The organism is Pseudomonas mucoides, assembly GCF_015461845.1.
Taxonomy (GTDB): domain Bacteria; phylum Pseudomonadota; class Gammaproteobacteria; order Pseudomonadales; family Pseudomonadaceae; genus Aquipseudomonas; species Aquipseudomonas mucoides.
The window spans coordinates 690,261-746,378 of record NZ_JACOPW010000002.1 but is presented as its reverse complement, the minus strand read 5'-3'; the positions used below and the strand labels follow the sequence as shown (position 1 = coordinate 746,378).

At 57.8% G+C, this 56,118-nt stretch carries 58 protein-coding genes and 1 tRNA gene (2 of these 59 running past the window's edge); 31 read left to right on the top strand and 28 right to left on the bottom strand.

What is annotated here, in order from left to right; translation table 11 throughout:
- The 7 genes from norR to ubiT form a co-directional block, all read left to right on the top strand.
- Window positions 1-433, top strand: partial view of a nitric oxide reductase transcriptional regulator NorR gene (gene norR, locus H8F22_RS12020; RefSeq protein WP_059182811.1) — the end only. 1,097 nt of this gene lie to the left of the window's left edge; only the last 433 of its 1,530 coding nucleotides appear in the window; the start codon falls outside the window, past its left edge; its stop codon occupies window positions 431-433.
- A gap of 88 nt (window positions 434-521) precedes the next feature.
- A complete protein-coding gene (gene pdxH / locus H8F22_RS12015; RefSeq protein WP_027923676.1) occupies window positions 522-1,169 on the top strand; it encodes a pyridoxamine 5'-phosphate oxidase in 648 nt (215 codons plus the stop codon).
- Between the two features lie 156 nt (window positions 1,170-1,325).
- Entirely contained in the window at window positions 1,326-1,880 is a 555-nt protein-coding gene (gene moaB, locus H8F22_RS12010; protein ID WP_027923677.1) for a molybdenum cofactor biosynthesis protein B, read from the top strand.
- Entirely contained in the window at window positions 1,877-3,112 is a 1,236-nt protein-coding gene (locus H8F22_RS12005) for a molybdopterin molybdotransferase MoeA (RefSeq protein WP_027923678.1), read from the top strand. The genes moaB and H8F22_RS12005 overlap by 4 nt, the downstream gene beginning before the upstream one ends.
- A 122-nt stretch (window positions 3,113-3,234) precedes the next feature.
- Window positions 3,235-4,230, top strand: coding sequence for a ubiquinone anaerobic biosynthesis protein UbiU (gene ubiU, locus H8F22_RS12000; RefSeq protein WP_027923679.1), 996 nt, complete (start codon window positions 3,235-3,237; stop codon window positions 4,228-4,230).
- A 10-nt stretch (window positions 4,231-4,240) separates the two neighbouring features.
- On the top strand, window positions 4,241-5,131 hold the full coding sequence (locus tag H8F22_RS11995; protein ID WP_027923680.1) for a U32 family peptidase: 891 nt from the start codon (window positions 4,241-4,243) through the stop codon (window positions 5,129-5,131).
- Window positions 5,125-5,595, top strand: a complete 471-nt coding sequence (gene ubiT / locus H8F22_RS11990; protein ID WP_027923681.1) for a ubiquinone anaerobic biosynthesis accessory factor UbiT — start codon at window positions 5,125-5,127, stop codon at window positions 5,593-5,595. Before H8F22_RS11995 ends, ubiT begins: the two co-directional genes overlap by 7 nt.
- 135 nt (window positions 5,596-5,730) lie before the next feature.
- Here ubiT and H8F22_RS11985 read toward each other — a convergent pair whose 3' ends face one another.
- The 4 genes from H8F22_RS11985 to H8F22_RS11970 all read right to left on the bottom strand — a co-directional run bounded on the left by H8F22_RS11985 (window position 5,731) and on the right by H8F22_RS11970 (window position 9,399).
- Window positions 5,731-6,117, bottom strand: coding sequence for a putative zinc-binding protein (locus H8F22_RS11985; protein ID WP_027923682.1), 387 nt, complete (start codon window positions 6,115-6,117; stop codon window positions 5,731-5,733).
- Window positions 6,118-6,191: 74 nt separating this feature from the next.
- Entirely contained in the window at window positions 6,192-6,866 is a 675-nt protein-coding gene (locus tag H8F22_RS11980; RefSeq protein ID WP_017338877.1) for a Crp/Fnr family transcriptional regulator, read from the bottom strand.
- Window positions 6,867-6,952: 86 nt separating this feature from the next.
- Entirely contained in the window at window positions 6,953-7,600 is a 648-nt protein-coding gene (gene narL / locus H8F22_RS11975; protein WP_027923683.1) for a two-component system response regulator NarL, read from the bottom strand.
- Window positions 7,597-9,399, bottom strand: coding sequence for a HAMP domain-containing protein (locus H8F22_RS11970; protein ID WP_027923684.1), 1,803 nt, complete (start codon window positions 9,397-9,399; stop codon window positions 7,597-7,599). Before H8F22_RS11970 ends, narL begins: the two co-directional genes overlap by 4 nt.
- 304 nt (window positions 9,400-9,703) lie before the next feature.
- Between H8F22_RS11970 and H8F22_RS11965 the strand changes: the two genes are divergently transcribed.
- From H8F22_RS11965 to H8F22_RS11915, 11 genes are all read left to right on the top strand, one after another.
- Window positions 9,704-11,008 (top strand): MFS transporter, encoded by a 1,305-nt coding sequence (locus H8F22_RS11965; protein WP_027923685.1) that lies wholly within the window; start codon window positions 9,704-9,706, stop codon window positions 11,006-11,008.
- Window positions 10,986-12,383 (top strand): NarK family nitrate/nitrite MFS transporter, encoded by a 1,398-nt coding sequence (locus H8F22_RS11960; protein WP_027923686.1) that lies wholly within the window; start codon window positions 10,986-10,988, stop codon window positions 12,381-12,383. Before H8F22_RS11965 ends, H8F22_RS11960 begins: the two co-directional genes overlap by 23 nt.
- A gap of 69 nt (window positions 12,384-12,452) precedes the next feature.
- The gene (locus tag H8F22_RS11955) at window positions 12,453-16,226 is read left to right on the top strand and encodes a nitrate reductase subunit alpha (protein WP_194940202.1); all 3,774 of its coding nucleotides are present in this window, start codon (window positions 12,453-12,455) and stop codon (window positions 16,224-16,226) included.
- A 1-nt stretch (window position 16,227) separates the two neighbouring features.
- Window positions 16,228-17,766: a nitrate reductase subunit beta gene (gene narH, locus H8F22_RS11950; protein WP_010460230.1), complete on the top strand. Its 1,539-nt coding sequence runs from the start codon at window positions 16,228-16,230 to the stop codon at window positions 17,764-17,766.
- A 2-nt stretch (window positions 17,767-17,768) separates the two neighbouring features.
- Entirely contained in the window at window positions 17,769-18,524 is a 756-nt protein-coding gene (narJ, locus tag H8F22_RS11945) for a nitrate reductase molybdenum cofactor assembly chaperone (RefSeq protein WP_027923688.1), read from the top strand.
- A complete protein-coding gene (gene narI, locus H8F22_RS11940; protein WP_017338871.1) occupies window positions 18,517-19,197 on the top strand; it encodes a respiratory nitrate reductase subunit gamma in 681 nt (226 codons plus the stop codon). The genes narJ and narI overlap by 8 nt, the downstream gene beginning before the upstream one ends.
- Before the next feature lie 10 nt (window positions 19,198-19,207).
- Complete coding sequence (locus H8F22_RS11935) at window positions 19,208-20,167, top strand: peptidylprolyl isomerase (protein WP_194940201.1); 960 nt, start codon at window positions 19,208-19,210, stop codon at window positions 20,165-20,167.
- A gap of 25 nt (window positions 20,168-20,192) precedes the next feature.
- Window positions 20,193-21,185 carry a GTP 3',8-cyclase MoaA gene (moaA, locus tag H8F22_RS11930; RefSeq protein WP_027923690.1) on the top strand — a complete coding sequence of 331 codons (993 nt, stop codon included), beginning with the start codon at window positions 20,193-20,195 and terminating at the stop codon, window positions 21,183-21,185.
- A 174-nt stretch (window positions 21,186-21,359) separates the two neighbouring features.
- Complete coding sequence (locus H8F22_RS11925) at window positions 21,360-23,375, top strand: ribonucleoside triphosphate reductase (RefSeq protein WP_027923691.1); 2,016 nt, start codon at window positions 21,360-21,362, stop codon at window positions 23,373-23,375.
- Window positions 23,376-23,407: 32 nt separating this feature from the next.
- The gene (gene nrdD, locus H8F22_RS32890) at window positions 23,408-23,575 is read left to right on the top strand and encodes an anaerobic ribonucleoside-triphosphate reductase (protein ID WP_017338867.1); all 168 of its coding nucleotides are present in this window, start codon (window positions 23,408-23,410) and stop codon (window positions 23,573-23,575) included.
- The gene (locus H8F22_RS11915; protein WP_032833513.1) at window positions 23,572-24,267 is read left to right on the top strand and encodes an anaerobic ribonucleoside-triphosphate reductase activating protein; all 696 of its coding nucleotides are present in this window, start codon (window positions 23,572-23,574) and stop codon (window positions 24,265-24,267) included. Before nrdD ends, H8F22_RS11915 begins: the two co-directional genes overlap by 4 nt.
- A 1-nt stretch (window position 24,268) precedes the next feature.
- Here H8F22_RS11915 and H8F22_RS11910 read toward each other — a convergent pair whose 3' ends face one another.
- The 5 genes from H8F22_RS11910 to H8F22_RS11890 form a co-directional block, all read right to left on the bottom strand.
- Window positions 24,269-25,648: a 4Fe-4S binding protein gene (locus H8F22_RS11910; protein ID WP_194940200.1), complete on the bottom strand. Its 1,380-nt coding sequence runs from the start codon at window positions 25,646-25,648 to the stop codon at window positions 24,269-24,271.
- A complete protein-coding gene (locus H8F22_RS11905; RefSeq protein WP_194940199.1) occupies window positions 25,636-26,490 on the bottom strand; it encodes an FTR1 family iron permease in 855 nt (284 codons plus the stop codon). The genes H8F22_RS11910 and H8F22_RS11905 overlap by 13 nt, the downstream gene beginning before the upstream one ends.
- A gap of 22 nt (window positions 26,491-26,512) precedes the next feature.
- The gene (locus tag H8F22_RS11900; protein WP_194940198.1) at window positions 26,513-26,845 is read right to left on the bottom strand and encodes a cupredoxin domain-containing protein; all 333 of its coding nucleotides are present in this window, start codon (window positions 26,843-26,845) and stop codon (window positions 26,513-26,515) included.
- On the bottom strand, window positions 26,846-27,376 hold the full coding sequence (locus H8F22_RS11895) for an iron transporter (RefSeq protein ID WP_194940197.1): 531 nt from the start codon (window positions 27,374-27,376) through the stop codon (window positions 26,846-26,848). It lies immediately after the preceding gene.
- An 87-nt stretch (window positions 27,377-27,463) separates the two neighbouring features.
- Entirely contained in the window at window positions 27,464-27,802 is a 339-nt protein-coding gene (locus tag H8F22_RS11890; protein WP_027923697.1) for a hypothetical protein, read from the bottom strand.
- 157 nt (window positions 27,803-27,959) lie between these two features.
- Here H8F22_RS11890 and H8F22_RS11885 point away from each other — a divergent pair, with 157 nt between their 5' ends.
- Both H8F22_RS11885 and H8F22_RS11880 read left to right on the top strand, forming a co-directional pair.
- The gene (locus H8F22_RS11885) at window positions 27,960-28,199 is read left to right on the top strand and encodes a DUF3079 domain-containing protein (RefSeq protein ID WP_027923698.1); all 240 of its coding nucleotides are present in this window, start codon (window positions 27,960-27,962) and stop codon (window positions 28,197-28,199) included.
- Window positions 28,200-28,459: 260 nt separating this feature from the next.
- Window positions 28,460-28,741: a hypothetical protein gene (locus tag H8F22_RS11880; RefSeq protein ID WP_027923699.1), complete on the top strand. Its 282-nt coding sequence runs from the start codon at window positions 28,460-28,462 to the stop codon at window positions 28,739-28,741.
- Window positions 28,742-29,402: 661 nt separating this feature from the next.
- Here the strand turns inward: H8F22_RS11880 and H8F22_RS11875 are convergent.
- Genes H8F22_RS11875 through H8F22_RS11865 form a run of 3 tightly spaced genes read right to left on the bottom strand, consistent with a single transcriptional unit; the run spans window position 29,403 to window position 33,378 of the window.
- Window positions 29,403-31,439 carry an LTA synthase family protein gene (locus H8F22_RS11875; protein ID WP_027923701.1) on the bottom strand — a complete coding sequence of 679 codons (2,037 nt, stop codon included), beginning with the start codon at window positions 31,437-31,439 and terminating at the stop codon, window positions 29,403-29,405.
- A gap of 32 nt (window positions 31,440-31,471) precedes the next feature.
- Window positions 31,472-32,083, bottom strand: coding sequence for a hypothetical protein (locus H8F22_RS11870; RefSeq protein ID WP_027923702.1), 612 nt, complete (start codon window positions 32,081-32,083; stop codon window positions 31,472-31,474).
- Window positions 32,080-33,378 (bottom strand): sialidase family protein, encoded by a 1,299-nt coding sequence (locus H8F22_RS11865; protein ID WP_194940196.1) that lies wholly within the window; start codon window positions 33,376-33,378, stop codon window positions 32,080-32,082. The genes H8F22_RS11870 and H8F22_RS11865 overlap by 4 nt, the downstream gene beginning before the upstream one ends.
- Window positions 33,379-33,640: 262 nt before the next feature.
- Between H8F22_RS11865 and H8F22_RS11860 the strand changes: the two genes are divergently transcribed.
- Entirely contained in the window at window positions 33,641-33,937 is a 297-nt protein-coding gene (locus tag H8F22_RS11860) for an MFS transporter (RefSeq protein ID WP_228758757.1), read from the top strand.
- A 214-nt stretch (window positions 33,938-34,151) separates the two neighbouring features.
- On the opposite strand, the gene H8F22_RS11855 is transcribed toward H8F22_RS11860, so the two are convergent.
- The 8 genes from H8F22_RS11855 to H8F22_RS11820 form a co-directional block, all read right to left on the bottom strand.
- Complete coding sequence (locus H8F22_RS11855; RefSeq protein ID WP_027923705.1) at window positions 34,152-34,517, bottom strand: YidH family protein; 366 nt, start codon at window positions 34,515-34,517, stop codon at window positions 34,152-34,154.
- 113 nt (window positions 34,518-34,630) lie between these two features.
- Entirely contained in the window at window positions 34,631-34,819 is a 189-nt protein-coding gene (locus tag H8F22_RS11850) for a YgaP family membrane protein (RefSeq protein WP_027923706.1), read from the bottom strand.
- Between the two features lie 13 nt (window positions 34,820-34,832).
- A complete protein-coding gene (locus H8F22_RS11845; protein ID WP_027923707.1) occupies window positions 34,833-35,252 on the bottom strand; it encodes a DUF6691 family protein in 420 nt (139 codons plus the stop codon).
- 2 nt (window positions 35,253-35,254) lie between these two features.
- Window positions 35,255-35,689: a YeeE/YedE family protein gene (locus H8F22_RS11840; RefSeq protein WP_027923708.1), complete on the bottom strand. Its 435-nt coding sequence runs from the start codon at window positions 35,687-35,689 to the stop codon at window positions 35,255-35,257.
- The gene (locus H8F22_RS11835; protein ID WP_027923709.1) at window positions 35,686-36,000 is read right to left on the bottom strand and encodes an ArsR/SmtB family transcription factor; all 315 of its coding nucleotides are present in this window, start codon (window positions 35,998-36,000) and stop codon (window positions 35,686-35,688) included. The genes H8F22_RS11840 and H8F22_RS11835 overlap by 4 nt, the downstream gene beginning before the upstream one ends.
- Window positions 36,001-36,164: 164 nt before the next feature.
- Window positions 36,165-36,965, bottom strand: a complete 801-nt coding sequence (locus H8F22_RS11830; RefSeq protein WP_059182824.1) for a sulfite exporter TauE/SafE family protein — start codon at window positions 36,963-36,965, stop codon at window positions 36,165-36,167.
- A gap of 28 nt (window positions 36,966-36,993) precedes the next feature.
- Complete coding sequence (locus tag H8F22_RS11825; RefSeq protein WP_027923711.1) at window positions 36,994-38,664, bottom strand: bifunctional protein tyrosine phosphatase family protein/NAD(P)/FAD-dependent oxidoreductase; 1,671 nt, start codon at window positions 38,662-38,664, stop codon at window positions 36,994-36,996.
- A 49-nt stretch (window positions 38,665-38,713) separates the two neighbouring features.
- Window positions 38,714-39,592, bottom strand: coding sequence for an MBL fold metallo-hydrolase (locus H8F22_RS11820; RefSeq protein WP_027923712.1), 879 nt, complete (start codon window positions 39,590-39,592; stop codon window positions 38,714-38,716).
- Between the two features lie 237 nt (window positions 39,593-39,829).
- Here H8F22_RS11820 and H8F22_RS11815 point away from each other — a divergent pair, with 237 nt between their 5' ends.
- The 6 genes from H8F22_RS11815 (at window position 39,830) to H8F22_RS11790 (ending at window position 44,632) form a co-directional block, all read left to right on the top strand.
- Window positions 39,830-41,155, top strand: coding sequence for a sigma-54 interaction domain-containing protein (locus H8F22_RS11815; RefSeq protein ID WP_050590189.1), 1,326 nt, complete (start codon window positions 39,830-39,832; stop codon window positions 41,153-41,155).
- A gap of 174 nt (window positions 41,156-41,329) precedes the next feature.
- The gene (gene cydP / locus H8F22_RS11810) at window positions 41,330-41,506 is read left to right on the top strand and encodes a cytochrome oxidase putative small subunit CydP (protein WP_194940195.1); all 177 of its coding nucleotides are present in this window, start codon (window positions 41,330-41,332) and stop codon (window positions 41,504-41,506) included.
- Window positions 41,503-43,074, top strand: a complete 1,572-nt coding sequence (locus H8F22_RS11805) for a cytochrome ubiquinol oxidase subunit I (RefSeq protein WP_194940194.1) — start codon at window positions 41,503-41,505, stop codon at window positions 43,072-43,074. The genes cydP and H8F22_RS11805 overlap by 4 nt, the downstream gene beginning before the upstream one ends.
- Window positions 43,067-44,203, top strand: a complete 1,137-nt coding sequence (gene cydB, locus H8F22_RS11800; protein WP_194940193.1) for a cytochrome d ubiquinol oxidase subunit II — start codon at window positions 43,067-43,069, stop codon at window positions 44,201-44,203. The genes H8F22_RS11805 and cydB overlap by 8 nt, the downstream gene beginning before the upstream one ends.
- A gap of 22 nt (window positions 44,204-44,225) precedes the next feature.
- A complete protein-coding gene (cydX, locus tag H8F22_RS11795; protein ID WP_010459227.1) occupies window positions 44,226-44,348 on the top strand; it encodes a cytochrome bd-I oxidase subunit CydX in 123 nt (40 codons plus the stop codon).
- A complete protein-coding gene (locus tag H8F22_RS11790) occupies window positions 44,345-44,632 on the top strand; it encodes a cyd operon YbgE family protein (RefSeq protein WP_027923717.1) in 288 nt (95 codons plus the stop codon). The genes cydX and H8F22_RS11790 overlap by 4 nt, the downstream gene beginning before the upstream one ends.
- 90 nt (window positions 44,633-44,722) lie before the next feature.
- Here H8F22_RS11790 and H8F22_RS11785 read toward each other — a convergent pair whose 3' ends face one another.
- Window positions 44,723-45,640: a c-type cytochrome gene (locus H8F22_RS11785; protein WP_194940192.1), complete on the bottom strand. Its 918-nt coding sequence runs from the start codon at window positions 45,638-45,640 to the stop codon at window positions 44,723-44,725.
- Window positions 45,641-45,650: 10 nt separating this feature from the next.
- On the bottom strand, window positions 45,651-46,286 hold the full coding sequence (locus H8F22_RS11780) for a c-type cytochrome (protein ID WP_194940191.1): 636 nt from the start codon (window positions 46,284-46,286) through the stop codon (window positions 45,651-45,653).
- A gap of 475 nt (window positions 46,287-46,761) precedes the next feature.
- Here H8F22_RS11780 and H8F22_RS11775 point away from each other — a divergent pair, with 475 nt between their 5' ends.
- Window positions 46,762-49,494, top strand: coding sequence for a cation-transporting P-type ATPase (locus tag H8F22_RS11775; RefSeq protein WP_194940190.1), 2,733 nt, complete (start codon window positions 46,762-46,764; stop codon window positions 49,492-49,494).
- 39 nt (window positions 49,495-49,533) lie between these two features.
- The gene (locus H8F22_RS11770) at window positions 49,534-49,788 is read left to right on the top strand and encodes a hypothetical protein (RefSeq protein ID WP_032833516.1); all 255 of its coding nucleotides are present in this window, start codon (window positions 49,534-49,536) and stop codon (window positions 49,786-49,788) included.
- Here H8F22_RS11770 and H8F22_RS11765 read toward each other — a convergent pair.
- Entirely contained in the window at window positions 49,785-50,645 is an 861-nt protein-coding gene (locus H8F22_RS11765; RefSeq protein WP_194940189.1) for a sulfurtransferase, read from the bottom strand. The genes H8F22_RS11770 and H8F22_RS11765 overlap by 4 nt on opposite strands.
- Window positions 50,646-51,507: 862 nt before the next feature.
- Window positions 51,508-51,595: transfer RNA gene (locus tag H8F22_RS11760), tRNA-Ser, on the bottom strand.
- 123 nt (window positions 51,596-51,718) lie between these two features.
- Here H8F22_RS11760 and H8F22_RS11755 point away from each other — a divergent pair.
- A complete protein-coding gene (locus tag H8F22_RS11755; RefSeq protein ID WP_027923729.1) occupies window positions 51,719-52,390 on the top strand; it encodes a Bax inhibitor-1/YccA family protein in 672 nt (223 codons plus the stop codon).
- 59 nt (window positions 52,391-52,449) lie between these two features.
- Here H8F22_RS11755 and H8F22_RS11750 read toward each other — a convergent pair whose 3' ends face one another.
- Complete coding sequence (locus H8F22_RS11750) at window positions 52,450-52,779, bottom strand: YceK/YidQ family lipoprotein (protein WP_027923730.1); 330 nt, start codon at window positions 52,777-52,779, stop codon at window positions 52,450-52,452.
- 57 nt (window positions 52,780-52,836) lie between these two features.
- Window positions 52,837-53,274 (bottom strand): Lrp/AsnC family transcriptional regulator, encoded by a 438-nt coding sequence (locus H8F22_RS11745; protein ID WP_059182827.1) that lies wholly within the window; start codon window positions 53,272-53,274, stop codon window positions 52,837-52,839.
- A 135-nt stretch (window positions 53,275-53,409) separates the two neighbouring features.
- On the opposite strand from H8F22_RS11745, the gene H8F22_RS11740 reads away from it, so the two are divergent.
- Window positions 53,410-54,303 carry a DMT family transporter gene (locus H8F22_RS11740; protein WP_059182828.1) on the top strand — a complete coding sequence of 298 codons (894 nt, stop codon included), beginning with the start codon at window positions 53,410-53,412 and terminating at the stop codon, window positions 54,301-54,303.
- A 2-nt stretch (window positions 54,304-54,305) separates the two neighbouring features.
- Here H8F22_RS11740 and H8F22_RS11735 read toward each other — a convergent pair whose 3' ends face one another.
- Window positions 54,306-55,349: an FUSC family protein gene (locus tag H8F22_RS11735; protein WP_032833532.1), complete on the bottom strand. Its 1,044-nt coding sequence runs from the start codon at window positions 55,347-55,349 to the stop codon at window positions 54,306-54,308.
- A 41-nt stretch (window positions 55,350-55,390) separates the two neighbouring features.
- Window positions 55,391-56,118, bottom strand: the end of a protein-coding gene (locus H8F22_RS11730) for an NADP-dependent glyceraldehyde-3-phosphate dehydrogenase (protein WP_027923734.1). 898 nt of this gene lie beyond the right edge of the window; the window shows 728 of its 1,626 coding nt (coding positions 899-1,626); its start codon lies beyond the right edge, outside the window; the stop codon is at window positions 55,391-55,393.

The following is a 56,118-nucleotide window of genomic DNA, read 5'->3' as shown; positions in this document are numbered from 1 at the left end:
GGCCGGGCACTTCCTTGAGCTGAATCGGGCGCGGCTTGGCTTGCGCGGTTTGCGTCTGTCGCCGGCCGCCGAGCGCGCGTTGCTGACTTACAGCTGGCCGGGCAACGTGCGCGAGCTGGAACACGTGATCAGCCGAGCCGCGTTGAAACAGCTCAGCCGCGGCACCAGTCGCACCCTGATCATGACGCTGGAACCCGAGATTCTGGACCTCGACAGTGCCATGGGGGGGCAGGGCGTGGTTGTCGAAAGTCCTCTGGAGGAAACGGCTGACGCGCCGTTCCAGCCCTTGGGGGAAGCGGTCGACGATTACCAGCGCAAGAAAATTCTCCAGGCCTTGAGCCTGTCCGGGAGTAACTGGGCCAGCGCCGCGCGGATCCTGGAAATCGATCCCAGCAACCTGCACAAACTGGCGCGGCGTTTGCGCCTCAAGTAAGGCCGGGCATGCTCAGTGTTGATGGTGATCAAGGTGCTGTTGCGCGGAGTCTCGCACACTGGGCAGAACCTTTTCGGAGATCACCCTCATGCCTCTTTCCCTGGCACAGATGCGTCGCAACTATACCCTTTTTGGCCTGCAAGACGAGGCAGCGCTGGACGATCCGCTGGCCATGTTCCGACAGTGGATGCAACTGGCCCGCGACACCGAGCGCGCGCCTGTCGAAGCCAACAGCATGGTGTTGGCGACCGTCGACCGTGAAGGTCGCCCGCACTGTCGGGTCCTGCTGCTCAAGGGCTTTAGTGATGAAGGCTTCACGTTTTTCGGTCATTACCAGAGCGACAAGGGGCAGCAATTGGCTTCTAATCCATATGCAGCGATGACCTTTTTTTGGCCGGGGCTGGAGCGTCAGGTGCGGATCGAGGGGCAGGTGTCCAGGCTCGCCCCGACGCTGTCGGATGCGTACTTCGATTCCCGCTCACAGGACAGTCGCCTGGGCGCCTGGGCCTCACCGCAAAGCCGACCATTGGCCAATCGGGCCGAGCTTGAATCGCTGTTGATACAAACCACCCAACGGTTTGCCGGCCAGACCGTGCCGCGGCCCGAGCATTGGGGCGGCTACTGCTTGCAGCCTGATCGGCTGGAATTCTGGCAAGGCCGTGCCGACCGCTTGCATGACCGTCTCGATTACCGGTTGCGCGATGGGGGTTGGCATCGCAGCCGCCTGGCGCCTTGATAGTGATGGGAGACAGTGTGGGAGCGAGTCTGCTCGCGAGGCGGTGTGCCAATCTCAACCAATGTCCCTGTAGAGGTACCTCCTTGGAGGAATAGGCTCATCGGGAATTCCAGTTCAGGCTTTGCCCCATACCCTCATTTACGGGAAGGCTTGGATATGGCCCATCTGTCGCAACGCACGTTTGAACCCCTGAACATTGCCGTGCTGACCATCAGCGATACGCGCACCTTTGACACTGACACCTCGGGGCAGACCCTCACGGATTTGCTGCAAACGGCCGGGCATGTATTGATCGATCGTGGTCTGGTCAAGGACGACATTTATCAGATCCGCGCCAAGGTTTCCCACTGGATCGCCGACCCCAAGGTGCAGGTGGTATTGATGACCGGCGGCACCGGTTTCACCGCGCGCGACAACACACCACAAGCGGTCTTGCCGTTGCTGGACAAACACGTGGAAGGCTTCGGTGAACTGTTTCGTCAGGTGTCCCTTGCGGAAATCGGCATGTCCAGCCTGCAGTCACGGGCATTGGCGGGGATGAGCAATGGCGTGCTGGTGTGCTGCGTTCCGGGTTCGCCGGGCGCGTGTCGAACGGCCTGGAACCAGATCTTGCTCGAACAGCTGGACAGCCGCACCGGCCCATGCAATTTCGCCCCCCATTTGAAACCGCAAGGGCAACGGGTCGTCGACGCCTGCGAGCCCCGCTCATGAGCGGCCAGGTGTGTGACCTTGGTCGCTTGATGCCGGTGGACGAGGCTATCAATCGTTTGCTGGACCAGGCACCGCCGCCGCCCCTGGCGCAAAAGATCGACCTGGATCAAGCCTTGGGCCGGGTGCTGGCGGCGGACATTCATTCCCCCGTCAACCTGCCGGCCTGGGACAACAGCGCCATGGACGGTTATGCCCTCAGGGCCGCTGACCTGCCACCGGAGGGTGGCTGGTTGTTGATTGGCGGACGAATCGCCGCGGGGGATCCGGCATGCTCGCCCTTGCTCGCGCAGCAGGCAGTGCAGATCTTTACCGGTGCGCCGTTGCCTTCGGGCGCCGACACGGTGGTGCCTCAGGAACGCTGCCGGATCGAGGGCGAGCGCGTGTGGTTCCCGCCCGTCAATACTGGCGATCACGTGCGCAAAGAAGGTGAGGAGGTTCGCCGGGGCGACCTGTTAATCCAGGCCGGCAAACGTCTGCGTGCGCAAGAAGTGGGGTTGCTGGCTGGCGCTGGCATCGGGCGGGTCGAGGTCTATCGACCGTTGCAGGTGTGCTTGCTCAGCAGTGGCAATGAACTGCGTGAGCCGGGTGATTCATTGGCGCCCGGGCAGATTTACAACAGCAATCGCTACTGCCTCGCCGCGTTGTTGAGCGGTTGGGGGGTCGAGGTGCATGACTATGGCGTCATGGCCGATGAGTTGGCCGCCAGCCGGCATGCCTTGAGCCTGGCGTCTTCGGAATGCGACCTGTTGTTGAGTTCCGGTGGCGTCTCGGTGGGTGAGGAAGATCACCTCAAACAAGCGATCGAGGAACTCGGCAGCCTGGATTTCTGGCGGCTGGCCATTCAGCCGGGCAAGCCGCTGGCCTTCGGCGAAGTCGCCGGCAAACCCTGGATCGGCATGCCGGGCAATCCTTCGGCGGCGCTGATTACCGCGTTGGTGGTGGTGCGCCCGTTCCTGCTCAGGGCCCAGGGCGTCAGCGATGTGTTGCCGGCGCCACTGGCCGTGCCCGCCGGGTTCGATTGGTTGCAGCGCAATAAACGTCGGCAGTACCTGCGGGCACGGCTGACACCCGGTGCTGATGGTCAGTTGAGCGTGGAGCTGCACCCCCAGCAAAGCTCGGCGATGTTGACCGCCGCGTGCTGGGCCGATGGCCTGGCGGTGATCGAGTGCGAGCAGCAAGTGCTCAAGCACGACAATGTGATGTTCCTGTCCTTCGCCGACCTGATGCATTGATCGCAATTGATTGCCGTCAAGGCTGTGCCTGCCGGTCTCGCTAGACTGGCAGCGCCTTTTTCGATCGCTGTGCCACAGGCATCGAGGGAGGGTCCAGACGCGTTTTTCCACGAGGATTACCCATGCAACTGGTCTGCCCGGCAGGCAACCTGCCTGCGCTAAAAGCGGCGGTGCGCCAAGGCGCCGATGCCGTTTATGTCGGTTTTCGCGATGACACCAACGCCCGGCATTTTGCAGGGCTGAACATGGACGACAAACAATTCGACGCGGCGGTCGCCCACATCCGTCAGCATCAACGAAAACTCTATGTCGCGGTCAACACCTACCCGCAACCCAAGGGCTGGGAACGCTGGCAGCGCGCGGTTGATCGCGCCGCCGATTGTGGTGTGGATGCGCTGATCGCCGCCGACCCCGGCGTACTCAACTACGCCAGCCAGCGGCATCCGCAACTGGCGCTGCACCTCTCGGTGCAGGGCTCGGCGACCCATGCCGCGGCCCTGGAGTTTTATGCGCAGCGCTACGCAATTCGTCGCGCGGTACTGCCACGGGTGTTGTCGTTGGCGCAGGTGCGTCAGGTCGCTGCAAGCAGCCCGGTGCCCATCGAAGTCTTTGGCTTCGGCAGCTTGTGCATCATGGCTGAAGGGCGTTGCCATCTGTCTTCGTACATTACCGGTGAGTCGCCGAACCTCTGTGGCGTCTGTTCGCCGGCCAAAGCGGTGCGCTGGAGCGAAGACGCCGACGGCTTGAGCGCACGGCTCAGTGAAGTGCTGATCGACCGTTACACCCCTGAGGAACCCGCCGGTTATCCGACCCTGTGCAAAGGCCGTTTCCTGGTCGGCGGCAAACGCTTTCATGCGCTGGAAGAACCCACCAGCCTCGACACCCTGGACTTGCTGCCGGAATTGACGGCCATCGGTGTCGAGGCGGTCAAAATCGAGGGCCGGCAACGCAGCCCGGCGTATGTCGAACAAGTCACCCGTGTCTGGCGTGCGGCGCTGGATGCCCATCGTGGCTCGCCGGGCAGTTTTCGGGTCAAGGAGGAATGGCGCCGGGTGTTGGCCGGTTTGTCCGAAGGCAGCCAGACCACTTTGGGTGCTTACCATCGATCATGGCAATGAGGGAGGCGACATGAAGCTCAGCCTTGGACCGGTCCTGTTTTATTGGGACAAAGAGCAACTCAGCAACTTTTACGTCGAGATGTCGGCCTTGCCTCTGGATGTGATTTATCTGGGGGAAACCGTGTGCTCGAAACGCCGGTCATTTTCATTGGATCAATGGTTGGGGCTGGGGCGCGAGTTACAAGAATGCAGCCAGGCACAACTGGTTCTCTCCAGCCTGACGCTGATCGAAGCGGCCTCCGAACTCTCTAGCCTGCGGCGGCTCTGCGACAACGGCCAACTGTTGGTGGAAGCCAATGACATGGGCGCGGTGCAGTTTCTGGCCGAGCGCAAGTTGCCGTTCGTGGGCGGTCCTGCGCTGAATGTGTACAACGGGCATACGCTCACGCAACTGCTGGACGGCGGGATGACCCGTTGGGTGCCGCCGGTGGAGTGTTCGGCGACGCTGATTAGCGATGTGCTCGATCAGGTGCGGGAACTGGGTCGAGAGGTCCCGGAAGTCGAGGTCTTTGCTTATGGGCATTTGCCGTTGGCCTATTCCGCACGCTGCTTCACCGCGCGGGCGGAAAACCGGCCCAAGGACGACTGCCAGTTTTGCTGCATCAACTACCCCGACGGCCTGCCGCTGACCAGTCAGGAAGGGCAAGCACTGTTCACCATTAACGGCATTCAGACGATGTCGGCCGAGGTGACCAATCTCCTGGCAGATTACGCGGGGTTGGTGGCCTGCGGCGCTGATTTGTTGCGACTGAGCCCTCGTGATCAAGGCATGGCGCAGGTCATTGCCGCCTATCAACGGGTTCGCCTGGGCGAGACACCGCCGGTGTTCGTCGACGGTTGTAACGGTTACTGGCATGGCCAGGCCGGCATGTTGCGCATCGAGGAGGTCGGCTTGTGTTGAACCGAAAAAAATGGCTGTTGAAAGGTGCCGACCGGTTATTGCCGCTGGTGCGCCGGGTGCCTTTTGCGGTGCAGCGTCTGGCGTTGCAGCAGGCGTTGAATCGTTGCCTTGCCGAGCCGTTGCGCTACGGTGAGTTTGAAGTGTTGCGCGGGCGTTGGTTGTGCCTGCGGATTCCGGATTTGGGCTTGTCCTGGTATTTGACGCTGACCCGTCAAGGGTTGCGAATTGCCGAACATGCCATGGCGCATGTGACCATCAGCGGTAACTGGCGCGAGTTTTTATTGCTGGCCAGCCGTCAGGAGGATCCGGATACGTTGTTCTTTCGCAGGCGTTTGGTGATTGAGGGGGATACGGAGTTGGGGCTGGCGCTGAAGAACCTGATCGACAGCCTCGATCCCGACGTGTTGCCTGTGTGGCTGTGGCGTAATCTGGAGCGGGCAGGGAAGGGGTTGGCGACGGTTTGACCCATACAGATTAACTGTGGGAGCGAGCTTGCTCGCGAAGGGGCCAGTCCATCCACATGGAGGCTGACTGACACACCGCCTTCGCGAGCAGGCTCGCTCCCACTGTTGGATTTTCGGTGGCCGTCAGACCATCGTTTACTGGCGGTTTTCATGCTGGCGAGCATCACTCGCAATCAACTGCCTGATTTCTTCGAACAACTCATCCCCCTGCGCTGGCGTGCAATCCTCGCCATTGCGTTTACGCAACCCGTAATGGCTAAGAATCAAGTGCACATTCGCGTGCAGGCCATGTTGCTTCAGGCAGTTTTCGACGCATTGCAGCGGGCAGCCGTCCAGCGCAAAAATCCGCCGTCCCGAGCGGGCCTTGTTGACCAGCGCCGCCACATGCCCGCCAACACCGACGATGCAGGACATTTCCGCCAGGCCGCTGCGATCAAGGCGCACCGCCAGTGTGTTGGCCAGTTGGGCGACGTTGGAGCAGCCTGAGCAGGCATAAATCAGCGGCAAGGTTGAACGGGGCATGAGCACTCTCCATGGATGGACTTCTTCAGTCTGCAAGAGCGGTGGCATTGCGCATTGACGGCGGTCAATTACGACTATTGGAAGGCCGCGAGATCCTCTTCGGCTAGGATGCTGATATTGCGGCGTTCCATCGCGATCAGGCCGCTGTCCACCAGGCGGTGCAAGATCCGCGAAAAGGTTTCCGGCTGAATGCCCAGCTTCGAGGCCACCAGGCGTTTGGACACCTGCAACACAATCAAACCGCTGACCGGGTTGCGTTCCTGGAACAGGAAATTGATCACCCGGCGGCTCGCACTGGCCATGGTCAAGGTGTCGATGTCGCGCAGACGCAGGTGCAGGTGCACGCTCATGCTCGCCAGGATCGCCAGGCAGACTTTCGGCTGATCTTCCAGGGCATTGCGGTAGTGGTTGCCCTCGATACTCACCAGTACGCTGTCTTTCAGCGCCGTGGCGCTGACCGGGTAGAGACGGGCCTGGCTGAACAGTAAGGCTTCGGCAAAGGTCTGGCCCGGCTGGATGATCTCCACCAGATTCTCCTGGCCTTCGCCGGTCAGCCGATACAACTTGATCTGGCCGCTGACCAGCAGGAAAAAGCGCTTGGCCGGATCCCCTTGGTGCATGAGTGTGCTGTGACAACTCAGGCGCTTGAGCATCGCCAGGCCGCAGACTTCCTCGAAGATTTTCTCCGGTAGCTGGCTGAACAGATGGTGACGGCGCAACGTTAAAACGATGGAAGGGTGGGTCAGCATGGCGTACCTCCGCTGACGCTCATAGTAGAGAGCGTCGGCCGGATGACCTATGCCTCTGCCGGCCTACCTCCAAAGAGGCATACCCATCATCCGGCATTGCGCAGATGTTCCATGGCCCATACTGCGGCCTCGACCCGCGAGCGCAAGCCGAGTTTGTGCAGCAGGTTTTTCACATGCACCTTGACCGTCCCTTCAGTGATGCCGAGCTTGTGCCCGATGACTTTGTTGCTGAAGCCGCTGGCGATGGTTTTCAGCACCTGACGTTCACGCTCGGTCAGTTCCACCACGGTCTGGCGCTGGGGTGAGCGCAGTGCCTGGGCCATGACCTGGGTCAGCCCCGGGCTGATCACCAATTGGCCGTTCAAGGCATTGCGGATGTACTGAATCAACAGCTCGGGCTCCATGTCCTTGAGCAGGTAGCCGTCGGCATCCAGGCGCAGTGCGTCACGAATATCGTCTTCGGCATCCGAGACCGTAAACAGCAGCACCTTGCCGGTGTAGTGCATCGCCCGTAACTGGCGCAGGGTTTCAATGCCATTCATCACTGGCATGTTGTTATCGAGCAACACCAGATCCGGTTGCAGCGGCTCGATCAGTCCGAGCGCTTCTTCGCCGTTGCTGGCTTCACCGACGATCAGGAAATCATCTTCGAGTTCGAGCATCTGGCGGATGCCGTGACGCATCATCGGATGGTCATCGACCAGCAGGATGGTGTGTTGCAGGGGCGGGTTCATGTGGCGCTACCTTCTGTTTTTTGTCCCAGAAACTCCGGTTGGAATTCCAGTTGGACGCGGGTGCCTTGCGGCTCCCTGGAGACTATTTCAAGTTCACCGCGCAAGCTGCGTGCCCGCTCATCCATGATTTTCAGGCCGTGGTGCTCGCGTTGGTCGACGTTACCGCTGAAGCCACGCCCGTCGTCTTCGACGATCAGCCTCACGGTTTCACCGTCCTGACGCAGTTGCAGCCAGGCGTTTTGCGCATGGGCGTGACGCAGGCAATTGGAGAGCGCCTCGCGGGTGATCTGCAGAATGTGGATTTGTTCGCTGGCCGATAATTGAAAGGCCAGCGCGTCGACGTGCAGGTGCACCTGGAACTCCCCGCGACGGGAGAACTCCTCGGCGGTGTCCTTGAGTTCCTGCACCAGCCCCGCATCGTGAATCTGCAAGCGAAAGGTGGTCAGCAATTCGCGTAACTGGCGGTAGGCATTGTTTAACCCTTCGCGCAGTTCGGCGGTGACGTTTTCCAGGGTCTCGATCGGTTCGCCACGACGCATCAGGGTTTGCAGGCGGCTGACTTGCAGCTTCATGTAGGACAGGGCCTGGGCCAGTGAGTCGTGCAGCTCGCGGGCAATGATCGTGCGTTCGTCGAGCAGCAATAGGCGATGATCCTGTTCCCGTTGGCGCTTGAGCGAGAGCGAGGTGCCGATCAGGTTGGCCAGGGCCTGGATCAGTTGGGTTTCCCAGGCTTGCGTCGGGTGTCCATCGACAAAATGCGCCTTGAGCTCACCCAGCTCGCTGCCCTGGTTGCTGATGCTGAAGGTTTGCGGGCTGGCTTTATGGTGCTTCTGGCACGTGGCGCAATCGCTGCTGGCGCAGACTTCGCGGATGTTGGCGCCATGCAGGGCGAGCAACTGTTGGGCCGGGGCCTGCAATTGACCTTGCAGGCACAGCGACAGGCGCAAGCCGGGCAGGCGTTGCTGGAAGCGCCGGATCAACTCATCCAAACCTTCGGCATTGGCCAGGCGTGTGGCCAGGCTTCGACTGCTTTGGTACAGCAATTCAAGGGCAGCATTGGCTTGTTGCAGGTTCAGGGTTTTTTGCTGGACCTGACTCTCAAGGGTGCGATGCGAGTCTTCGATCGTCTCGGCCATGGCGTTGAAACTCATGGCCAATTGGCCCAATTCGTCCTGGGACTGATGGTTGACCCGCACTTTGAAATCGCCACGACGAAAACGCTGGGTCGCGTCCACCAACTCTTTCAAGGGCGTGACCACGCCATATTGCAGTTCGTAAAGCCCAAGCAGCAGGACGATCATCGTGGTGAACAGCGCCAAGCCCTGGATAACTTGTTGCCAGCCTTGCTTCTGTTCGCTTTGGCGCTGCAACAGGTCGACGAAATGGTTCAGTTGCTCAACGAAGGGCAGGGCCTGGAGCTGAAAATAGGCGGCATCGCCGCGCTCCAGTGCCGGACGCAAATCCTCGTTCCATTGTCGCTGGATTTGCCCGTAGCTGATTTGCAGCGCGGTGGTCGGGCCATCTTCCAGCACGGCTTTGAGTGGCTGGCTGTTCAGACGGGTTTGCAGGCTGTCGGTGATGGCGAGGACTTCTTCGCCGGTGGCCCCTGCGGCCAGTTTCCAGCTCAGGTGGTAAGTCTCCATGCGCACAGAGCCTGCGGTGTTGATGGCCGCCGCATCACCCTGGCTGAACCAGGCGATCAGTCCGGCGCTCAACGAACTGGCGAGGGCGAGCACGGCGATCAGGATCACGGCCAGCCCGGCGCGAGCGGGCAGGGAGCTGCGCAACCAGCGCATCATCAGCGCAGGTCCCGGACAATTTCAGGAAAACAAAGCATGTGGAACCCCAGGTCAGGGTTTTGCCGCCGATCCCGGGCGCGCTACCTCTAAAGAGTTGTCGACTGATCCTTGTCAGAAAAAACCTTGGCGAAAAACCTTAAGACACTGATAAACAAACGGTTTTAGGGTTTTTCTGTACTACCTCCTTAGAGGTAGACCCCGCAAGCATAGGCCTATGCCCCCATGGGCTTCGTTGATGCAGGTCAAGTTTTTGCGGGGTTGGCCTCTCTAGTCTGCCGCCATGGCTAACTGACTGGAGAGCATTGTGACCGAACCCCGTGTACGACAAGGCCTGGTGCTGGGCATGAGCACATTGGCCTTCACTGTCTGCTTCATGGTCTGGATGATGTTTGCCGTGCTCGGGGTGCCGATCAAGGACCTTCTCCAGCTCAACGAAACCCAGTTCGGCCTGCTGGCCGCGACGCCGGTGCTGACCGGTTCGCTGGTGCGTCTGCCACTGGGGCTGCTGACCGACCGCTTTGGTGGGCGCAGCGTGTTCTTCCTGCTGATGCTGGCCTGCGTGGCGCCGCTGTACCTGATCAGTCACGCCACCGCCTATTGGCAGTTCCTGGTGCTGGGCTTGTTCGTCGGCCTGGCCGGCGGCTCGTTCTCGGTGGGGATTGCCTACGTCGCCAAATGGTTCGACAAGGAGAATCAGGGCTTCGCCATGGGCATCTTCGGCGCCGGTAACGCCGGAGCCGCGGTGACCAAGTTTCTGGCCCCGGCATTGATCGCTGCCGGCAGTTGGCAGTTGGTGCCGAAAGTTTTCAGCGCCATTCTATTTATCACCGCGCTGTTGTTCTGGTTCCTCAGCGCCGAGAACAAAAACCACCGCAGCGCTTCGGGCGCCACGTTGCGTGAGCAATTGAGTTCGCTGAAGGACCCGGCCGTGTGGCGCTACTGCCAGTACTACTCGATCGTCTTCGGTGGCTACGTCGCCCTCGCACTGTGGATGACCAAATACTACGTGCAGGAATACGGTTTCAGCCTGCAAAGCGCGGCGCTGCTGGCGGCCTGTTTTTCCCTGCCCGGAGGCGTGCTGCGTGCGGTCGGTGGCTGGATGTCGGATCGCTGGGGTGCGCAAAGCGTGACCTGGTGGGTGTTGTGGATCAGCTGGATCTGCCTGTTCCTGCTCTCGTATCCCCAGACCCAACTGCAAGTACAAACGATCAACGGCCCGGTGGATTTTCACATCGGCCTCAACCCCGCGCTGTTCACCGTACTGCTGTTCGTCATGGGCATCGCCTTCGCGTTCGGCAAGGCCTCGGTCTTCAAATACATCGCCAATGACTACCCGAAAAACATGGGCGCGGTGTCCGGCATCGTCGGCCTCGCCGGTGGCCTGGGCGGCTTCGTGTTGCCAATCCTGTTCGGCGCCCTGGTGGACCTCACCGGCGTGCGCTCTTCCTGCTTCATGTTGATGTACGGCGTGGTCTGGGTCTCCCTCACCTGGATGTACTTCAGCGAAATACGCAAAAGCCCGGTGCTGGGTAAAGCGCCGCTGCTTGCACCTTCCCCGATTTCCAGCCTTGCCCTAGGAGAAGAACATGTCCGTTCTGCAAAAGCCTGACAAAGGCCCGGTCATTCATGACTGGCGCCCCGAGGACCCCGCGTTCTGGGGAAGTAGCGGTAAACAGACCGCCACGCGCAACTTGTGGATTTCCATTCCTGCGCTGCTGCTGGCCTTTGCGGTGTGGATGGTCTGGAGCACGGTGATCGTGCGTTTGAACGCCATCGGTTTCTCCTTCACCACCGACCAGCTGTTCTGGCTGGCGGCGTTGCCGGGGCTGTCCGGGGCGACCTTGCGGGTCTTCTATTCCTTTATGGTGCCGATCTTCGGTGGCCGTCGCTGGACCGCCCTGAGCACCGCGTCGCTGTTGCTGCCATCGATCTGGATGGGCTTCGCCGTGCAGGACCCGAGCACCTCCTACAGCGTGTTCGTGTTGATTGCGTTGCTCTGCGGTTTTGGTGGCGGCAACTTCGCGTCGAGCATGTCCAACATCAGTTTCTTCTACCCCAAGTCGCAGCAGGGCACGGCCCTTGGCCTCAACGCGGGGCTGGGTAACCTGGGCGTCTCGGTGATGCAGTTCTGTGTGCCACTGGTGATTACCTTCGGTGTGTTCAGTTTCATGGGCGGCTCGCCGCAAGCACTGCCGGACGGTGGCCAGTTGTGGTTGCAGAACGCCGGCTTCATCTGGGTGCCGTTTATTGTCCTGGTGACCGTGCTGGCCTGGTTTGGCATGAATGATCTGTCCAGTGCCCGGGCCTCGTTCAGCGAACAGGCGGTGATCTTCAAACGCAAACACAACTGGCTGATGTGCTGGTTGTACCTGGCGACTTTCGGTTCGTTCATTGGCTTTTCCGCCGCGTTTCCGCTGCTGATCAAAACCTCCTTTCCCGACGTGATTGCCTTGAAATTCGCCTTCCTCGGTCCGTTGGTGGGGGCGCTGGTACGGCCATTGGGCGGCTGGCTGGCGGACAAGCTCGGCGGTGCGAAGGTGACCTTGTGGAACTTCGTGCTGATGATCGTGATGGTCTTCGGTGTTCTGCACTTTCTTCCCGAAAGTGGCCAGGGCGGCAACTTCTACGGCTTCCTCGGCCTGTTCATGCTGCTGTTTATCACCACCGGCGTCGGCAATGGCTCCACCTTCCGCATGATCCCGGTGATCTTCCGCACCCAGCATGAAAAAGCCTCGGCCGGAAAATCAGCCGCCGTGCGCGAACAAGCGCTGAAAAATGCCGGCAAAGAGTCAGCCGCCGTCCTGGGCTTCAGTTCGGCCATGGGCGCCTTCGGCGCGTTCTTCATTCCCAAATCCTTCGGCACTTCGATGGCCCTGACCGGCGGCCCGGAGATGGCCTTCTACATGTTCGTCGGCTTTTACCTGAGCTGCATCGTGGTGACGTGGTGGTGGTACGCGCGCAAAGGCGCCGCGACACCCTGCTGAGTCGAGCCGAATCCAACCATTGCGTGGGCGGGGCACAGACCCCGCGACAAAGCCTGAGAGGACTACACCGTGAGTCATTTACTGGATCAATTGCGGTTTTTCGACCGCAAGCAAAACGAGTTTTCCGACGGTCATGGCGAGACCCGCAAAGAGTCGCGTGACTGGGAGAACGTCTACCGTTCGCGCTGGCAGTACGACAAGATCGTGCGTTCCACCCACGGGGTGAACTGCACCGGTTCCTGCTCGTGGAAAATCTACGTCAAGAACGGCCTGATCACCTGGGAAACCCAGCAGACCGACTACCCGCGTACCCGTAACGATCTGCCGAACCATGAGCCCCGTGGCTGTCCGCGTGGTGCCAGTTACAGCTGGTACATCTACAGCGCCAACCGGCTCAAGTACCCGAAAATCCGCAAGCCATTGCTCAAGCTCTGGCGCGATGCGCGGCAGACCATGGCGCCAGTGGAAGCCTGGGCCAGCATCGTCGAGGACAAGGCCAAGGCCGACTCCTATAAAAGCAAGCGTGGCATGGGTGGCTTCATCCGCTCCAACTGGGAGGAAGTCAACGAGATCATTGCCGCGGCCAACGTCTATACGATCAAGCAATACGGCCCGGACCGGATCGTCGGCTTCTCGCCGATCCCGGCCATGTCGATGGTCAGCTATGCCGCAGGCTCGCGTTATTTGTCGCTGATCGGTGGTGCCTGCCTGAGTTTCTATGACTGGTACTGCGACTTGCCGCCGGCCTCGCCGATGGTCTGGGGCGAGCAGACCGACGTGCCGGAATCGGCCGACTGGTACAACTCCAACTACATCATCGCCTGGGGCTCCAACGTCCCGCAGACCCGAACCCCGGACGCGCACTTCTTTACCGAAGTCCGCTACAAGGGCACCAAGACGGTCGCGATCACCCCGGATTACTCGGAAGTCGCCAAGCTCACCGACCTGTGGCTGAACCCTAAGCAAGGCACTGACGCGGCGCTGGCGCAGGCGTTCAACCATGTGATCTTCAAAGAATTCCACCTGGACAAACCGAGCGCTTATTTCACTGACTACGCCAAGCGCTTCACCGATTTGCCGGTGCTGGTGCTGCTCAAGCAAATGGTCGACAAGGCACCGGGCGCCGGTTACCAGCCGGACCGTTTCCTGCGCGCCAGCGACCTGACCGACAACCTCGGCCAGGAAAACAACCCGGAATGGAAAACCATCGCCCTCGACGTCAGCGGCGAACTGGTTTCGCCTCAGGGTTCCATCGGTTATCGCTGGGGCGAGAAGGGCAAGTGGAACATCCTTCTCCGTGAAGGTGGCGAAGGCCGTGAGATCGATCTGAAACTGAGTCTGATTGGCGATGACGTCGCCGAAGTGGCGTTCCCGTATTTTGCCGGCGAGTCCCACGAGCACTTCCAGCACGTGGCCGGCGATGCCGTGCAATACCGCCGCGTGCCGGTACACAGCGTGGTGTTGGCAGACGGCAGTGTGGCCAAGGTCGCCACCGTGTTCGACCTGTCGGCCGCCAACCTGGCCATCGATCGCGGCCTCGGCGGCGAAAATGTGGCCAAGGATTACGACGACGCCTCGGTGCCCGGCACCCCGGCGTGGCAGGAGCAGATCACCGGCGTCAGCCGCGAGAAGGCCATCCAGATCGCCCGTGAGTTTGCCGACAACGCCGACAAGACCAAGGGGCGCTCGATGATCATTGTCGGCGCGGCGATGAATCACTGGTACCACATGGACATGAACTACCGCGGGCTGATCAACATGCTCATGCTCTGCGGGTGTGTCGGCCAGACCGGTGGCGGTTGGGCGCACTACGTCGGCCAGGAAAAACTGCGTCCGCAATGCGGCTGGCTGCCACTGGCATTCGGCCTGGACTGGAACCGTCCGCCTCGCCAAATGAACGGCACCAGCTTCTTCTACGCCCACAGCTCGCAATGGCGTCACGAGAAAATGAGCATGCACGACGTGCTCTCGCCATTGGCCGATAAATCAAAATTCCCCGAGCACGCCCTGGACTACAACATCCGCGCCGAACGCGCCGGCTGGTTGCCCAGCGCACCGCAACTCAACACCAACCCTTTGCACATTTGCCGTGACGCGGCGGCGGCCGGCATGGAACCGAAAGACTACGTGGTCAAGTCGTTGCAGGACGGTTCGCTGCGCTTCTCCTGCGAGCAGCCGGACAGCCCGGTCAACTTCCCGCGCAACATGTTCATCTGGCGTTCCAACCTGCTGGGCTCCTCGGGCAAGGGCCACGAGTACATGCTCAAGTACCTGCTGGGCACCAAGAACGGGGTGATGAACGAAGACATCGGCCAGGTCGGCGATTGCAAACCCGAAGAAGCCGAATGGGTGGACGAGGGCGCCATCGGCAAGCTTGATCTGGTCACTACGCTGGACTTCCGCATGTCTTCGACCTGCGTCTATTCCGACATCGTGTTGCCGACCGCAACCTGGTACGAAAAAGACGACATGAACACCTCGGACATGCACCCGTTCATTCACCCGTTGTCGGCAGCGATCGACCCGGCGTGGGAATCGCGTTCCGACTGGGAAATCTACAAAGGCATCGCCAAGGCATTTTCCAGCATGTCCGAAGGGCACCTGGGCGTTGAAAAGGATCTGGTGACCATCCCGCTGATGCACGACAGCGTCGGCGAACTGGCCCAACCGTTTGGCGGCACCGACTGGAAAAGCGACGGCGTGGCACCGGTGCCGGGCAAAAACGCACCGAATCTGCACGTGGTGGAGCGTGACTACCCGAACATCTACAAACAGTTCTCGTCCCTCGGGCCATTGCTGGAGAAAAACGGCAACGGCGGCAAAGGCATCAACTGGAACACCGACGACGAAGTGAAATTCCTCGGTGAACTCAATCACAAAGAAGGCGATGCCGGTATCAGCCAGGGTCGGCCAAAAATCGACACGGCCATCGATGCGGCTGAAGTGATTCTGTCCCTGGCGCCGGAAACCAACGGCCAGGTGGCGGTCAAGGCCTGGGCCGCGCTGTCGGAATTCACCGGCATCGACCACAGCCACCTGGCGCTGTCCAAGGCCCACGAGGCGATTCGTTTTCGCGACATTCAGGCACAGCCGCGCAAGATCATTTCCAGCCCGACCTGGTCGGGCCTCGAAGACGATCACGTCAGCTACAACGCCGGCTACACCAACGTTCACGAAGGGATCCCATGGCGCACCATCACCGGTCGCCAGCAGTTCTACCAGGATCACCCGTGGATGCAGGCGTTCGGCGAGCAACTGATGAGTTATCGCCCGCCGGTCAACACCCGCACCATCGAAGGGGTGAAAGGCAAGCGCAGCAACGGCGAGATCGAAATCGTCCTGAACTGGATTACCCCGCACCAGAAATGGGGCATTCACAGCACCTACAGCGACAACCTGCTGATGCTGACCCTCAGCCGCGGTGGGCCGATTGTCTGGCTCTCGGAAAACGACGCGAAACGCGCCGGCATTGAAGACAACGACTGGATCGAGTGCTTCAACGTCAACGGTGCGCTGACCGCCCGGGCGGTGGTCAGCCAGCGCGTCAAGGACGGCATGGTGATGATGTATCACGCACAGGAACGGATCGTGAACGTGCCCGGTTCGGAAACCACCAAGACCCGTGGCGGGCACCACAACTCGGTCACCCGCGTTGTGCTCAAGCCGACCCACATGATCGGCGGCTATGCCCAGCAGGCCTACGGTTTCAACTATTACGGCACCGTCGGTTGCAACCGCGACGAATTCGTCGTGGTACGCAAAATGTCCAAAGTCGACTGGCTCGATGGTTCATCCGGCGATGACCTGCCGCGTCCCCTGCCGACCGATATCGAGGAGAACTGAGATGAAGATTCGCTCACAAATCGGCATGGTTCTGAACCTGGACAAATGCATCGGTTGCCACACCTGTTCGATCACCTGCAAAAACGTCTGGACCAGCCGCGAAGGCATGGAATACGCCTGGTTCAACAACGTCGAATCGAAACCCGGGATCGGCTACCCGAAAGAATGGGAAAACCAGGACAAGTGGAAGGGCGGCTGGATCCGCAATGCCAACGGCACGATCAACCCGCGTATTGGCGGTAAATTCCGCGTGCTGGCAAACATTTTCGCCAACCCGGACCTGCCGAGCCTCGACGACTACTACGAGCCGTTCGACTTCGATTACCAGCACTTGCACACCGCGCCACTGGGCGAGCATCAGCCCACCGCGCGTCCGCGTTCGCTGATCTCCGGCAAGCGCATGGAAAAAATCGAGTGGGGTCCGAACTGGGAAGAAATCCTCGGCACCGAATTCGCCAAACGTCGCAAGGACAAGAACTTCGACAAGATTCAGGCGGACATTTACGGCGAGTACGAAAACACGTTCATGATGTATTTGCCGCGTTTGTGCGAGCACTGCCTCAACCCGACGTGCGCGGCGTCGTGCCCGAGCGGTGCGATCTACAAGCGAGAAGAAGACGGCATCGTCCTGATCGACCAGGAAAAATGCCGGGGCTGGCGGATGTGCATCAGCGGCTGCCCGTACAAGAAGATCTATTTCAACTGGAAAAGCGGTAAGTCCGAGAAATGCATCTTCTGCTACCCGCGTATCGAAGCGGGGATGCCGACCGTTTGCGCGGAAACCTGCGTCGGGCGCATCCGCTACCTCGGCGTGCTGCTGTATGACGCCGACCGCATCAGCGAAGTGGCGAGCACCGCCAATGAGCAGGACCTGTACGAGAAACAACTGGAGATATTCCTCGATCCGAACGATCCGGCAGTGATTCGTCAGGCCCTGGCCGATGGCGTACCGCAATCGGTGATCGATTCCGCTCAGCGTTCGCCAGTCTACAAAATGGCCGTGGACTGGAAACTCGCTCTGCCGCTGCACCCGGAATACCGCACCTTGCCGATGGTTTGGTACGTACCACCGCTGTCGCCGATCCAGAACGCCGCGACCGCCGGCACCGTCGGCATGAACGGGGTGATCCCGGATGTCGACAGCCTGCGTATTCCCCTGAAGTACCTGGCGAACTTGCTGACGGCGGGTGATGAAAAACCGGTCAAGCGTGCGCTTAAACGCTTGCTGGCGATGCGCGCCTACAAACGTTCCGAGCAAGTCGACGGCGTGCAGGACCTGCAGGTGCTGGCGGATGTCGGCCTGAGCGTGGCCCAGGTCGAAGAGATGTATCGCTACCTGGCGATCGCCAACTACGAAGACCGTTTCGTGGTACCGAGCGCCCACCGTGAAGACGCGATGAGTGACGCCTTTGCCGAGCGCTCCGGTTGCGGTTTCAGCTTTGGCAGCGGCTGCAGCGGCAGTTCCGACACCAACATGTTCGGTGCGAAGAAAGCCAACCGCCGCGACATCCTGAAAACCGTCCAGTTGTGGGAGGAATGAGCATGCAAATTCTCAAAGTGATTTCGCTGCTGCTCGATTACCCGACCGAGACACTGATTGGCGGTCGCGACGAACTCGAGCAAGCGATCATCCAGTCACGGGAAATCAGCCCCAAGCAACGCGGCGCGTTGTTCGAATTGTTGGAGTTGATCTGCGCCAATGACCTGATGGATGGGCAGGAGCACTACGGTGCGCTGTTCGGTCGAGGTCGCTCGCTGTCGCTGCTCTTGTTCGAGCATGTGCATGGCGAATCCCGCGACCGTGGCCAGGCGATGGTCGACATGATGGCGCAATACGAAGAAGCCGGGTTTGCCATCGGTGTCAAAGAGCTGCCCGATTACATCCCGCTGTACCTGGAGTTCCTGTCCACCCGCGAAGACATCGAGGCCCGCGAGGGCCTGGCGGATGTGTCGCACTTGCTGGCCTTGCTCGCGGCGCGTCTGGAAGAGCGCGAAAGTGCCTATGCCAGCTGCTTCCGCGCGCTGCTGCAAATCGCCGGGGCCGAGCCGCATCAAGCGGTCGCCGACCTGCGCGAGCAGGTCGCGGCGGAGCCGCGCGACGACTCCCTGGAAGCCCTCGACAAGATCTGGGAAGAGGAGGCCGTGGACTTTCTCCAGGCCGAACAGCAGGACCGTTGCAGTGGACTGCCAAGCGCACCGGGCAAGGCCCGGGAAGAAAGCGCGGTGCCGTTGCACTGGGTGGATTTTCAGCATGAAGGGTTGGCCGTCGTGCCGGCCGAGGAGGTAGGCAATGTCTAAATGGAACCTGTTGTTGTTCGGGGTCTATCCCTACGTCGCCCTGGCGATTTGTCTGATTGGCAGCTGGGCGCGCTTCGATCTGTCGCAGTACACCTGGAAGGCCGGCTCGAGCCAGATGCTCAATCAGCGCGGCATGCGCGTGGCGAGCAACTTCTTCCACATCGGTGTGTTGTTCGTACTGGCCGGACACTTTGTCGGCCTGCTGACCCCGGCGTCGGTTTATCACCACGTGATCAGCACTGAGAACAAGCAGTTGCTGGCGATGGTGTCCGGTGGCTTCTTTGGTCTGTTGTGCCTGATTGGCTTGCTGATGCTGGTCAATCGGCGGCTGACCGATCCACGGGTCCGCGCCACGTCCAGCCCCTCGGACATTCTGATTCTGCTGGTGCTGCTGGCGCAGTTGCTGCTGGGGCTGCTGACGATCGTTGCGTCCACCGCGCACATGGACGGCTCGGTGATGGTGATGCTCGCCGATTGGGCGCAGAACACCGTGTTGTTGCGTCCGGTGGAAGCAGCGGCGGCCATCGCGCCGGTCGGGCTGATCTACAAGCTGCATGTGTTTCTCGGTTTGACTCTGTTTGTGCTGTTCCCCTTCACCCGTCTCGTACACATGATCAGCGCACCGATCTGGTACCTGGGGCGTCGTTATCAAATCGTTCGTCAGAAGTACTGAGGAGACAATCATGTCAGGTGGATGCGGATGTGGTGGCGGTAATGGGGGCAGCGGTGGCTGCGGTTCTTCAAAAAAAGCGGAGGCCGTTCTCGACATGGCGCCGGTCGCAGAGGCGCAGTTCGAAGCGCTGCCGGTTGAGCCCGCAGGGGCCGATGACGCCCCGGCGCAGTTGATCGCCAGCAGTGAACAGGAGTGGCCGATCATCAGCGTCAACGAGGTGTCGATCACGCCGGAAGCGATGGCCCAGGAGCTGCAATATCACCCGGCCGAAAGCCGTGAGGAGGCGGTGTATCTGGCCGCCCGGGCGCTGGTGATCCGCGAGTTGTTGCAGCAACGCATTGCTGAGCTCGGCGTGTCGTTGGAGATCGGTGCTGGCGAGAACGAAGAAGAAGCGGCCACTTGCTTGTTGCTCGAACGTGAGGTGAAAGTGCCGCAGTGCGACGAGGAGTCGAGTCTGCGTTACTACGAAAACAATCGCGGGCGCTTCCACAGTGCTCCGTTGCTGGCGGTGCGGCACATCCTGCTCGAATGTGCGCCGGACGATGTCGAGGCGCGCAGCCTTGCGCATGTTCAGGCGGAAATCCTGCTGCAACGTCTGGATGAATTCCCCGGCACTTTCGCCGAACTGGCGGTGAAATATTCGGCCTGCCCGTCGAAGGCTCAGGGTGGTTCTTTGGGGCAGATCAGTAAGGGCCAAACCGTGCCTGAACTGGAACGTCAGTTGTTCACTCTGGCACCGGGCCTGGCCAGCAAACCGCTGGAAAGTCGCTACGGCTGGCATGTCGTCAGTGTCGATCAGCGGATCGAAGGCATGCCGTTGCCCTATGAAGTGGTGTCGACGGCGATCCGCACGCAGTTGCAGCAAGGCGTCTGGCAAAAAGCCCTGGTGCAATACCTGCAAACCCTGATCGGTGCGGCGGATATTCGCGGTATCCATTTGCAGGGCGCCGACTCACCGCTGGTGCAGTGAGCATCGGGGCAAACCGGGAGATGTGATGAACGCTGTAATGCAGGATGGTTTTGGACGGCAGATTGATTATCTGCGGATGTCGGTGACGGACCGCTGTGATTTTCGCTGTGTGTATTGCATGGCGAAAAACATGACCTTCCTGCCGCGTCAGCAGGTGCTCACCCTTGAAGAGTTGCAGCGTTTGGCAACGCTGTTCGTTGGCCTGGGTGTACGCAAGATTCGCCTGACCGGCGGCGAGCCGCTGATTCGTCCGGGCATTGTCGAACTTTGTCGCAACATCGCCGCGTTGCCCGGTTTGCGCGAACTGGTGATGACCAGCAACGGCTCGCAGCTGGGCCGTCTGGCCCGGCCGTTGGTCGATGCCGGGGTGAAGCGGATGAACATCAGCCTCGATAGCCTGGACGGGCAGAAGTTTCGCGCGATCACCCGCATTGGCGATCTCGATCAAGTGCTCAACGGCATTGAGGCAGCACGGGACGCGGGGTTCGAGCGGATCAAACTCAACTGCGTGGTGATGAAGGGCCGCAACGTTGATGAAGTCCCGGCGTTGGTGCAGTACGCCATCGACCAGCGCATCGATATCAGTTTCATCGAGGAAATGCCCTTGGGCGATGTCGGGCGTTCCCGGGGTGAATCGTTTTGTTCCAGCGACGAGGTTCGGTCGCTGATCGCCAGCCAGCATCGGTTACTCGACAGCACCGAAAACAGCGGCGGACCGGCACGCTATGTGCGTCTGGAACGCCATCCCGAGACCCGGATCGGCTTCATTTCACCCAACAGCCACAACTTCTGCGGCAGCTGCAACCGGGTACGGATGACCGTTGAAGGGAAGCTGTTGCTGTGTTTGGGGCAGGACGATGCCCTGGATTTAAGAGGATTGCTGCGGCGTTATCCGCTGGATGATCAGCCCGTGATCAATGCCGTGCAGAAGGCCTTGCGCGGCAAGCCGTTGCGCCACGATTTCAGCCCCGACGGGGAGGTGCAGATTGTACGGTTCATGAACATGAGTGGCGGTTGAATTGCCCTGCACGGTTCCTAAAACACCGAAAACCCAATGTGGGAGCGGGCTTGTCACAGAATCACCGGAAAATCTTGATGTCGATCAATTGCAGATCAGCGCTTTGTCCGTAGTCTTCACTGCATGTTGTGTTTTGTTGTCAGTAAACATCTATATGTAGTATCTGGAGGCCAAATGCAGAGCACGCTGATCGCAGTAGGATGTAACCGCTTGCACAAACGCGATGGCAGTCAGGTCGCCTTCGATGCCGACAAAATCCGTCAGGCATTGATCGCCGCCGGCAAGGCGACGGGGGAGTACGGCGAGGTTGAGGTTGAAGGCTTGCTGAACGCGGTATTGGCCAGGCTCGAAGGTTTGCCAAGACTCCATGTCGAGCAAATCCAGGACCGTGTTGAACGGGTGTTGATGGACGCCGGTTTTTTCCTCGCCATGCGCGCCTACATCGTCTACCGCGAACAGCACGGGCGCTTGCGCCGCGACCGCCGGACCATGGTCGAGGTGGCGACTTCGATGAACGAATACCTGGACCGTGAAGACTGGCGGGTCCAGGCCAACGCCAATCAGGGGTATTCACTGGGCGGTCTGGTGTTGAATGTGTCGGGCAAGGTCACTGCCAACTACTGGCTGGACGAGGTGTACAGCGAGGCCATAGGCCAGGCCCACCGCGAGGCGGATTTGCATGTGCACGACCTCGACATGCTCGCCGGTTACTGCGCCGGCTGGTCGCTGCGCACCCTGTTGCACGAAGGGCTCAACGGTGTGCCGGGGCGTGTTGAAGCCGGTCCGCCAAAGCACTTGAGCAGTGCCTTGGGGCAGATGGTGAATTTTCTCGGCACCCTGCAAAACGAATGGGCCGGCGCCCAGGCGTTCAGCTCGTTCGACACCTATCTGGCGCCCTATGTGCGCAAGGATCAATTGAGTTTTCAGGAAGTTCGCCAGGCGATCCAGGAGTTCATCTACAACCTCAATGTACCGTCACGCTGGGGCACGCAGACGCCATTTACCAACCTGACCTTCGACTGGGTGTGCCCCCAGGATTTGCGTGAGCAAATACCCGTCATCGGCGGTGAAGAAATGCCGTTTGCCTATGGTGACCTGCAAGCCGAAATGGAGCTGCTCAACCGCGCTTACATCGAAGTGATGCAGGCCGGCGACGCGAAAGGGCGGGTGTTCACCTTTCCGATCCCGACCTACAACATCACCCATGACTTTCCGTGGGACAGTGAAAACGCCGATCGTCTGTTCGAGATGACCGCGCGGTACGGCCTGCCGTATTTCCAGAACTTCCTCAATTCTGACCTGCAACCCAATCAGGTGCGTTCAATGTGCTGCCGTTTGCAGCTGGATGTGCGCGAGTTGCTCAAGCGTGGCGGCGGCTTGTTCGGCTCAGCGGAACAGACCGGATCGCTCGGCGTTGTCACCATCAACTGCGCACGGCTGGGCTATGTGTTCAAGGGTGACACCAGTGGATTATTGCAGCGCCTGGACACACTGATGGAACTGGCGATGGAAAGCCTGGAGGTCAAGCGCAAGGTGATTCAGCACCACATGGATGCCGGTTTGTACCCGTACACCAAGCGCTACCTCGGAACCCTGCGCAACCATTTCTCGACCATCGGCCTCAACGGCATGCATGAAATGCTGCGCAATTTCACCGGCGACGAGGAGGGCATGCACACCGAGCATGGCCGGCAGTTTGCCCTGAACATGCTCGATCATGTGCGCGCCACGTTGCTGCGTTTCCAAGAGGAAACCGGCCATATGTACAACCTGGAAGCGACGCCGGCCGAGGGCACGACTTACCGCTTCGCCAAGGAAGACCTCAAGCGTTACCCCGGCATTCTCCAGGCTGGCAGCGTGCAAGCGCCGTATTACACCAACTCTTCCCAACTCCCCGTGGGCTACACCGAAGATCCCTTTGAGGCCCTGGAGCTTCAAGACGAACTGCAATGCAAATACACCGGCGGCACCGTCTTGCATCTGTACATGGCCGAGCGGATTTCCTCGACCGAGGCGTGCAAGCAACTGGTGCGCAAAGCCCTTGGCCGCTTCCGCCTGCCGTACCTGACCGTGACCCCGACGTTCTCCATCTGCCCGGTGCACGGCTACCTCGATGGCGAGCATGAGTTCTGCCCCAAATGCGACGAGGTCTTGCTGCTGCAAGAACAGAAGCTCGGCACCGTTCATTGATTTCGATCCACTCAACCGCAAGGAGCTTCACCATGACTGCATCGCAAACACTGCCCCAGGCTCAACGTCAACGCTGCGAAGTCTGGACCCGGGTGATGGGCTATCACCGTCCTGTGTCGGCGTTCAATCCGGGTAAACAGTCGGAGCACCGTGAGCGGGTGCACTTCACTGAAAGCGCGGCGCTGGCCGGGCGCCAATGAGTCGAACGCTCCGGGTCGGGGGCATGGTGCCCCTGACCACTATCGACTATCCGGGACAGCTCGCCTGCGTGCTGTTTTGCCAGGGGTGCGCCTGGCGTTGTCGTTACTGCCATAACCCGCAGTTGATCCCGCCTCGTGGCACAGACGAAGTGGATTGGCGGCGGGTGCTGGCGTTTCTGCAACGGCGTCAGGACCTGCTCGATGCCGTGGTGTTCAGCGGCGGTGAGCCGACCCTGCAGGACGGCTTGCTCGGCGCCATGGACGAGGTGCGGGCGATGGGGTTTCGCATTGGTTTGCACAGTGCCGGTATCAAGCCGGCTGCGTTCGCCAAGGCATTGCCTGGCGCTGATTGGGTCGGCTTCGATGTGAAGGCGCTGCCCGAGGATTGCCAGGCGATCACCCGGGTCGAAGGCAGCGGAACCGCCAATTGGCGCAGTCTTGATCATCTGCTGGCCAGTGGTGTCGATTATGAATGTCGTACCACCGTGCACTGGCATCTGTTCGAGCCGGCGCGGTTACTGGTCCTCGCGCAGCGTTTGAGCGAACTCGGCGTCAAGCGTTTCGCCGTGCAACTGGTTCGCACCGAGCGGATGTTCGACCCGTTGCTGGCGAGCGTTTCGGCACAAGAGCTGCTGCCAGAGTTGTGGGAGGCCATGCGCGAGTTGTTTCCGGCGTTTGTGTTGCGGGGATAACTTAGGCCCAGCCCCAGAATTGCAACCACCAGCCACATCCCACCATGCCGATGGCCAGTGACAGGCACAGACTGCCAGACGCGGACCGCGCCAGGGAAAGACCTTCGCGGTCCAGCCGTTTCCAACCCAGCAGCAGGCTCCAAGCCATCGCAGCTATTAGCAAAGCGGCCCGGGCCGGTTGCACCCACTCCAGCAGCAAACCTTCATAGCGCAGCAGTTTCACCGTTGTCGCCGACAGTCCGAGAAACAATCCTGCACCACCCAGGGGCGTCAGTGTCAGTGCCAGGGGCAAATACAGCGCGCGATCCTGCGCCAGACGGGCGGTCAGGCGCAGTAGGATCATCAACCCGGTGCCAAGAGCCAGCGAACTCAAACTCAGGTAAGCGACGATGCTGAAACCGTCGAGCCAGCTGAAGCTGTCGTTGAGCTGCGGGTAATGGGTCAGCAGCCACCAGGGAGCGTTGTCCTGCAGAGCCCAGAGCTGATCGTGTTCGACCAGCCACTGGGCCAGGTATTGTTTGAGGGCGACAAACCCTGGGCTGACCGTCCACTGAAACGCACCCATGGCCAAGCCGATCACGCCAAACAGCAGCAAGCGGGCGTCCCAGGGGGACAGGGTTTGCGCTGTCACGTGAAGAATCTCCTGATTGCTGGAGCGGGCGATCAGTTGCACGGCACCGCGTTGCCCGCTGCAGCGTCCGCAGGCGTGGCAATCACTGGCGCCTTGCAGGCGGCGGATATCAAGCAGGGGCGCGCAATTGGGTGGCGGCAGGCGCGGTGCGGAATTTTCAATCCAGCGTTGTTCATCGACCTGAAAGTGCACAGGGGCCAGCCGGGCGAGCAGGGCGAAGACGCCGCTGACCGGACACAGATAACGGCACCAGACCCGTTTGCCCCGGGCGAACAGCAAGCCGACGATGACCGCTGCCACAGTCGAGCCGCCAAGAATCAACAGCGCGGCCTGGGCGTAGTCATAGACGCTGATCAATTGGCCGTAGAGGGTCGTCAGGCAGAACGCCAATGTTGGCCAGCCGCCCCAGCGCAACCAGCGCGGCACACCCAGGCCTTTACCGTAATGGCTGGCCCATTCGCTGAGCGAACCTTCCGGGCACAGAACGCCACACCAGAGTCGGCCGAAGAACACCATCGACAGCAGCACGAACGGCCACCAGATCCCCCAGAATAGAAACTGCGCGAGCAAGGTCAGGTTGTCGAGTATCCGTGCCTGGCTGTCCGGCAGCGGCAACAACGCCGGGGTCGCCAACAGCACTGCGTAAAACGCGACAACAGCCCACTGCACCCCACGGATGACAGGTGCGTGGCGACGCATTCCATCACCCAGACGCTGGAGCCATCGATTGTGCCGGCTCAGGTCGGGCATGGCAGGTTTTCCGCAGTGCGTTGCCGTAGCCAGCCGCCGACGGCCAGCCAATAACCGATCCATGCCAACACGGTCAGGCCACTGGGACTTGCCCGATAACCGGCGAAACCTGCAAGAAAGCCACCCAATCCATGGCTGTCGCTCAGCAACGTGCTGCTGTCCCACAGCGCTTCGCCAACGAGGCTGTAAACCACGTCTGGCAAATCCAGGGCGAGCAGTTGGCCGCCGATTCGCTCAGTGCCGCTGACCAGCAACGCCGCACCGAGCATGAGCAAGATGACTTCGCTGAGGGCAAAGAACCGTTGCCATGAAATGAATCGGCGACTGCAGTGCAGCTGCGTAATGGTCAGCACCGACAGCACCAGTCCCAAAATGCCGGCGACGGCAAAAAAACCGAGTTGCGGACCTCGCAGCCGAGCCCCAGCGCCATAGAGAAAGACCACCGTTTCGCTGCCTTCGCGGCAGATCGCGAGCATGGCCAGCAGTAACAGACCTGCGCCACCTTGCCGGGCCAGGTGGCTATCGGCGTGTCGTCGCAAATCGTGGTTGAGGGTGCGCCCGTGACGGTGCATCCAACCCACCATCTGCACGATCAACAGGCTGGCAGCCAGCGCGAGTGCGGCCTGGAACCATTCACTGGCCGACCCGCTCATGGCCTCGCCGGCAAACAGAATCAACACTGCCAGCAGACCCGAGAGCATCAACCCCAGCACCACACCCGCCCACAGGTATTTGACCAGCCGATGACGTTGGCCTTGCTGGCTGGCCCAGGCCTGGAGAATGCTGATCACCAGCAGCGCCTCGACGCTTTCGCGCCAGACGATGAACATTGATTGATTCATGAAAGCTCCGTGCGCCAACAGGTTATTTCGCGAGGATGCCGCCCTCGGGCAATTGCGGATTGAACTCGTCGAAAAAGGGGTAGTGACCGGGCCTCAGGGGGTGAATCACCACGAAGGTGGTCACGCCCGGCGACAGGACTTTTTCAACCCGCAACGGCGTGCTCTCGAACTCGGCCGGACCTTGGCCGACGTTCTTCAGAACAATCTTGAAGGGCTGTCCGGCCGGCACCTCCAGCAAGGCCAGCGTGAAGTGGCCATCGCGAAGGCTCAGCTCGTAACTGGGTAACTGGGCATAAACGGTCAATGGCACGACGGCTCCGGCGAGGGTCAGCCAGGCAATGTGCAGGCGCTTCATTCAATAGCCGCCTTTTTTGCCGATGCCGGCGTAGATGAATTCGTAGTGCAGTTCGCAGCGTTCGAACCAGGGGGCGACACCGGTTTCTTTATCGGTGTGGCGCCCGAGGGAGCCATGCCCGCCGGGTGGCAGAATGGTGAACGTCAGCTGATATTTACCGGGGCCAAGCAGCTTTACATTGTCGCCATAGTGCGGCCCGTCGTTGGCCACCATGGCGTGGAAATCGCCTTTGATCTCGGGCTCGCTGCTGTGTTTTTTCAGGCTGAAAGAAACGTTGAGGTAGGGCACAAAACTACCTTCCTGAAAGCCCTGTCGATTGTCCGCCATGGCGCGAATGTCGGCTTCCAGATGCACATCGGAATCTGCGGTGGCCCGCATCATCCCGGCAGGCTCCATCTCGATCGGCTGCAAGTACACCGCCCCGACTTCCAACCCGGGGCACGACTGTGGTTCACCGATTGGGTATTCCTTGGCATGAGCCAGCGGTGTAAGCATAAGCAGGGCAAGCGACAGCGAACAGGGGATGCGCATGATGTCTTCCTGGGCATTGGCGAGTAGGAGCCGGAGTCTAGGAAGCTTTGCTGCGAACAATAATGATTACTATCAAGTTTCGAGCAATTAAATCGACGGCTCATCACGCTGGCGAAATCGCTGGGCGCGCTCGACGCTGTGGGTCATCTGTTCGGCTGCGTGAATGGTCAGCGGATGCTGGGTAAAACCGGGTCTGGGGGAAATGTAGGTGGCCATCTCCCGCGCGACGGCGAGTTGGTGTTCCGATCCATCGGCCAGCAGGGCGATGACCAGGTTTTCCAGGGCAATCACTCGGACACGCAGATGAACCAGTTCGGCGTTGGTCAAGGCGGGCGGAGCGGTAAACGCTTTGTCATCGAGAGATGTTGCGGCATCTTGATCGTCCCAAGTTGATAGGCCGCTTGGGAAAGGATTTTTATTGAGCATGAGAGACGTCTCCAATTCTATTAAAGCATTAGCTTAGCCCCGGGATTGCGAAGGAGGTGAGCGCAGTCACCCGATGTCGATTCTTGATGTGTATCAAGGCTGGCTTTGCGTAACGTCTGTAGGTTGGAATAAAGCCTCCCAATGAACGGAGATCGGCATGGCCAAGAACTTCCCCATCAACCCCAAGCACCCCGAACGGATCTGTTGGGGGTGCGACCGTTATTGTCCGGCGAAGTCCTTGGCCTGTGGAAATGGTTCCGACCGAACGATGCACCCGGCCGAACTTTTCGGCGAGGATTGGCATGTGCCTGGTGACTGGGGCATCGAGAAGCTCATCACTACTGACAAGCCGACAGATGATGTAGCGGACACCTGGACTGGCAGTCAGAGCGAATAGGCTTAATTGTATGAGGGACAGCCATTTATTCCCCTGTGTCGTTAAGAGGCTTCAATGATTCTGACGATTAAAAAGTCGGTATTAACCTAGTTGGTATGTCGGATTAATTATTGATTTCCCAGTGTTCAAACAATCAGAATTTGTATTTGATGAAACCTGATGCCGCAAAAAAGCTAGCAGATATCGCATATTGACAGCTAATCAGGCTCAAATTACCATCCGGCGCCATTGGTAGTTAATACACTAAAGGCGAAGCAAAAGTGAAAAAGTTACTCTTTCTGCTGGCCCTGCTTTCCCCTGTCATGGTAATTGCTGGCGAGCCTGATCATTTTGCTATTTGCGATAAGCTCATGCCGGATATTGCGCATAGTTATGATGTGTACAACTTGGCGCTGGTGAATAATGGTAGTTCATATGTGCCGGGTGAAGGTGTTGTGCTCTGTGTGTATGACGGTGTTGTTCGGAAATTTTTCGGTGATAATGCTGTAAGAGTTATGGCGACATTTAATGTTGCCAGCAATAAATACAATGTCCGGTTCTGATAGTGGGTCGTCACTCGGGGGGGGCGTTCTGACGCGCCTTCAGCGGGTTGTTGGAATCATGTTTTTTCATCATCTATATCAATGGGCGATCGTACTCGAAGCGTTAGCGGGCCCACGCCCTCGAATGCACGAGGGTGGACAGTAACGGTAGTAATCTCAAGGAGAAGGAGATGGCAAAGTACCTCATCGCTCATGTGCGTCAGGGTGGGCAAAACATGATAATTTTCCCACTGGATGCTTCATTCGGCAGTCAGTCTAACCACTCGCAAGAAGCGATTATGAGGACGTTTCAGTTAGCGGCTGCCGGCGCAAGTCTCGCGGGACATGTCGTCGTTATCTGGCGGTCGGGGAATCACACTTACTTCAGAGCACCCTATGCGTGGCACTCTTTTTTCACATCACCAGACGCTTATACATTTGTGATGAGCAACCTCAACAAAGAGCTAACGATCTAGCTCTTTTACAAGATCGCCAAGTTCTGTCGCGCAACATCATTGCAATCATCCTGGCAGCGCGGCATCACCCCTGCGGGCGGGCTTTATATTCATTCTTGAATCGTTAAGTCAGCCCGTAACTCCTGCATCGTGGGTAATCCCGGATTCCGGGATTACCGCACCTCCAGCAAGAACACACCTTCCCATGGTTGGCAAAAATCCCGGCGTTATTTCCGCACGTTCTGGTACAGCATCAACCGTGAGGTTTCATGCATGGCGCGGGTCAACTCTGACAATCGCTTGAACTCTTCGGGGTGTTGCTCGGCGACGTTGTCCAGCGGCGTCGGTGAGGCGAGGTCATGGAGAGTTGGCGAGCTGCCGTCGTGTTCCATCTGTAGCAAGTAATGTTGAGTCACGCCGGCAATCAGCGGGAACGTGCCTTCGCGCAACACCAATGGCACCACGCGTTCGCCTTCGGGTGCAGGTTGCTGAATATCACGTCCCATGCCGCTGTTGCGAAATTCAAGGCCGGCCATACCGGCCACCGTTGGCAGTAAGTCCACCAGGCCGACGGCTTCCTCGACCTTGCGCGTCCCGATCAGGGCGGGCGCGTGGATGATCATCGGCACTGCGTTGCTTTCCAGACCCAGTTGCTCGTAGGCCGGTGGCAGGAAAGGGATCTGGGCGATGCGGGTGTTGTGGTCGCCAAACAGCACGAAAATAGTGTTTTCGTACCAGCCGCCGGCCTTGGCAATTTCCATCAAGCGTCCGATGTTGAAGTCCAGCAAACGCACGGCGTTGTATTGTTCGACACTGCGCGAACCGGCGGCCTGGACTTGCTCCAGAGTAGGGTGCTTGACCTCGAATCCGTCGTTGCTCTTTGGAATCGTGAAGGGGCGATGGTTGCCGGCTGTTTGTACGTAGGCGAAGAACGGTTTGTCCTTGGGCAGCGTTTGCAGGATCTGGTCGGTCTCTTTGAACAGGTCCAGATCCGAAATGCCCCAGACATCCACCACTGGGGATTTCCAGTCTCGCTCGTCGTACAGGCGAACGCCGTCGATACTTTGCTTGATCAAGGCATTCATGTTGGCCCAACCGGCGTTGCCACCAATGGTGTAGATCTTCTCGTAGCCGGTGAAGGCATTGACCAGCGTGTTTTGGTTGGTGATCAGTGGATGACGCGTCGCGGTATCCTGGCGAGTAACGTCAGGTACCCCGCTGATGCTGGCCCAGACGGTTTTTGCGGTCCCTGTCACCGGCACATAGAAGTGCTTGAAGAACCAGCTCTGCGTGGCCAGGCGATCGATATTGGGCGTCGGATTAATCGGGTTGCCATAGGCCCCGACAGCGCTGGTGCCCAGCGACTCAAGCATCACGAACACCACGTTCGGTGGCCGCGAGCCCGCTACTTTGTAGGGTTGTGGTGCCTGGTGACGGACAAAGTCAAGGGCCTGTGGATCGGGTTTATCAACGCCCAGATAGTTAGTCATGACCGCATACAGTTCGCGTACTGTCGCTTCGTCATAGCGCGACTGGCCGACTTTGACGGTGTCGTAGAAGAAAATGACCGGGTTAAGGCCCAATGCGGCGATCTGGTTATTGCCCGAGAAGAACGCATCACTCCAGCGCAATGGCACCGGATTTTCAAGGTTCAAGTGCTCGACACGGCCCAAAATACCCAGCAGTACCAGCACGACCATCAACGCACTGCCCCACGCCGCGGAGAGCCGGTGAATGACGTTGCGGGGGCGGTCCAGCGTGACGCGCTCCAAACGGATCAGCGCCAGTGTCACGAACGCGACGGTTGCCAGCCAACCCAATGAAATCCAGATGACCGGGTAGGTTTGCCAGACCATATCACGGGATATTTGCGCATCCTCGATGAAGCGCAACACCGTGGCGTTGATCCTCACGCCGAGGTAGGCGTAATGGCCAAAATCGACGATGTAGATCAGCAGCATGGCGCTGAGAACGGCGACCAGATACCCCCGGGCGATGCAGCGAACGAGGTGGCTACTGATCAGGTTCCAGCGAGGGATCCAGGCCAATAACGCCAATGGCAGCATGACCAGAATGGCCAGGCGCAAGTCGAAGCGAAAGCCGATGCCCAGAGTTTCCAGAACGGCATTGTCGTCGCTCAGGGCTTTGGCGTCGAAACCGGAAAAGCCGAAAAAGAACACCACCCGCAGCAGTGCAAACAGCACAAACGCGATCGCTGTTGCGCCCAGCCAGTAATGCAAACGTCTCGATTTCAGCCAGCCCATCGATGTTTCCCTATTAAGAATTTCGTTAATTTTCAAACGGATTCGTTTGGTATTGGGCGGCGCAGCGTGATGCATCGGCGATACGTCCAGCGCGTCCCCAGCACCAGCAGCGTCAGGCCGCAATACAGGCCCAGTAGTGGATCAATCAGGTAGTCCCAATAGTTGTGGGAAGGTTTGATCCCGGCGAGGAAGGCCAGGGTCGCGCTCGTCAACAACACGACGGCCAGGTAATTGCGCAGGTAAAACAGGCTGAACGTCAGCAGTGCAACGACAAACAACAGGGGGCGTGGGCTGAACCCCCGTCGGTAAGGGTCCAGATCACTCAAGCCCAGCGTTGCCGGATATAACACCAGGGCCATGACGGCGAAGAGGATCAGTACGCCGGTTTGATCACGCTGCGCGGGCGGCAACACATCCAGTCGACGCAGGCAGCCCCACCCCATGAACACCAATGAGGTGATCGCGAGGTCATCCATGTGGCTGCGCAAGTAAGCGGCCAGCGAAATCCCGTCCAGTGGTATGAAGCTTGCGACCAGCAATGTAAGCAACAGCGCGATGCGCCAGACCCTGTTCAGGCCAAAAGACGGCATTGCCAGGAAGATGATCATTGCGAAGCTGAGATGGGCTTGCCACAGGCTGATCATTTGAGACGCTCGGACAGCCAGATATCGTTGAAAGACACGTGTTTGATGAAGGTGTTGTTCCAGGTATAAACCAAGTGATACATCCCGTCGGGGCTGCGGATGAAGTACGGGTATTCGTATTCAAACTCACACCCTTCGCTTTTGCAGACGCGTTTGTCGAGGTTGTCGAGGAATCGCGCCTCCAGCGGTTGGCGGAGCTTGCCACTGGAGTCGCGGAACTCTTTCCCGATGAGTTCCTTGTAGGCGAGGGGTGAATACGGATCGCCCTCGGGGTCCGGTGATTTGTCCAGATCGCGCACCAGGCGCCAATCGTCCATTTTCGCATCGGTGAGATAGAGGCTCAGCTTGAAGCGCCCCTCTTGCAGGTCATTGAGCGCTACCAGCAATCCGTGTCCTGGCGTCGCAACGGCCGCCAACGAGGAATTGGGGTTCGATGGATCGAGCGGATAAGGTTCGCTCCAGGTCTGTCCGGCATCCTCGGTGCGGCTCGCCAGGACTCGGTGGTGCGTGTCGCCGGCATAGCGCAACATGGCGATACCACGCTGACCGTCCAGCGGAACGACCGCGGGTTGCAATGAGTTATTGCCGTGGCTGATGCGGTATTTATCGATCACTTCACCGTCTGCGCTCAAGTACAGGTACTCGGCAAACTTGCCCAGAAACTCGTGGTAGACCGGCAAGCCGATGGAGCCGTCGGCATGGAACACCGGTGCCGACCGGACCAGGGTGCTGATGTTCAGAAAGGGTGAAGTGATTAATTGGCGCGGTGCCGACCAATTCATACCCAAGTCGTCTGAAACCATCACATTGACCGCGCTACCGGCCCAGCCGCCCATGGACACGGAGACGAAGAACAGCCACAGGCGATTGTCCGGCGCCAGTGCAATGACCGGGTTGCCCAGTTTTCGGATGTATTTTCGAGTGCTTAGCTGGGTCGATTCCCGAGTGGCCATGACCTGTTCTTCACCCCACTCGCCGGTACTCACGTTGAAGCGAGCGGAGCGCACCTGCACATCGGCGGCGCCTTCGCGAGTGCCGGCGAACCAGACCGCCATCAAGCTACCGTCAGGCAAGGCTGTTACCGCTGAAGAATGCACGAAGTCCACCAGCCCGGAGGAGGCGAAACGGCTGGTATAAATGGGTTTGGCCGTCTGATCCGTCACCGGCAAAACCGGGCTTGTCGGGGCAAAGGAGGAATGCTTGGGGGCAGGGTGGGTGAACCATGCGCCCGCAAAGAGGCAAGCAAGGGCGAGGTAAACACCTAGGGCCGGAATGCTGGGGAGCTTTATGTGCATGATGAAGGCGTTGGCATCTCATGGCCCGAAAAGGCGCACAAGCTAACACTCGGTAGTACCAGATCGGACTTTATGTATTTCTATTGTGTAAGCAGTTGTTTTGAGCGTGGGGCCCTGTTCGCGAACAAGGACTGATTGAGTCGCTGAGACCACCGGGTTAGATGGATTGCGCATTTATTCCAGGTGCGGGGAGCAATCGTGTTCGAGGAAAGCGCCTGACCCTGGAACACCCTCGCGGCGCGAGGTGGCAGGGGAGACAACGATGACAATGACGCTCGTATTGATGGGTAACTATGCGATCAAGGGGCCGTTCTGGGCACTTTGTTCCGAATCCCTGCCACCAGCGACTTTGGCCACCGGGATTGCGGCGATCAATACCTTTGCCCACCTGGGGACCGGCGCCATGAGCTCAGTGATTGGGGTGTTGCGTGATCAGACCGGGAGCTTTCCTATCGCACTGATGCCGCTCTGTGCATTGACCGCAATTGGTTCGCTATTGGTGTTTATGATTGGCAAAAAGAACCGTCGTGCGGCGCAAATCGCTTCGGTCAGCAATTAACCTATTCACTCGGGGGAGGCTCGGAATGGGCGGGCCTCCTCGTAGCCTATGATCCATTTTTCAAGATGTAGCGTTGATTGCCGAACTCGCTTGGACAAAACCGGGTAGACAAAGCTGGAGCCTGCACCGTTAACATCGGTTAGACGACCGTTAGACCCAAATATGCAGAAGCAGTGGTGGGAAAACCGAGCGAGATCAGGCAGGCCAGCCTCGCTCACATCATGGACAAATAGGCCATGAGCAAAACGCCCAGGATTGCCGTAATGACATTTATGCCAGGGCCAGCATTGACGCTGTAGCCAAGCGGGATCTCAACGGGTTTGAGGGTCTTGACTACCTTTTTGTATTGCCAGGATGACCAACAGGCAACCCATGAACCCAGCATCAGAAAAGCCAGTCCGATCCAGAACGAAAAATGTTTCCCAGGAGGACCCAGAACGCCCGGCTTCAGCATCTGCAGCAGTAGTCCGGATCGTTCAATCACAAAACCAAATGCCATCAGCGAAAGGCTGGTTCGGTTCCATGCCAGCAACGTTCGCTCAGCGGCAAAGAACACGCGTGGATCGTTCAGGTCGGACATCAAAATCTCCTTGTTCAAACAGGTTTTGAAACTGCTCCGCTCAGAATAGTTTTAAACACCAGCAACCCACCACGGGCACCTTCAGGCACCCGCAAGTGTGCAACGGTGGTCGCTCAGCAACGGTTACAGGTTTTGATGCCTAGCAATGTATAGACAGGGCAGAAACGGAAAATGCCAGTGGCCAGCGGCACTAAACCTATCCAACCCCACACGCCGATCACACCGGACAGACTGAGGCCAATGAGCAGCAGACCGGCGATAATGCGCAGGCTGCGGTCAATGGTTCCAATGTTCGCTTTCATGGCGATCTCCCAATCAATGGCTGCGCCGGGTCTCCAGCGCAGTAAACAACAACATGCCGGCCAGCATGGCCAACATGAATACGATCACTTGCCAGCGTCCTGTCAGCAGAATTGCCACTGCGGGACCCGGACAGATGCCAGCGATTCCCCAGCCGATGCCGAACACCAGGCTCCCGCCAATCAAGCGCGGGTCCAGCTCACGTTTGACCGGTAGCTGCATTGGCCTTCCCAGCAGCGAACTGGGTTGTTGTCGTGCCCAGGTTAGCGGGCCAATGGCCACACCAATTGCCCCGACCATGACCAACGCCAAGGAAGGGTCCCAAGCACCGGTTAGATCCAGGAAAGCGAGTACTTTGCCGGGGTTGGCCATGCCTGCCAGAAGCAGACCCAAGCCGAAAAGCAGACCCGCAATGAACGCAGTCAGTTTGGTCATGTTCAACTCCCCAGCAGATGACGCAAGACAAACACCGTGACGAAACCACTGAACATGAAACACGCAGTGGCAACCATCGATCGCGGCGAAAGGCGCGATATGCCGCACACCCCATGGCCACTGGTGCAACCTGAACCGTATCGTGTGCCGATGCCCACCAATAGACCGGCGACGATCAGTCCGAACCAGCCACTTTTGAACTCAATCTGCGGCAACGTGGCGAACAAGCCCCATAGAAGTGGCGCGATGAGCAGGCCCAGGAGAAAAAGTGCTTTCTCACTTACCCCCTCGCTCCCACGCTGTAAAAGACTGCCGATCAGACCACTGATGCCTGCGATACGCCCGTTAGCGACGACGAATAGACTGGCCGCCAAGCCAATCAATGCGCCGCCAGCAAGGGACGACCAGGGAGTGAAGTTGAGCCAGTCGACATTCATGGAGCTTCTCCGACGCAAAATTGTTGATACAGGGTTTGGATGACTGCCAATGCTGCGGGACTGCTGATGCGATAGAACACCTGCTTTCCGTCACGGCGGGTCTCCACCAGGCCTTCGCGGCGAAGCACAGCCAGCTGTTGAGAAAGCGTCGGTTGCTGTATCCCCAGCAGTGACTCCAGATCGCTGACATTGCGCTCACCCTGAGATAGCTGGCATAGGAGGATCAAGCGATCCGGATTGGCCAGGGCTTTAAGGAATTGGCTGGCAGCATCGGCATTGGCGTGTAGCTGCTGGAGATCTGATTCGGGCATACGATTGATCACTAATTGTTCAGTTATCCAGATTATAGTATATAAAAAAACTAAGTGTATAGCGGCATTCAATTGGGCTCGTCACTGGCAGGGGAGGTCGGGGCAAGTCTCGGGCTATAGGCGAGTCTTGGGCAGTCCTGGAAGTGGATGACTCATGTTCATGACTAAATAGCTTTCACCAGCAAGGCCACCGCAACCACCATAGAAACGGCGGCGAACCCTTTTTGTAGGTGTGGACCCGCGAGCCGTGCCGCGATCAGACGCCCGCCTACCATTCCGACCAATGCTCCAGTGGAAAACGGAAGGGCCACTGCCCACTGCAAGTGCCCAGCTGCCGAGCTTGCAGCAACGCCGGAAATTGAAACCAGCGCAATAACGGCAAGCGACGTCGCAAGCACCGACTGCGCTGTCAAATTGGTGTATCGCTGGAGCGCCGGCACCATCACAAAGCCACCGCCCACGCCGAGCAAGCCGGAAAGCCCGCCCGCAACAACGCCAGAGACGGTGAGTGCCCATGCACACGGACCCGTCCAGTTAAGCTTTCCTCGGTTCACGTCCAAAAGGCAAGGCGGCGGTTTGGATGTGACGGGGGGCTTCGACTCCGTGGAGGGAGGGAGTGATCGTTGATATACCCGGAATGCAACGTACATCAGCACGAAGGCAAACATGATCGTTAACGGACGGTTAGGCGTGCGCTGCGCCAGCCAAAGGCCAAGTGGAGAACACACGATCCCCGCTCCCGCAATTAGAAGCGCAGCTTTGTAGCGAACGGTGCCGTTTTTAAGTCCCATTGCGGCACCCAGGGTCGCGGCTAAACCGACAGCCAGTAAACCAATTGGCCCTGCCTCGGCCATGCTCAACCCCACTCCAAATACCAGTAATGGAACAGCCAGTATTCCACCTCCGGCACCGGTCAGAGCCAGAATCACCCCGACAGTAAGCCCGAGCAGTAAGACGGCGATCATCTCAGTCTCCTCGCTTTCAGGCCTGGTTTCATACGTCGGCCATCTCAGGTTTCGCCATCCACTCATGGCCCTTGAGCATTCCCTTCCAATACAGCGGTGGAAGAATCCGCTCTTTGAGCAACCATGCCAGCCTGGATGGCCGAGTACCGTCAATCAGCCAGGATGGAAAGCTGGGGGCGACCTTGCCGCCATAGGTGAATTCAGCCAGTACGATCTTGCCGCGTTCAACCGTCAGCGGGCAGGAGCCATAACCGTCGTAATGGGCGCTGCCTTTTGCTTTACCCATTGCAGCCAACACGTTATGGGCAACAACGGGCGCCTGCTTGCGTGCTGCTGCCGCGGTTTTGGCGTTGCTGGTGTTGGTGGCGTCGCCCAGTGCGTGAATATTGCCCCAGGTTTTATGGCGCAACGTGGCAGGGTCGACATCGATCCAGCCAGCCGCGTCAGCGAGAGGGCTGACCCGAACGAAATCCGGCGCAATCTGCGGTGGCACCACATGAAGCAGATCGAAGTCGCGCGTCACACAATGGGCGCTGCCATCCGGATTGACGCAATTGAACGTTGCAGTCCGTGCAGGTCCATTCACGCTGGTGAGCGTGTGGCCGAAATTCAGGTCGATACCATAAGCCGTGATGTATTCCATCAGTGCAGGCACATAGTCGGGAACCCCGAACAGCACCGCGCCGGCGCTGCAAAATTCGATCTCGACGTTGTCCAATACACCGGCACGCCTCCAATGATCGGCAGACAGGTACATTGCTTTTTGCGGCGCCCCGGCACATTTGATTGGCATGGGCGGTTGCGTGAAAACCGCACGGCCACCACGCAGTTGCTGCACCAGTTCCCACGTGTAGGGGGCAAGGTGATACAGGTAGTTTGAAGTCACGCCGTTGCGGCCCAAGGTGTCCGACAAACCCTCGATGGCATGCCAATTGAGCTTCAGGCCAGGGCACACGATCAGTTGCTCGTATTTGACGACTCTGCATCCATCAAGAATGACGGCATTTCTCTCGGGTTCGAAAGCGGCGACCGCCGACTTGATCCAGTGCACACCGCGGGGGATGGTCGTACCCATCGTGCGAGCGGTTTGGGGTGCATCGAAGACGCCACAGCCGACAAGGGTCCAGCCAGGCTGGTAGTAGTGCACATCGGCCGGGTCGATGATGGCAACGTCGATCCCAGGATCTCGCGCCAATAAACTGGATGCAGTCGCGATACCTGCCGCACCGCCTCCGATGATGACCACGGTATGCTGCGCCTCAGCCACTTCGACCGGCGTACGCCCCTGATTGGCAATCCGGCGAATGACGCCTTTCATATCGAACCCGGCTTTTTTGGCCGTCTCGACGATGTGTGGCAGGGGTTGTTTGCCCGCTTGTGAGAGTGCCCACATCGTTGTCGAGCGCATGCCGGAACGGCAATAGGCCAACACCGGTTTTGGCAGTGTTTCAAGGAGCTTGCCGAAAGCAATACCTTGCTCGTCGGTGACTTTGCCGGATTCAGCGGGAAGGTAGTGCGCTTCAATGCCGACTGCTTCGGCCGCACGTTTGATTTCGGCAAACAAGGGCTGATCACTGCCTTCGCCATCGGGACGGTTACACACGACGGTGCGAAAGCCGGCCTCTTTCAGTTCGGCCATTTGGTTGGGAAAAATCTGTTCGGATACCGACAGTCCAGGCGCAAGGTGGCGAATGTCCATAAGTGACTCCGTTATGGTTTTTTTTATGCGTATTGTGGGGAAGGCAACGTCAGGCGACGTTGAGCGGGATTTTCAGGTAGCGCGTCCCGTTCGCTTCCGGCTCAGGCAAGTGCCCGGCGCGCATGTTGACCTGAACCGATGGCAGGATCAGTGTCGGCATTTCCATCGATGCATCGCGCTTTGTGCGCATCGCCACAAACTCCTCCTCACTGATGCCATTACGGACGTGAACGTTGTGGGCGCGCTGGTCGGCAACGGTACTGACGAATTGCACCTCGCGGCCACCCGGCTGATAGTCGTGGCACATGTAGAGCAAGGTATTGGCCGGCAGGCTCAGCACCTTGTTAATTGACTGGAACAGCGTGCGAGCATTTCCACCGGGAAAGTCACAGCGTGCAGTCCCGTAGTCCGGCATAAACAAGGTGTCGCCGACAAATGCAGCCGTTTCGGCGCCATCGCTAACCACATAAGTCATACAGGCGGGTGTATGGCCCGGTGTATGGAGCGCATGGCATTGCAGCGTGCCAATGGCGAACGGCTCGTCATTGACGAACAGGTGATCGAACTGACTCCCGTCGCGGGCCATATCTCGACCTGTATTGAACAGAGTGCCGAACACCTCCTGCACCGTCGAAATCTGGCTGCCGATCCCTATTTTTCCGCCGAGCTTTTCCTTCAGGTAGGGCGCTGCCGTGAGATGGTCTGCGTGGACGTGGGTCTCCAGAATCCAGTCAACCTTCGCCTTGAGTTCGTTCACCCTCGCGATCAACCTGTCGGCAGACGTTGTGGCGGTGTGACCGGACTTAGGGTCGTAATCCAGCACGCTGTCTATTAAAGCGCAGTGGTGGGAGGCCTCATCCAGCACAAGATAGCTGACGGTATTGGTAGCAGAATCGAAGAATCCTTCGACGCGAAGTTTTACGCTCATGACCTGTCTCCTTAGGGGGGCTTTTACCAAGCCGCTCTCACTAAGGACTGACATAGCAATAAGTCTGCCAGGCCCTGCCCACACAAAGATATGCTTTTATCTGTATGATTTTATTCAGTTTATTTCCTACAGGTGGTTTGATCTTTTCTATATTCACCGGGATTTACTGCCATTGGCAGTCCGCGTTGACAGAGGTGGCAGTGTCATCGCAGGATGGATGGATTCTCAGGAGCCACGATGAAGACTATCCTGCCCACCCCAGCCCACTCACTTGCGCAGACGGATCAAGTGCAATCACTTGTTTCGTTTCTTGAGTACGAACCCCAGCCAATGATCGTGCTCGATCCGGACTACAACATCCTGGCAGCCAACACTGCCTATCAGCGGCAGTTTGGCAGCGCTGACACACCCTTTATCGGCCATAAGTGTTATCAAATCTCACACCATTACGATGTCCCTTGTGATCAGGCGGGTGAGAATTGTCCGATGAAAAAGGCGCAGGAAATGCGCGGGCCAGATCGTGTTTTGCACATTCACCACACGCCTCGCGGTCCTGAGCATGTCGACGTCGAATTGCGCCCGATTCTAGACGAACACGGTGTTATTACTGCCTATGTGGAGCGTCTCACCCTGGTCCGCAGTGCATCAGCGCGACCCAGCAACGAAGGGTTGGTCGGCCGTTCACCTGCCTTTAACCGTGCCCTGTCGGAGCTGCAGCGGGTGGCACCCTCAATGCTGCCGGTGCTGCTGCTAGGCGAGTCCGGTACGGGCAAAGAGCTGTTCGCCCGCGCCGTACATGAAACCAGCGAGCGGGCCAATGGACCCTTTGTCGTCGTTGATTGCTCTGGATTGACCGAAACGTTATTTGAGAGCGAACTGTTCGGCCATGAAAAAGGAGCATTCACCGGTGCCACCACACGTAAACCTGGCTTGGTTGAAACGGCCCAGGGCGGCACGTTGTTTCTCGATGAAATTGGCGATGTTCCGTTGGCCATGCAAGTGAAACTGTTGCGTCTGATCGAATCGGGCACCTATCGCCGTGTAGGGAGTGTCGAGACCCTTCACGCTAACTTCAGGTTAATTGCTGCGACCCACAAACCATTGGAAAAAATGATGGAAAAAGGTGAGTTCAGGCAGGATCTGTACTACCGCATCAGCGCCTTCCCAATTCAGTTACCCCCCTTGCGCAACCGGGTTGAAGACATTGGTTTGCTGGTGAACTCATTTCTACAACGTGCCGGTTCCGGCAAGCGCCGGCTGACGATAGATACGGATGCTCTCGCACAATTGCAGCGGTTTTCCTGGCCCGGAAATATCCGTGAATTACGCAATGTTCTGGAAAGAGCCAGTCTGTTTGCTGACGATGGGGTGATCCGCTCCATACATTTGCCCCAGGCATCCGTGCTGGCATCTCCTCAGGCCTCTACTTCAACTCCTTTCGACGGCGGCTCGCTGGTACAGGCACTGGCAACTTTCAAAGGTACCCGCAGTGAGTTGGCCAAGCACATGGGGATTAGTGAGCGTACTTTGTACAGACGCCTGAAAGAGCAGGGGCTGGCCTAGTAGCCAGCGCTCACGCCGCAATTCTGCCAATGACTGCCGGCACTGGCAGTCATTGGCAGCGCACTGATCTGCCAACCCATTCCGCGCACCGCTGGATTATTCTCTAAGTAACTGTTTTAAAGCGATAAAAACAGGATTATTCCCCTTGGCATGCCGTGTGCTAACTGCATAGACATGACCATTTCCGACAAACAACTTCAACGCCATGTGCTCACGGCAGTAGTGATCAAACTACTGCTGCTGACAGTGCTGTGGTGGCTGTTCATCCGGGATTCGCATGTCAGTGTCGACTCGAACACCATCGGCAACCGTTTCGGTGTACCCACCTCGACTCAAGGGGCAAGCAAGTGATTTCAGAACACCTGGTGGATTTGTCTCGGCTGCAGTTTGCAGCCACTGCGCTTTACCACTTTCTTTTTGTACCCCTCACGGTAGGCATGGTTTGGCTGCTGGTCATTATGGAAAGCGTCTATGTGATGACAGGTAATGTTATCTGGAAAGACATGACGCGCTTCTGGGGCAAGCTCTTCGGCATCAACTTCGCCCTGGGCGTGACGACGGGCATTACCCTGGAATTTCAGTTCGGTACCAACTGGGCGTATTACTCGCACTATGTCGGCGATATCTTCGGAGCCCCACTGGCAATCGAAGGCATGATGGCGTTCTTTCTTGAATCGACCATGATTGGCCTGTTCTTCTTTGGTTGGGATCGTCTGAAGAAAGAGCACCACTTGCTGGTCACGCTGCTGATGGCTGTTGGTACAAACCTTTCAGCGTTGTGGATTCTGATCGCCAATGGATGGATGCAGAACCCGGTGGGTTCAGAATTCAGTTACATCACCATGCGCATGGAGATGGTTGATTTTTGGGCGGTGGTTTTCAATCCAGTAGCACAAGCCAAGTTTGTACATACCGTCTCAGCCGGTTACGTCACCGGTTCGATGTTTGTGCTGTCGATTTCCAGTTGGTATTTGCTCAAGAATCGTGATGTCGAGTTTGCCAAACGCAGCTTCCGGGTGGCGGCGGCCTTTGGTCTGGCATCAGTGCTGAGTGTGATCGTGTTGGGTGACGAGTCTGGTTACACGGTGGGTGAGGCACAACAAACCAAGATGGCAGCCATGGAAGCCATGTGGGAAACGAAGCCTGCGCCGGCGGGCCTGACATTGGTGGCCAGTATTAATGAAGCCGAGTCCAAAAATAACTGGGAAGTTGAAGTGCCATGGCTCATGGGCCTGATCGGCACACGATCAGTCAGCAAGCAAATTCCAGGCATTCATGAGATTAAAGAAAAGAACCGCGCTCGAATTCTCCGAGGCATTACCGCCGTAAACGCCCTTGAAGCCGTCAGAGCCAATCGCACCGATTCGGCAGCTCTCAAGACATTCGAAGAATACAAAGCCGATCTGGGCTTTGGCCTGCTGCTCAAGAAGTATGTCGAGGACGTCAACCGGGCCACGCCGGCCATTATCGAAAAAGCCGTAAACGATACCGTACCGCGCGTGACACCTATGTTCTGGGCGTTCCGGATCATGGTAGTCCTTGGTTTTGCCATGCTCATGCTCTTCGGACTTGCCTTCTGGAGCACCTTGAAGTCGACCTGCACGCGACGCCGCTGGTTACTGCGCTGGGCGCTCTGCATGCTGCCTGCGCCATGGATTGCCTGCGAGCTGGGCTGGTTCGTTGCTGAATACGGCCGCCAGCCGTGGACCATTTACGGCGTGCTGCCGACCCACATGAGCGTATCCACGCTAAGCGTCAACAATCTCTATGGCTCGCTGGCGGGATTCATCGTTTTCTACACCGTGCTGCTGGTGGTTGAAATGTTTCTGATGGTCAAGTTTGCCCGTCAGGGTCCTGGCAGCCTCGGTACCGGCCGTTATGTTCACGATGCCCAGTTGAAGGAACTCCACCATGCTTGACTACTTCACCCTGAAAATTATCTGGTGGGCACTGGTTGGTGTATTGCTGATCGGCTTCGCCATCATGGATGGCCACGATATGGGGGTAGGTACGCTGCTGCCCTTTGTTGGCCGCAATGACATGGAGCGTCGCGTCGTTATCAATACCGTCGGTCCACATTGGGATGGGAATCAGGTGTGGTTCATTACTGCGGGCGGTGCATTGTTCGCGGCGTGGCCAGTGGTGTATGCCACGGCATTCAGCGGGTTCTATTGGGCGATGATTCTGGTCCTCTGGGCACTGTTCTTCCGCCCGGTGGGTTTTGACTATCGCAGCAAGATCCACAACGCCACCTGGCGCAGCACTTGGGATTGGGGACTCTTTGTGGGTGGGGCAGTGCCGCCCCTGGTGTTCGGGATCGCGTTTGGCAACCTGCTACAAGGTGTACCGTTCCACTTCAACGACCTTCTGGTATCGACTTATACCGGCAGTTTCTGGCAACTGCTGAATCCCTTTGCGCTTCTGACCGGCGTTGTGAGTAGTGCAATGATCACCTTGCAGGGCGGTGCTTATCTGGCGCATCGCACTGAAGGTGTTATCCAGGCGAGGGCAGTCAAAGGTGGGGTTGGTGCAGCGATCGTGCTGGTGTGTTCATTTATTGTTGCCGGCATCTGGCTGCAATGGATTGATGGCTATCGCATTACGTCGGTAGTTGATACAGCAGGACTGCCTGACATTCTCAGCAAATCCGTGGTGCGCGAAGCTGGAGCCTGGATGGCCAACTATGGCCATTACCCTTTGCTGTGGCTGCTGCCCGTACTGGGCTTGGTTGGCGCAGCAGGTGCTGCCATGTTGCTGATGATGCGTCGCACACTTTCGGCGTTTGTTTCCTCATCGCTTGCGGTGATCGCAGTGATCAGCACGGCGGGTGTGTCGATGTTTCCATTCATCATGCCGTCATCAACAGTGCCTGCGGCAAGCCTTACTGTGTGGGACAGCGTCTCCAGTCATTTGAGCCTGGCCATTATGTTTTGGGCCACGTTGATCTTCATGCCACTCATCGTGATTTACACCTCGTGGGCGTATCGCGTTATGCGGGGCAAGGTCACCGTCGCACAGATCAAAGCCAACGAACATTCAGCCTACTAGTGCCGGCAAAGGAGTAATAAACATGTGGTATTTCGCCTGGATGCTGGGAGTCGGTTTTGCATTGCTACTGGCTATTTTAAATGCGATGTGGGGCGAGAACGAAGTTGGCCGAGCCTTGAGCGATAACGACGAGACGCTGTCATGATGCCGCGTGTCGCAAACCCTCAATCGATCTCACAAATTCATTTGCTGAGTCTGATTATCGCTATAGCAATCATGCTCGCTTGTACGCTCTATCCTCCCATGATGGCCGCTCCAGACGGGAAGCCTGACCATGCTCTGGCTACTGCATTGTTCGCAGCCATGAGTGTGGCTTTTGTGAGAGGTGTTGGTTTTGTCCCGCAGAGGCTTGTTTGGCGTTGGCTTTTCTCAGGCTGGACCTGTATTGCGTCACTTGCAGTTGCTGGCGGGGTAAAGTTTCTACATTAGGATTGACGACAGAAGATGATGCAGCACTACCAAGCTATAACATGATGGCTCTCGCGCAGTCAGTGATAGCTTGGTTCCGTCTGAAATGACTTATTCAGTACCTTGGCCGACCACCACTCCGTTCACATTTTGTCCATAGAGATTGACCCCATCATTCGCGTGAAATTTTAATCGGGTCTGCTCGACAGAGCCGGCAATCATCCTTGGGTCTTTTGGTCGTTCGTGACTGTCCATAAAGGCTGCAACGTGCCACGCCTCATCGGAGGAAAGCGTTCCACCCTTACCCAAGGGCATGTTCGATTTTATGAAGCCGGCGGCGGTATTGATTCGATGCATCCCCGCACCCCAGTTGAATGAATCTTTGCCCCAAAGTGCTGGAAACACATAATCGCTTCCTGCTTTCTGACCTTCACCTTCAGCTCCATGGCATACAGAACACTGCTTGGCATAGATAGCCTTTCCCTTGGCAAGATCAAAACCTCCGGCAGGTTCAGGAATCTCGGGATAAGAACGTCCGGGCAGTTCTTGTCCTGTAGGGGCACCCGTTGCGAGCCAGTACGAGTATGCGGTAAGAGCCGCGATGACTTGACTGTCAGCTGGAGGCGGTTTTCCGTTCATGCTGAACTGAAAGCACCCTTGTAAGCGCTCAGCGTAGGTATTGACCTTGTCATTCTTTTTCCGATAGGCCGGGTACATTGTGTAAGCCCCCCAAAGAGGGGCAGAGTCGGCCTTTCTTCCCTGTTCTAAATGGCAGTTGGTGCAATTTAATCCGTTCCCTACAAACTCGGATGCGTTGGCTTTCGTATCGACAAAGATCGCGCGGCCTTGCTGGACTAATCGGCCATAAGCATTGTCAGGTAGCGTCTCCTCCGAGGGCGGGAGAAATGTGGCAGCCTTATTCTGAGCTGGATTAGGACTGTTGGGTGGTGCGGTTGGTTCTACAGTTTCAGTCGCACAAGCCATCGATATGATGTTCAAAGTAATAAGTGCAGCGATGATGGATTTCATGGCCAGGCCTCTATTTACTGAGATCAGCAAAATATTGGGAAACAGCCTCGACCTCGGTATCGGTGAGTGAGCGCGCAATGTGGCCCATGAGATCGTCTTGATCATTTTTTCGAGTTTGCTGCCGCCAGGCATTCAGTTGTGATTTGAGGTACTGAGCCGATTGACCGGAGAGTGGCGGAAAGGTGGCACCGACACCGATGCCACTTGGACCGTGACAAGCTACGCACTCGGGAATATTTCGATCCCATGCGCCTCTCAGGGCCAGGATTTCTCCGGGGCCTTTTGCTGCGTGCGCACGATTCACTGGTTTTACCGCTGGACTTGGCATCTTGGCGAGCATCACTGCGAGGGCTTTTGACTCGTCTTCGCTCAATGCCTGAGCGATGGGCTGCATGATTGGATTGCCTCTAGTGCCTGAGCGGAAATCAGAGATTTGCTTCGTCAGGTAATCAGCAGGCAGGCCTGCAAGCCTTGGAAAACCCGCCGAAGGCATGCCTAAACCGTCCGCACCATGGCAGGTTGAACAGGCTATGGCTCCTGGATTTGCCCCTCCCTGGGAGAATATTTTTTGTGCGTCTGCTGCAAAAGCGGGCGTCGCAGATGCACTGGATAAAATACAAACTAATGCCCATCGCGAGATTTCCATCGACTAGCCTCATTGTTATTTTTCTATAACAGGAGATTTGATCAATTAGGTTAGTCGTAACGTAGGGGCTCGTAGGCGGATTTCATGACTTATTTTGGTCACAACGAATCCCTTTATGCTATTAGCCAGTTCTTTCGAAAAACAGCTCTCTGTATTTTCAGCAATATCATCATTGGATACTGTGGCGGGGATTCCTGATGATCGATGAACCCTCAATAGAAGGACTAAGCTCTCTAGTCAGCTTAGCAATAGAAACGCTCCTTTATGACCTTCAAACCAAGGTTCTGCGTTTGCCAACAAAATGTGCCCCTGCAAATGGAAAACCGAGTTTGGTGCAGACGTTGTCGAGTCGTGCCTCACTGAGTAGTGCTCGGTTTGATAACAAGGGAACGATTTTTCAGCGTTCAGATACACCCACTCCGCTCATGAGCACCTCAGCGCCCAGTTGAGTCGTGCGCACAGGAGATAATCATTGATGAAGCAGGTGGACGGCGTAGCAGATGAGCAAACACCAATCCCCCCGCATTCCGAGGCCTGGCACTCCCTGCCTGCAGATCAGGTAACGAACCTGCTTGAGGTCAACGAGCATGTCGGGCTGCAGGCAGACCAAGTACAAGCCCGTCTTGGCCGCACTGGTTTCAACCGCCTGCCAGCAGCAGCACGTCGACCTGCGTGGCTGCGATTCTTGCTGCAATTTCACAACATTCTGATTTATGTGCTTCTAGGATCCGCTGCGATTACCGCGATGCTGGAACATCTGTGGGATACGGTGGTGATTCTGGCGGTGGTTATTGCAAATGCAATCATCGGTTACGTCCAGGAAGGCAAAGCGGAAAAAGCCATGGATGCGATCCGACAAATGCTGGCACCGCGCGCCGCAGTCATTCGTGCTGGCGAACGCTCGAACATTGCAGGCGAGCAGCTGGTACCGGGCGATATTGTATTGCTGGAGTCCGGCGACAAAGTGCCTGCTGATCTACGCCTGCTGCGCGCGAACAGACTTCAGATTCAAGAAGCCATTCTGACCGGCGAATCCGTACCCGTAGAAAAAAATACCAGGCCTGTGGGCCTTGAAGCGCCCCTGGGTGATCGTGTTTGCATGGCGTACAGCGGCACCCTCGTGACATGCGGACAAGCAACTGGAATTGTAGTGGCTACCGCAACAGCGGCCGAGATCGGACGCATCAGCACTTTACTTGCACAAGTGGAAACGCTGACTACCCCGCTGGTTCAGCAAATGAACGTAGTTGCGCGCTGGCTGACGATCTTGATTCTGTTAGTCAGCGGCCTTTTGCTCGTGTTCAGTCACTATGTCGGGCATTACGAGTTCACCGAGATCTTCATGGTCGTGGTGGGGATGTCGGTGGCAGCGATACCTGAAGGGTTGCCCGCCGTCCTTACCATTACGCTGGCTGTCGGCGTCAGGGCGATGGCAAGCCGCAATGCCATTGTGCGTCGCCTGCCGGCCATCGAAACGCTGGGCTCGGTGTCCGTTATCTGCACTGACAAGACTGGCACACTCACACGTAACGAAATGATGGTGGCATCGGTCGTCACGCAAGACTTCATCTTCACGGTCGACGGCGCAGGTTATCAGCCAACGGGAAGCATCAGTCTTGCGGATCAGCCAGTCGACCTATCGTCTCATCCAGCGTTGACGGAACTGGGGCGAGCTGCCTGCCTGTGCAACGATGCGGTGCTGCGTCAGCATGAAGACTTATGGAGGGTAGAGGGAGACCCGATGGAGGGTGCCTTGTTGGCATTTTCCGGAAAAACCGGAATCGTCAGCGATGAAGATCATCGGGCCTGGCCCCGCACCGATGCCATTCCGTTTGATGCGAAACACCGATTTATGGCGACCCTGCATCACAACCATGCTCGACACGCCTCTATCTATGTGAAAGGCGCGCCGGAGCAGATACTTGCCATGTGCACAAAGCAACTCGTAAACGCTGGCGGGACTGAACCGCTCAACGCGAACTACTGGCATGAACAGGCAAACACCATTGCTGCCAAGGGGCAGCGTGTGCTGGCGTTTGCAGTTAGATCAGTCCCGCCCGAGCAAACCGTATTGGAGTTTGAGGATGTGCAAGGAGGGTTGACACTGCTGGGGATGGTTGGGCTGATTGATCCGCCCCGACCAGAGACGATCAGAGCCGTTCAGCAATGCCAGGCGGCGGGCATTGCCGTAAAAATGATCACTGGCGATCATGGTGGCACCGCTGCTGCCATCGGTCGCCAGATTGGCCTGCACAATCCCGACAGGGTGCTGACTGGCGTAGACCTCGACGCCATGAGCGATACTGACCTCAAAGAGGCGGTAAAAGACGTCAATATTTTTGCGCGTACCAGCCCTGAACATAAGCTCAGGCTGGTAATGCTGTTGCAATCGATTGGCATGACCGTGGCAATGACCGGTGATGGCGTTAACGACGCACCAGCGCTGAAGCGTGCCGATGCCGGTATCGCCATGGGTGGAAAGGGCAGTGAGGCCGCCAAGGAAGCCGCAGACCTGGTGCTGGCAGATGACAACTTCGCATCCATCGTGGCGGCGGTACGCGAAGGCCGGACAGTCTACGACAACATCAAGAAAGTGCTGAGCTGGACGCTGCCTACCAACGCGGGCGAGACCATGACCATCATCGTCGCGTTGTTACTCGGCATTACACTGCCGGTGACGCCAATACAGATTCTGTGGATCAACTTGATTACCGCAGTGACACTCGGCATCGCGCTGGCGTTCGAACCGACCGAAGAAAACACCATGCGCAGACCGCCACGCTCGCGCAAACAGCCACTCATAAGCGGTGCTTTAGTCTGGCATATGGTGCTTGTTTCTATTCTGTTTCTCTGCGGCGTTTACGGCATTTTTTCGTATGCGCTCGACCGTGACTACTCAATTGAGTTGGCTCGCACGATTGCGGTCAACACGTTGGTGGTGATGGAAGTTTTTCACCTGTTCTTCATTCGCAATATCTACAGCACATCGCTTACCTGGAAGGGGATTCGTGGCACCAAGGTCATCTGGATGACCGTTGCAATGGTGACCGTCGCTCAATTTTCCATCACTTACGTGCCACTGCTGCAAAGGGTTTTTGCAACTGAAGCGATCCCTTTCTTTGATGGCCTACTGATCATCGGGATTGGCGTTACGTTCTTTGTAATCATCGAGATTGAAAAACAGATTCGAATCCATTTGGCTGAGTAGTGCTTACGGGGAGTAGCAATATCCTGAAGTAAGGTCCACATGCTGATCGTGGACTGTTGGTATGGAATTCGCTCCGAGTGGGATTTGTGCGAAAGGCCCATTTTTCAACTGATGTATAGCTGGCACGACGATCAGCCCGCCGCCAATACCTCGGCCGTGATGCTGCTGACGGTTCCGATCAATACGAACAGTAGTCATGCAGACATCGGCATCTCCACAAGGGGAATGCCGGTTTACTGGTCTGACGATAACATTTGGCCAGGAACCAGCCCGGCTGGCTGCAAGTATTTCTAATAGGGAAGGCCTTCCTCAATGGGTAACGTCAAGTCTCGGGACCATTCGTTCCAGGACCCGAGGTAAAGGCGAACGTTCCTGATTCCGGCTTCTTCCAATGCCACAAAGGTATTGGAAGCACGTGCGCCTTTGAAGCAAAACACGACCACAGGTGTATCGGGGCCGATTCCGACCGTAGCGCACTCGGCGAGAATCTCGCTGGGTGACTTGAACATCGGTCCCTGAGCGGTTGGCTTCATCATCCGGTACCACTCCAGCCAGACGGAGCCAGGGATGCGACCCTTGCGCGGGCAGAAATCTTTTCCATAGGGCGATGAGCTTTCGCCGATCCATTCATCAACGTCCCGTACGTCGAGTTTCACGATGTTGGGGGTGGCAACTATCCGTTTCATTTCGTCCAGGTCGACGAAGAGGCTGCGTTCTCCATTGGAAGATGGAAACGTGGCAGTGACAGGCGCGGAAGCTTCACTGGTACTGGGAAGTCCTGCGTTGCGCCAGGCGCTGTAGCCGCCATGCAGAATCTTGATTTTGTCGCGAGGGTAGCCAAGATAACGCAGTAGCACATACCCCCTGCAGGACTGTCCAAATCCAGTGGTCATGGATTGCTCATATACAAGCGCTATCTCCCTGCCAGACAAGCCTGCCTTCGCAAACGCCTGGGCGAATAGTTCATGCAACTTAGCCAGGCCCTCGGGCGTGGTAGTAGCCAAGTACGTGAATATTTCATGGATATTTACTGCGCCCGGCAGGTGGGCCTCGGCGTAACTCGCAGCATCTCGGGTGTCGATGAGCACGACGGGCTCACGCTTGATCAATTCGTCCAGTTCGGAGGGCGAAACGAGAACTCTCTTGTGCATGAGGAATCTCCTATTGCAGAGTCAGACGATCCCAGCCTTGAATGAAAAAATTATTTAACCCCCTCTACGCGCTATCTCTGGAAAGCACTACTTGAGCATTTTCAATGTAATGAAGGCGGTAAAGTGCTCCTTGATTAAAATCAACTCTTTGAGCGAAACCAGTGGTTTGGACTAAGGCTCGTTCAATGGAGAAAAAAGTTGGAGGGCAGATTTTTTTCTACTCCAATCTGCCAGGGGGAGACGGTAGCTTCAGGTCGATTTTCCGTCATCGTTGAGGTCCGATTCTCCGTTGGTGATCGTACCTGAGTTCAGGCGGTATCCGTCTGGTCGAGTCATTTACCCAGCCCCGCGAGGCCAAGACAGGGTGTGCAGCTAAATTTAAGTGGGCAGCAGTTCCAGCCTTTTAAGCGGGTGTTTCACGCAGCCGCTTCGCCGCTTCTACTCCAAATCCCCCAAAGGCGCTGAGCATATGAGTGGATAGCTTTGGGCCGATTGTGTTGAAAAAGTCGATCCTTCCAGACTGCCCCCATACTGACTGCGGAAAACGCCTTTTTTGCGCGCAGTTATGCGAAATCTGAGCCCGGAATCCGCTGCTCAAAGTAAAGATTTCAATCTCGGTCGCGTACTTTTCTGCCGCGGAAACCATCGTCGACTTTTTCAGCGGAATCGGCCGAAAGCTGACTTTCGAGCACAGTCAAAACACCCTACATATTTGTCTCGAGCAATTTTATTTGGGCGGGACTCGGTGCTGTCGGAAGGGTAGGGTTGCGGAAACTACTGAAAAGATGCGGAAACGATTCAGAAATGATGTACCGCAGAAACGACAAAGCCCTGAAAAATCAGGGCTTTGTCGGTACAAATATGGCGGAGGCGATGGGATTCGAACTCATGGACCTGTTACAGTCGACGGTTTTCAAGACCGTTGCCTTAAACCACTCGGCCACACCTCCGTTTGCGTTGCGGGCGCCATAATACCTGAATGAAACACACTGTCAAACTCTCTGCATAGCTTGTTACAGAGCGTCTGTTATGATCTTTGCGACTGAACGTTTCATACCAACAGGAGTGTCGCCATGCGCGAACAGGATTACGCAGTTAATAACAGCGTGCAGGCTGAGCAGCTAGAGGTTAGCCGCGTCCTGCGCAATACATACGGCTTGCTCGCTCTCACCCTCGCATTCAGCGGCGTGATGGCGTTCGTCGCTCAGCAGATGCGTGTCGGCTACCCGAACGTGTTCGTGGTGCTGATCGGCTTCTATGGCCTTTTCTTCCTTACTAACAAACTCCGTGACTCGGCCTGGGGCCTGGTGTCGGCATTTGCCCTGACCGGTTTCATGGGTTTCCTGCTCGGCCCTATCCTCAACCGCTACCTGGGCATGCAGGGCGGCGCTGAAGTGGTCAGTTCGGCGTTCGCGATGACTGCACTGGTGTTTGGTGGTCTGTCAGCCTACGTGCTGATTACCCGCAAGGACATGAGCTTCCTCGGCGGTTTCATCACTGCAGGCTTCTTCGTGCTGCTGGGTGCGACGCTGGCGAGCTTCTTCTTCCAGATCAGCGGCCTGCAACTGGCGATCAGCGCAGGTTTCGTGCTGTTCTCCTCGGTCTGCATTCTGTTCCAGACCAGCGCCATCATTCACGGCGGCGAGCGCAACTACATCATGGCGACCATCAGCCTGTATGTATCGATCTACAACCTCTTCATCAGCTTGTTGCAGCTGTTTGGCATCATGAGCCGCGATGATTGATCGAAGGCCTTGAGTAAAAAACCCGCTTAGGCGGGTTTTTTATTGCCTGGGATTCAGGGTTACTCGGCAATGACGATGTTGCCATCGGCCTGTTGGCGGTAAATGGTGTAGGGCAGCAGCAAGGTGTCGAGTGCGCCGGACATCACCACGTCAATCAGCACGATGGCTGGAGCGTTGGTGTGGGTTTGTGCATCCAGTCCATTTTGCAGCGGCGCATTCAGACTGCAAAAATCATAAGTCACACCGCTGTAGATTCGCGGAATGGCGCCGCAATAGGATTTCTGATCCTTAAGACTTTTAGACGCCACTTCGTCACCGCGCACGGCCGTTTGAATCGTGCCGCAGCCCGTCAGTATCAGCGCCGCCAGTAGCATTGCCTGGGTTTTCATACCGCCAATCTTTCGCCGGAAAAACCTCAATCTACGCCAGTCGGGAGCAAACATCACCTATGCCATCGGTGGCAACCGGCGTTTGACCGGAGTCTTCTTCACGATTGCCGTGTTGGTTTCGGCGTGGGTATTGAGGCGGTCGAGCAGGGTGTCCAGTTGTTCCATGGAGCGTACATGCAGGCGCGCGATGAAGCAGTCGTCGCCCGTGACTTTGTCGCACTCGGTGAATTCGGGGATTGCCTGAATCTGTCGCTCCACTTCCTGCAACTGACCCGGCAAAGGACGAATCCGCACGATGGCCTGGAGTTGATAGCCGAAGCATTTCGGATCGATTTCCACCGTGTAGCCCTTGAGCACACCGCGTTCTTCGAGGCGGCGCAGACGCTCGGCGACACTGGGCGAGGACAAGCCGCTGAGGTGCGCCAACGCCTTGAGCGAGCGTCGTGAATCTTCCATCAAGGCGCTGATTAGCACTTGGTCGATATCGTCGGTCATGGCGAAACCTCTGTAAGGCAATAAATTGAAACTGCCTTGATAAAAAAGGCAGAAACCGAGTTTAGCCTGCTTTTTGCGCTGGAGAAGCCCCCGGGTGGATTGGCATACTTTGCGCTCAAACACAGGAGTCTGAAGATGGACAAATCAATACGTCGCGGCTCATTCGAGATGAGCGCCGCCATGCTGATCTCCGGGACCATTGGCTGGTTTGTGCTGGTGTCCGGGCAACCGGTGCTGGACGTGGTGTTCTGGCGCTGCCTATTCGGGGCGGGCACCTTGCTGATGATTTGCGCGGCGTTCGGCTTCTTCCGTCCCGGCATTCTGACCCGTATCACTTTCCTGTTGGCGGTGCTCAGCGGCGTGGCGATTGTCGGCAACTGGGTGCTGTTGTTCGCATCCTATTCGCGCGCCTCGATTGCCATTGGCACGGCGGTCTACAACGTGCAGCCGTTCATGCTGGTGGGCCTGGCCGCGTTGTTCCTCAACGAAAAGATCACCCTGCAGAAGCTGTTCTGGCTGGGCATTTCCTTTGTCGGGATGCTCGCAATTGTCAGCGCCCATGGCGGGCAGGGCGAGAGCGGTAATGATTACCTGATGGGGATTGGTCTGGCGCTGGGTGCTGCATTCCTTTACGCCATTGCCGCGCTGATCATCAAGCGCCTGACCGGTACGCCACCCCATCTGATCGCCTTGATCCAGGTCTGCACCGGGGTGCTGTTGCTCGCACCGTTCGCGCACTTTTCAGCACTGCCGCAAGCGCCGAGTGCCTGGGCCAGCCTGGTAACGCTGGGCATCGTCCACACCGGTGTGATGTATGTGCTGTTGTACGGCGCGATTCAGAAACTGCCGACGGCGTTGACCGGGGCGTTGTCGTTCATCTACCCGATTGCAGCGATTTTTGTCGACTGGTTTGCCTTCGGCCATCGTCTGGAACCGTTGCAGTGGCTCGGCGTCGCGGCGATTTTGCTGGCCGCCGCCGGTATGCAGCAGGGCTGGGGCTTCAAATCGCGCAAGTTGGCGGCTCAGTAACGTCAGATGTTCCAGCGCGGCGCGGTCTTGGCCAGTCGCTGGCGCATCTCGCCGATGTTGGCGGCGAACTGTCGGGTCAGCAGCCGATAACCGTCGAGCGGACTGTAGACCGGCGCTTCGAGACTTGAAGCGGGCGGCAAGTCGACGGGCCGGCTCAGCCGTTGCGACGCTCCGGTTTTCAATGCCCGCGCCATCCCGATCAATTGCACGCGGATCTGCCGATGCTCGGCAGTCATTGCCGATTGCAATTGCGCCATGGCGTTCGAGTCGCTGGGGTCCGGGCGAGTGTTGGCAAGAATTTCCAGGGTACTGATGCACATGCGTAAATTGCGCTGAATGGCATCCAGTTCGGTCATGGAGATTTTCACTTCCTTGGACACCGACGGCATCAGCGAGCGCAATTGCACCATCACCGAATTCAGGCGCCCCATGAGTTTGAGGTGGTCGTCATCGCTGACAGGCTGGCCATTGATGATGCGCCCGTAGATCGTCGCGCAATCGCGCAGCGCATCGGCCAGTTTGTAGCGCCAGGAAAACACCGCATACAGCGGCAACGCAAAGGAAAACGCCAGCGCCAAGGCGATGCCAATCAGAATATCCACCCCACGCCATAAGCCGTCCGTAACCGGGTTGTCACCGTGCCCGGCGACGATAAATACGGTGATCGCCGCGAGCAACGCCGTGTAGCCTCCCTTGCCAATGGCGTGATACGAGAAAACCCCGCACACCACCGACATGGCGAAATAGGTCAGCCACGGCATTCCGAGCCAGGCCTGTTGCGCGACAAGCAGCAGACCGACGCCGGCCCCGATCAACGTGCCAATGGCCCGTTCGGCGGCTTTTTTGCCGATGTTGCCGTGGTGCTGCAAGCCACCAATCACTACCAGCATCGTCACCGACGCCCATTCACCGTGCGGCAAATGGATGCCGGTGGTCAGCAGGATCGTTGCCAGCAACCCAAGCGAGACCCGCACCGCATGAATCAGTCTGGCGTGGCGATAGCGCCGGTACGGGTCCAGCAATGGACGCAGCAGTCGGCGCAGCAGCGGTGGCAATCGATGGCTGAAGGTACTCAGGCTCGGTGTCCTCAGAAAATGTAATCGGTGGTCAGGAAGCTCGAACTGCGTCCACTGATGATCTCGCTGATGAGGTCCTTGTTGGTCTCCTGGAACTTGGTCGCGACCAACGTGCGGATCGAAAACACCCGCAAGGCATCATGCACCGACAACGTGCCTTCGGCCGAATTCTTGCGCCCGTTGAACGGGAAGGTGTCCGGACCGCGCTGGCATTGGGCGTTGAGGTTGATGCGCCCGACCTGGTTGGCGAACGTGTCCACCAGTCGGCCGACCGCCACCGGGTTGGTGCCGAAAATACTCAACTGCTGGCCAAAGTCCGATTCCAGGACGTAATCGATCACCGTGTCCAGATGGCGGTACGGCACGATCGGGATGACCGGGCCGAACTGTTCTTCCTGGTAGACACGCATCTGCGGGGTCACCGGGTACAGCACCGCGGGGTAGAAGAACGAGGCGCGGGCCATGCCGCCGTTGGGGTTGACCACATTGGCGCCTTTGCTTTCGGCATCGGCGACCAGCGAATGCAAGTAATCAACCTTGCCCGACTCCGGCAACGGGGTCAGCGCCACGCCGCTGTCCCACGGCATACCGGGTTTGAGGCTGGCGAGTTTGGCGTTGAATTTCTCGATGAACGCTTCGACCACGTCTTCGTGGACAAAGAGGATTTTCAGCGCGGTGCAGCGCTGGCCATTGAACGACAGCGAGCCGGTCACTGCTTCACTCACCGCGTTGTCCAGAT

Coding starts and splice junctions, on each gene's coding strand:
- H8F22_RS11780 (WP_194940191.1), bottom strand. CDS start 46,286: ATGGAAATCTCGCGATGGGCATTAGTTTGTATTTTATCCAGTGCATCT.
- H8F22_RS11740 (WP_059182828.1), top strand. CDS start 53,410: ATGGACAAATCAATACGTCGCGGCTCATTCGAGATGAGCGCCGCCATG.
- narL (WP_027923683.1), bottom strand. CDS start 7,600: ATGAACCCGCCCCTGCAACACACCATCCTGCTGGTCGATGACCATCCG.
- narI (WP_017338871.1), top strand. CDS start 18,517: ATGTCTAAATGGAACCTGTTGTTGTTCGGGGTCTATCCCTACGTCGCC.
- H8F22_RS11750 (WP_027923730.1), bottom strand. CDS start 52,779: ATGAAAACCCAGGCAATGCTACTGGCGGCGCTGATACTGACGGGCTGC.
- H8F22_RS11850 (WP_027923706.1), bottom strand. CDS start 34,819: ATGAAAGCGAACATTGGAACCATTGACCGCAGCCTGCGCATTATCGCC.
- H8F22_RS11935 (WP_194940201.1), top strand. CDS start 19,208: ATGTCAGGTGGATGCGGATGTGGTGGCGGTAATGGGGGCAGCGGTGGC.
- H8F22_RS11895 (WP_194940197.1), bottom strand. CDS start 27,376: ATGCGCATCCCCTGTTCGCTGTCGCTTGCCCTGCTTATGCTTACACCG.
- H8F22_RS11960 (WP_027923686.1), top strand. CDS start 10,986: ATGTCCGTTCTGCAAAAGCCTGACAAAGGCCCGGTCATTCATGACTGG.
- H8F22_RS11840 (WP_027923708.1), bottom strand. CDS start 35,689: ATGAATGTCGACTGGCTCAACTTCACTCCCTGGTCGTCCCTTGCTGGC.
- H8F22_RS11815 (WP_050590189.1), top strand. CDS start 39,830: ATGAAGACTATCCTGCCCACCCCAGCCCACTCACTTGCGCAGACGGAT.
- H8F22_RS11970 (WP_027923684.1), bottom strand. CDS start 9,399: ATGATGCGCTGGTTGCGCAGCTCCCTGCCCGCTCGCGCCGGGCTGGCC.
- cydX (WP_010459227.1), top strand. CDS start 44,226: ATGTGGTATTTCGCCTGGATGCTGGGAGTCGGTTTTGCATTGCTACTG.
- H8F22_RS11985 (WP_027923682.1), bottom strand. CDS start 6,117: ATGCCCCGTTCAACCTTGCCGCTGATTTATGCCTGCTCAGGCTGCTCC.
- moaB (WP_027923677.1), top strand. CDS start 1,326: ATGGCCCATCTGTCGCAACGCACGTTTGAACCCCTGAACATTGCCGTG.
- H8F22_RS11885 (WP_027923698.1), top strand. CDS start 27,960: ATGGCCAAGAACTTCCCCATCAACCCCAAGCACCCCGAACGGATCTGT.
- H8F22_RS11820 (WP_027923712.1), bottom strand. CDS start 39,592: ATGAGCGTAAAACTTCGCGTCGAAGGATTCTTCGATTCTGCTACCAAT.
- H8F22_RS11835 (WP_027923709.1), bottom strand. CDS start 36,000: ATGCCCGAATCAGATCTCCAGCAGCTACACGCCAATGCCGATGCTGCC.
- pdxH (WP_027923676.1), top strand. CDS start 522: ATGCCTCTTTCCCTGGCACAGATGCGTCGCAACTATACCCTTTTTGGC.
- H8F22_RS11745 (WP_059182827.1), bottom strand. CDS start 53,274: ATGACCGACGATATCGACCAAGTGCTAATCAGCGCCTTGATGGAAGAT.
- H8F22_RS11770 (WP_032833516.1), top strand. CDS start 49,534: ATGCTGATCGTGGACTGTTGGTATGGAATTCGCTCCGAGTGGGATTTG.
- H8F22_RS11830 (WP_059182824.1), bottom strand. CDS start 36,965: ATGATCGCCGTCTTACTGCTCGGGCTTACTGTCGGGGTGATTCTGGCT.
- H8F22_RS11875 (WP_027923701.1), bottom strand. CDS start 31,439: ATGGGCTGGCTGAAATCGAGACGTTTGCATTACTGGCTGGGCGCAACA.
- H8F22_RS11865 (WP_194940196.1), bottom strand. CDS start 33,378: ATGCACATAAAGCTCCCCAGCATTCCGGCCCTAGGTGTTTACCTCGCC.
- H8F22_RS11980 (WP_017338877.1), bottom strand. CDS start 6,866: ATGCTGACCCACCCTTCCATCGTTTTAACGTTGCGCCGTCACCATCTG.
- H8F22_RS11925 (WP_027923691.1), top strand. CDS start 21,360: ATGCAGAGCACGCTGATCGCAGTAGGATGTAACCGCTTGCACAAACGC.
- H8F22_RS11915 (WP_032833513.1), top strand. CDS start 23,572: ATGAGTCGAACGCTCCGGGTCGGGGGCATGGTGCCCCTGACCACTATC.
- H8F22_RS11785 (WP_194940192.1), bottom strand. CDS start 45,640: ATGAAATCCATCATCGCTGCACTTATTACTTTGAACATCATATCGATG.
- ubiU (WP_027923679.1), top strand. CDS start 3,235: ATGCAACTGGTCTGCCCGGCAGGCAACCTGCCTGCGCTAAAAGCGGCG.
- H8F22_RS11845 (WP_027923707.1), bottom strand. CDS start 35,252: ATGACCAAACTGACTGCGTTCATTGCGGGTCTGCTTTTCGGCTTGGGT.
- cydP (WP_194940195.1), top strand. CDS start 41,330: ATGACCATTTCCGACAAACAACTTCAACGCCATGTGCTCACGGCAGTA.
- moaA (WP_027923690.1), top strand. CDS start 20,193: ATGAACGCTGTAATGCAGGATGGTTTTGGACGGCAGATTGATTATCTG.
- H8F22_RS11905 (WP_194940199.1), bottom strand. CDS start 26,490: ATGAATCAATCAATGTTCATCGTCTGGCGCGAAAGCGTCGAGGCGCTG.
- narH (WP_010460230.1), top strand. CDS start 16,228: ATGAAGATTCGCTCACAAATCGGCATGGTTCTGAACCTGGACAAATGC.
- H8F22_RS11825 (WP_027923711.1), bottom strand. CDS start 38,664: ATGGACATTCGCCACCTTGCGCCTGGACTGTCGGTATCCGAACAGATT.
- cydB (WP_194940193.1), top strand. CDS start 43,067: ATGCTTGACTACTTCACCCTGAAAATTATCTGGTGGGCACTGGTTGGT.
- H8F22_RS11755 (WP_027923729.1), top strand. CDS start 51,719: ATGCGCGAACAGGATTACGCAGTTAATAACAGCGTGCAGGCTGAGCAG.
- H8F22_RS11900 (WP_194940198.1), bottom strand. CDS start 26,845: ATGAAGCGCCTGCACATTGCCTGGCTGACCCTCGCCGGAGCCGTCGTG.
- H8F22_RS11870 (WP_027923702.1), bottom strand. CDS start 32,083: ATGATCAGCCTGTGGCAAGCCCATCTCAGCTTCGCAATGATCATCTTC.
- H8F22_RS12005 (WP_027923678.1), top strand. CDS start 1,877: ATGAGCGGCCAGGTGTGTGACCTTGGTCGCTTGATGCCGGTGGACGAG.
- H8F22_RS11995 (WP_027923680.1), top strand. CDS start 4,241: ATGAAGCTCAGCCTTGGACCGGTCCTGTTTTATTGGGACAAAGAGCAA.
- H8F22_RS11860 (WP_228758757.1), top strand. CDS start 33,641: ATGACAATGACGCTCGTATTGATGGGTAACTATGCGATCAAGGGGCCG.
- narJ (WP_027923688.1), top strand. CDS start 17,769: ATGCAAATTCTCAAAGTGATTTCGCTGCTGCTCGATTACCCGACCGAG.
- H8F22_RS11910 (WP_194940200.1), bottom strand. CDS start 25,648: ATGCCCGACCTGAGCCGGCACAATCGATGGCTCCAGCGTCTGGGTGAT.
- H8F22_RS11765 (WP_194940189.1), bottom strand. CDS start 50,645: ATGCACAAGAGAGTTCTCGTTTCGCCCTCCGAACTGGACGAATTGATC.
- nrdD (WP_017338867.1), top strand. CDS start 23,408: ATGACTGCATCGCAAACACTGCCCCAGGCTCAACGTCAACGCTGCGAA.
- H8F22_RS11890 (WP_027923697.1), bottom strand. CDS start 27,802: ATGCTCAATAAAAATCCTTTCCCAAGCGGCCTATCAACTTGGGACGAT.
- H8F22_RS11790 (WP_027923717.1), top strand. CDS start 44,345: ATGATGCCGCGTGTCGCAAACCCTCAATCGATCTCACAAATTCATTTG.
- H8F22_RS11775 (WP_194940190.1), top strand. CDS start 46,762: ATGAAGCAGGTGGACGGCGTAGCAGATGAGCAAACACCAATCCCCCCG.
- H8F22_RS11855 (WP_027923705.1), bottom strand. CDS start 34,517: ATGTCCGACCTGAACGATCCACGCGTGTTCTTTGCCGCTGAGCGAACG.